53 protein-coding genes, 2 rRNA genes and 2 pseudogenes (2 of these 57 running past the window's edge) are annotated in these 57,671 nt (G+C 47.9%); 14 read left to right on the top strand and 43 right to left on the bottom strand.

The features are described from left to right. The 11 genes from ACOCLE_RS21295 to caiT form a co-directional block, all read right to left on the bottom strand. Nucleotides 1-627: the 5' portion of an FAD-binding protein gene (locus tag ACOCLE_RS21295; RefSeq protein WP_419534141.1), read on the bottom strand. The gene continues 321 nt to the left of window position 1, outside the view; the window shows 627 of its 948 coding nt (coding positions 1-627); its start codon is at nucleotides 625-627; the stop codon falls past the left edge of the window. Nucleotides 628-638: 11 nt separating this feature from the next. Further along, nucleotides 639-1,418 carry a putative electron transfer flavoprotein FixA gene (fixA, locus tag ACOCLE_RS21290; RefSeq protein ID WP_419534140.1) on the bottom strand — a complete coding sequence of 260 codons (780 nt, stop codon included), beginning with the start codon at nucleotides 1,416-1,418 and terminating at the stop codon, nucleotides 639-641. A gap of 101 nt (nucleotides 1,419-1,519) precedes the next feature. After that, entirely contained in the window at nucleotides 1,520-2,371 is an 852-nt protein-coding gene (locus tag ACOCLE_RS21285; protein WP_419534139.1) for a MaoC/PaaZ C-terminal domain-containing protein, read from the bottom strand. Nucleotides 2,372-2,412: 41 nt separating this feature from the next. Beyond that, on the bottom strand, nucleotides 2,413-3,264 hold the full coding sequence (locus ACOCLE_RS21280) for a MaoC/PaaZ C-terminal domain-containing protein (RefSeq protein WP_419534138.1): 852 nt from the start codon (nucleotides 3,262-3,264) through the stop codon (nucleotides 2,413-2,415). Between the two features lie 42 nt (nucleotides 3,265-3,306). After that, on the bottom strand, nucleotides 3,307-4,812 hold the full coding sequence (tnpC, locus tag ACOCLE_RS21275; RefSeq protein WP_419532963.1) for an IS66 family transposase: 1,506 nt from the start codon (nucleotides 4,810-4,812) through the stop codon (nucleotides 3,307-3,309). 175 nt (nucleotides 4,813-4,987) lie between these two features. Further along, nucleotides 4,988-5,626, bottom strand: coding sequence for an AMP-binding enzyme (locus tag ACOCLE_RS21270; protein WP_419534137.1), 639 nt, complete (start codon nucleotides 5,624-5,626; stop codon nucleotides 4,988-4,990). Continuing rightward, nucleotides 5,610-6,890 (bottom strand): ISKra4 family transposase, encoded by a 1,281-nt coding sequence (locus ACOCLE_RS21265; protein ID WP_419532972.1) that lies wholly within the window; start codon nucleotides 6,888-6,890, stop codon nucleotides 5,610-5,612. Before ACOCLE_RS21265 ends, ACOCLE_RS21270 begins: the two co-directional genes overlap by 17 nt. Nucleotides 6,891-6,950: 60 nt before the next feature. Beyond that, entirely contained in the window at nucleotides 6,951-8,039 is a 1,089-nt protein-coding gene (locus ACOCLE_RS21260) for an AMP-binding protein (RefSeq protein WP_419534136.1), read from the bottom strand. A 179-nt stretch (nucleotides 8,040-8,218) separates the two neighbouring features. Beyond that, nucleotides 8,219-9,436: an L-carnitine CoA-transferase gene (gene caiB, locus ACOCLE_RS21255; protein WP_034843901.1), complete on the bottom strand. Its 1,218-nt coding sequence runs from the start codon at nucleotides 9,434-9,436 to the stop codon at nucleotides 8,219-8,221. 88 nt (nucleotides 9,437-9,524) lie between these two features. Continuing rightward, nucleotides 9,525-10,661 (bottom strand): crotonobetainyl-CoA dehydrogenase, encoded by a 1,137-nt coding sequence (caiA, locus tag ACOCLE_RS21250; RefSeq protein ID WP_419534135.1) that lies wholly within the window; start codon nucleotides 10,659-10,661, stop codon nucleotides 9,525-9,527. Between the two features lie 64 nt (nucleotides 10,662-10,725). Continuing rightward, complete coding sequence (caiT, locus tag ACOCLE_RS21245; protein WP_066013479.1) at nucleotides 10,726-12,240, bottom strand: L-carnitine/gamma-butyrobetaine antiporter; 1,515 nt, start codon at nucleotides 12,238-12,240, stop codon at nucleotides 10,726-10,728. A gap of 635 nt (nucleotides 12,241-12,875) precedes the next feature. Here caiT and ACOCLE_RS21240 point away from each other — a divergent pair. The 6 genes from ACOCLE_RS21240 (at nucleotide 12,876) to ACOCLE_RS21215 (ending at nucleotide 20,209) form a co-directional block, all read left to right on the top strand. Further along, complete coding sequence (locus ACOCLE_RS21240; protein ID WP_419532972.1) at nucleotides 12,876-14,156, top strand: ISKra4 family transposase; 1,281 nt, start codon at nucleotides 12,876-12,878, stop codon at nucleotides 14,154-14,156. 29 nt (nucleotides 14,157-14,185) lie between these two features. Then, the gene (locus tag ACOCLE_RS21235; RefSeq protein ID WP_419537247.1) at nucleotides 14,186-14,254 is read left to right on the top strand and encodes a hypothetical protein; all 69 of its coding nucleotides are present in this window, start codon (nucleotides 14,186-14,188) and stop codon (nucleotides 14,252-14,254) included. 232 nt (nucleotides 14,255-14,486) lie between these two features. Beyond that, nucleotides 14,487-15,473 carry an inositol 2-dehydrogenase gene (gene iolG / locus ACOCLE_RS21230; protein WP_419534134.1) on the top strand — a complete coding sequence of 329 codons (987 nt, stop codon included), beginning with the start codon at nucleotides 14,487-14,489 and terminating at the stop codon, nucleotides 15,471-15,473. 180 nt (nucleotides 15,474-15,653) lie between these two features. After that, nucleotides 15,654-17,576, top strand: coding sequence for a bifunctional 5-dehydro-2-deoxygluconokinase/5-dehydro-2-deoxyphosphogluconate aldolase (locus ACOCLE_RS21225; protein ID WP_419534133.1), 1,923 nt, complete (start codon nucleotides 15,654-15,656; stop codon nucleotides 17,574-17,576). Between the two features lie 44 nt (nucleotides 17,577-17,620). Further along, entirely contained in the window at nucleotides 17,621-19,123 is a 1,503-nt protein-coding gene (locus tag ACOCLE_RS21220; protein WP_419537246.1) for a CoA-acylating methylmalonate-semialdehyde dehydrogenase, read from the top strand. A 204-nt stretch (nucleotides 19,124-19,327) separates the two neighbouring features. After that, the gene (locus tag ACOCLE_RS21215; protein WP_419534132.1) at nucleotides 19,328-20,209 is read left to right on the top strand and encodes a sugar phosphate isomerase/epimerase family protein; all 882 of its coding nucleotides are present in this window, start codon (nucleotides 19,328-19,330) and stop codon (nucleotides 20,207-20,209) included. An 80-nt stretch (nucleotides 20,210-20,289) separates the two neighbouring features. Here the strand turns inward: ACOCLE_RS21215 and prfH are convergent, their stop codons facing one another. From prfH to ACOCLE_RS21185, 6 genes are all read right to left on the bottom strand, one after another. Next, nucleotides 20,290-20,910 (bottom strand): peptide chain release factor H, encoded by a 621-nt coding sequence (gene prfH, locus ACOCLE_RS21210; protein ID WP_419534131.1) that lies wholly within the window; start codon nucleotides 20,908-20,910, stop codon nucleotides 20,290-20,292. Then, nucleotides 20,907-22,079 (bottom strand): RNA ligase RtcB family protein, encoded by a 1,173-nt coding sequence (locus ACOCLE_RS21205; RefSeq protein WP_419534130.1) that lies wholly within the window; start codon nucleotides 22,077-22,079, stop codon nucleotides 20,907-20,909. Before ACOCLE_RS21205 ends, prfH begins: the two co-directional genes overlap by 4 nt. Before the next feature lie 271 nt (nucleotides 22,080-22,350). After that, entirely contained in the window at nucleotides 22,351-23,736 is a 1,386-nt protein-coding gene (locus ACOCLE_RS21200) for a short-chain fatty acid transporter (RefSeq protein ID WP_034843912.1), read from the bottom strand. Nucleotides 23,737-24,057: 321 nt separating this feature from the next. Next, nucleotides 24,058-25,248 (bottom strand): acetyl-CoA C-acetyltransferase, encoded by a 1,191-nt coding sequence (locus tag ACOCLE_RS21195; RefSeq protein ID WP_419534129.1) that lies wholly within the window; start codon nucleotides 25,246-25,248, stop codon nucleotides 24,058-24,060. Next, nucleotides 25,248-25,919 carry a 3-oxoacid CoA-transferase subunit B gene (locus tag ACOCLE_RS21190; protein ID WP_066015547.1) on the bottom strand — a complete coding sequence of 224 codons (672 nt, stop codon included), beginning with the start codon at nucleotides 25,917-25,919 and terminating at the stop codon, nucleotides 25,248-25,250. The genes ACOCLE_RS21195 and ACOCLE_RS21190 overlap by 1 nt, the downstream gene beginning before the upstream one ends. A 12-nt stretch (nucleotides 25,920-25,931) precedes the next feature. Continuing rightward, on the bottom strand, nucleotides 25,932-26,585 hold the full coding sequence (locus ACOCLE_RS21185) for a CoA transferase subunit A (protein ID WP_419534128.1): 654 nt from the start codon (nucleotides 26,583-26,585) through the stop codon (nucleotides 25,932-25,934). A 231-nt stretch (nucleotides 26,586-26,816) separates the two neighbouring features. Between ACOCLE_RS21185 and ACOCLE_RS21180 the strand changes: the two genes are divergently transcribed. Beyond that, a complete protein-coding gene (locus tag ACOCLE_RS21180) occupies nucleotides 26,817-27,779 on the top strand; it encodes a LysR family transcriptional regulator (RefSeq protein ID WP_419534127.1) in 963 nt (320 codons plus the stop codon). A gap of 233 nt (nucleotides 27,780-28,012) precedes the next feature. Further along, nucleotides 28,013-28,285, top strand: coding sequence for a hypothetical protein (locus ACOCLE_RS21175; protein ID WP_419534126.1), 273 nt, complete (start codon nucleotides 28,013-28,015; stop codon nucleotides 28,283-28,285). Nucleotides 28,286-28,423: 138 nt separating this feature from the next. Here the strand turns inward: ACOCLE_RS21175 and ACOCLE_RS21170 are convergent, their stop codons facing one another. After that, entirely contained in the window at nucleotides 28,424-28,948 is a 525-nt protein-coding gene (locus ACOCLE_RS21170; protein WP_419534125.1) for a phosphoribosyltransferase, read from the bottom strand. Beyond that, nucleotides 28,948-29,805 carry a Cof-type HAD-IIB family hydrolase gene (locus ACOCLE_RS21165; RefSeq protein WP_419534124.1) on the bottom strand — a complete coding sequence of 286 codons (858 nt, stop codon included), beginning with the start codon at nucleotides 29,803-29,805 and terminating at the stop codon, nucleotides 28,948-28,950. The genes ACOCLE_RS21170 and ACOCLE_RS21165 overlap by 1 nt, the downstream gene beginning before the upstream one ends. A gap of 179 nt (nucleotides 29,806-29,984) precedes the next feature. Between ACOCLE_RS21165 and ACOCLE_RS21160 the strand changes: the two genes are divergently transcribed. Both ACOCLE_RS21160 and ACOCLE_RS21155 read left to right on the top strand, forming a co-directional pair. Beyond that, entirely contained in the window at nucleotides 29,985-31,331 is a 1,347-nt protein-coding gene (locus ACOCLE_RS21160) for an NAD(P)-binding domain-containing protein (RefSeq protein WP_419534123.1), read from the top strand. A 225-nt stretch (nucleotides 31,332-31,556) separates the two neighbouring features. Beyond that, nucleotides 31,557-32,621 carry an OmpA family protein gene (locus tag ACOCLE_RS21155; protein WP_419534122.1) on the top strand — a complete coding sequence of 355 codons (1,065 nt, stop codon included), beginning with the start codon at nucleotides 31,557-31,559 and terminating at the stop codon, nucleotides 32,619-32,621. Nucleotides 32,622-32,654: 33 nt separating this feature from the next. Here ACOCLE_RS21155 and ACOCLE_RS21150 read toward each other — a convergent pair whose 3' ends face one another. Beyond that, a complete protein-coding gene (locus tag ACOCLE_RS21150) occupies nucleotides 32,655-33,887 on the bottom strand; it encodes an NAD(P)/FAD-dependent oxidoreductase (RefSeq protein ID WP_419534121.1) in 1,233 nt (410 codons plus the stop codon). 202 nt (nucleotides 33,888-34,089) lie between these two features. Here ACOCLE_RS21150 and ACOCLE_RS21145 point away from each other — a divergent pair, with 202 nt between their 5' ends. Continuing rightward, nucleotides 34,090-35,190 (top strand): hypothetical protein, encoded by a 1,101-nt coding sequence (locus ACOCLE_RS21145; protein ID WP_419534120.1) that lies wholly within the window; start codon nucleotides 34,090-34,092, stop codon nucleotides 35,188-35,190. A 44-nt stretch (nucleotides 35,191-35,234) separates the two neighbouring features. Here the strand turns inward: ACOCLE_RS21145 and ACOCLE_RS21140 are convergent, their stop codons facing one another. From ACOCLE_RS21140 to ACOCLE_RS21085, 12 genes and pseudogenes are all read right to left on the bottom strand, one after another. Next, nucleotides 35,235-35,660, bottom strand: a complete 426-nt coding sequence (locus tag ACOCLE_RS21140; protein WP_066016389.1) for a F0F1 ATP synthase subunit epsilon — start codon at nucleotides 35,658-35,660, stop codon at nucleotides 35,235-35,237. A gap of 62 nt (nucleotides 35,661-35,722) precedes the next feature. Next, nucleotides 35,723-37,099: a F0F1 ATP synthase subunit beta gene (gene atpD / locus ACOCLE_RS21135; protein WP_066016388.1), complete on the bottom strand. Its 1,377-nt coding sequence runs from the start codon at nucleotides 37,097-37,099 to the stop codon at nucleotides 35,723-35,725. A gap of 24 nt (nucleotides 37,100-37,123) precedes the next feature. Further along, nucleotides 37,124-37,987 (bottom strand): F0F1 ATP synthase subunit gamma, encoded by an 864-nt coding sequence (atpG, locus tag ACOCLE_RS21130; protein WP_066016387.1) that lies wholly within the window; start codon nucleotides 37,985-37,987, stop codon nucleotides 37,124-37,126. A 121-nt stretch (nucleotides 37,988-38,108) separates the two neighbouring features. After that, nucleotides 38,109-39,653, bottom strand: a complete 1,545-nt coding sequence (gene atpA / locus ACOCLE_RS21125) for a F0F1 ATP synthase subunit alpha (RefSeq protein WP_419534119.1) — start codon at nucleotides 39,651-39,653, stop codon at nucleotides 38,109-38,111. Between the two features lie 172 nt (nucleotides 39,654-39,825). Beyond that, nucleotides 39,826-40,359, bottom strand: a complete 534-nt coding sequence (locus ACOCLE_RS21120) for a F0F1 ATP synthase subunit delta (protein ID WP_419534118.1) — start codon at nucleotides 40,357-40,359, stop codon at nucleotides 39,826-39,828. A 14-nt stretch (nucleotides 40,360-40,373) separates the two neighbouring features. Further along, nucleotides 40,374-40,844: a F0F1 ATP synthase subunit B gene (locus ACOCLE_RS21115; RefSeq protein WP_419534117.1), complete on the bottom strand. Its 471-nt coding sequence runs from the start codon at nucleotides 40,842-40,844 to the stop codon at nucleotides 40,374-40,376. A 165-nt stretch (nucleotides 40,845-41,009) separates the two neighbouring features. Further along, on the bottom strand, nucleotides 41,010-41,261 hold the full coding sequence (gene atpE, locus ACOCLE_RS21110) for a F0F1 ATP synthase subunit C (RefSeq protein WP_020581950.1): 252 nt from the start codon (nucleotides 41,259-41,261) through the stop codon (nucleotides 41,010-41,012). Between the two features lie 114 nt (nucleotides 41,262-41,375). Next, the gene (gene atpB / locus ACOCLE_RS21105; RefSeq protein WP_066016383.1) at nucleotides 41,376-42,257 is read right to left on the bottom strand and encodes a F0F1 ATP synthase subunit A; all 882 of its coding nucleotides are present in this window, start codon (nucleotides 42,255-42,257) and stop codon (nucleotides 41,376-41,378) included. A 157-nt stretch (nucleotides 42,258-42,414) separates the two neighbouring features. Then, a complete protein-coding gene (locus ACOCLE_RS21100; RefSeq protein WP_419534116.1) occupies nucleotides 42,415-42,900 on the bottom strand; it encodes a F0F1 ATP synthase subunit I in 486 nt (161 codons plus the stop codon). A gap of 315 nt (nucleotides 42,901-43,215) precedes the next feature. Further along, the gene (locus ACOCLE_RS21095; protein ID WP_419537245.1) at nucleotides 43,216-43,944 is read right to left on the bottom strand and encodes a LysR substrate-binding domain-containing protein; all 729 of its coding nucleotides are present in this window, start codon (nucleotides 43,942-43,944) and stop codon (nucleotides 43,216-43,218) included. A 42-nt stretch (nucleotides 43,945-43,986) separates the two neighbouring features. Continuing rightward, nucleotides 43,987-44,118: pseudogene (locus tag ACOCLE_RS21090) on the bottom strand (helix-turn-helix domain-containing protein); the annotation flags it as partial. A 458-nt stretch (nucleotides 44,119-44,576) separates the two neighbouring features. Next, entirely contained in the window at nucleotides 44,577-45,467 is an 891-nt protein-coding gene (locus ACOCLE_RS21085) for an IS982 family transposase (protein ID WP_419533099.1), read from the bottom strand. 167 nt (nucleotides 45,468-45,634) lie between these two features. Between ACOCLE_RS21085 and ACOCLE_RS21080 the strand changes: the two genes are divergently transcribed. After that, nucleotides 45,635-45,787: a hypothetical protein gene (locus tag ACOCLE_RS21080; RefSeq protein ID WP_419534115.1), complete on the top strand. Its 153-nt coding sequence runs from the start codon at nucleotides 45,635-45,637 to the stop codon at nucleotides 45,785-45,787. Between the two features lie 130 nt (nucleotides 45,788-45,917). Here ACOCLE_RS21080 and tnpC (ACOCLE_RS21075) read toward each other — a convergent pair whose 3' ends face one another. Then, nucleotides 45,918-47,423, bottom strand: a complete 1,506-nt coding sequence (gene tnpC, locus ACOCLE_RS21075) for an IS66 family transposase (protein WP_419532963.1) — start codon at nucleotides 47,421-47,423, stop codon at nucleotides 45,918-45,920. A gap of 526 nt (nucleotides 47,424-47,949) precedes the next feature. Between tnpC (ACOCLE_RS21075) and ACOCLE_RS21070 the strand changes: the two genes are divergently transcribed. Further along, nucleotides 47,950-48,564 (top strand): outer membrane beta-barrel protein, encoded by a 615-nt coding sequence (locus tag ACOCLE_RS21070; protein WP_419534114.1) that lies wholly within the window; start codon nucleotides 47,950-47,952, stop codon nucleotides 48,562-48,564. Between the two features lie 49 nt (nucleotides 48,565-48,613). On the opposite strand, the gene ACOCLE_RS21065 is transcribed toward ACOCLE_RS21070, so the two are convergent. From ACOCLE_RS21065 to ACOCLE_RS21050, 4 genes are all read right to left on the bottom strand, one after another. Further along, nucleotides 48,614-49,786 carry a glutathionylspermidine synthase family protein gene (locus tag ACOCLE_RS21065; protein ID WP_419534113.1) on the bottom strand — a complete coding sequence of 391 codons (1,173 nt, stop codon included), beginning with the start codon at nucleotides 49,784-49,786 and terminating at the stop codon, nucleotides 48,614-48,616. Next, on the bottom strand, nucleotides 49,786-50,307 hold the full coding sequence (locus ACOCLE_RS21060; RefSeq protein WP_419534112.1) for a DUF1190 domain-containing protein: 522 nt from the start codon (nucleotides 50,305-50,307) through the stop codon (nucleotides 49,786-49,788). The genes ACOCLE_RS21065 and ACOCLE_RS21060 overlap by 1 nt, the downstream gene beginning before the upstream one ends. Nucleotides 50,308-50,326: 19 nt before the next feature. After that, entirely contained in the window at nucleotides 50,327-50,737 is a 411-nt protein-coding gene (locus tag ACOCLE_RS21055) for a DUF350 domain-containing protein (RefSeq protein WP_419534111.1), read from the bottom strand. 70 nt (nucleotides 50,738-50,807) lie between these two features. Then, nucleotides 50,808-51,458, bottom strand: coding sequence for a DUF2491 family protein (locus ACOCLE_RS21050; protein WP_419534110.1), 651 nt, complete (start codon nucleotides 51,456-51,458; stop codon nucleotides 50,808-50,810). 95 nt (nucleotides 51,459-51,553) lie between these two features. On the opposite strand from ACOCLE_RS21050, the gene ACOCLE_RS21045 reads away from it, so the two are divergent. Beyond that, nucleotides 51,554-52,186: a LysE family translocator gene (locus tag ACOCLE_RS21045; RefSeq protein ID WP_419534109.1), complete on the top strand. Its 633-nt coding sequence runs from the start codon at nucleotides 51,554-51,556 to the stop codon at nucleotides 52,184-52,186. Between the two features lie 18 nt (nucleotides 52,187-52,204). Here ACOCLE_RS21045 and ACOCLE_RS21040 read toward each other — a convergent pair. From ACOCLE_RS21040 to ACOCLE_RS21015, 6 genes and pseudogenes are all read right to left on the bottom strand, one after another. Then, nucleotides 52,205-53,200 (bottom strand): annotated as a pseudogene (locus ACOCLE_RS21040) (DUF2860 family protein). Nucleotides 53,201-53,355: 155 nt separating this feature from the next. Beyond that, entirely contained in the window at nucleotides 53,356-54,045 is a 690-nt protein-coding gene (locus tag ACOCLE_RS21035) for a PspA/IM30 family protein (protein ID WP_419534108.1), read from the bottom strand. A 42-nt stretch (nucleotides 54,046-54,087) separates the two neighbouring features. Then, nucleotides 54,088-54,714, bottom strand: coding sequence for a YjfI family protein (locus tag ACOCLE_RS21030; RefSeq protein WP_419534107.1), 627 nt, complete (start codon nucleotides 54,712-54,714; stop codon nucleotides 54,088-54,090). 153 nt (nucleotides 54,715-54,867) lie between these two features. Continuing rightward, a complete protein-coding gene (locus ACOCLE_RS21025) occupies nucleotides 54,868-56,202 on the bottom strand; it encodes a TrkH family potassium uptake protein (RefSeq protein WP_419537244.1) in 1,335 nt (444 codons plus the stop codon). 353 nt (nucleotides 56,203-56,555) lie between these two features. Next, nucleotides 56,556-56,671 (bottom strand): 5S ribosomal RNA (gene rrf, locus ACOCLE_RS21020). Nucleotides 56,672-56,791: 120 nt separating this feature from the next. Further along, nucleotides 56,792-57,671 (bottom strand): 23S ribosomal RNA (locus ACOCLE_RS21015); it runs 2,011 nt beyond the window's last position.

Raw genomic sequence — 57,671 nt, 5'->3', positions numbered from 1 at the left:
TTTTTTGGCAATACCACGGCCAATACTGACGATACGTTTGGCCTTACCCAGGTCTACCTGAGTAGCCTGCTTAGGCTGACGCTCCAGACACTTGATGGCTGCCTTTGGTGCAACGAATTCAACGTTGATGGTTTCACCGGTTCTGGCAGCATCTTCGCTTTCAGGTGCAAATACACCACCACTGACAACCATCACGGCAAACGGAGAAGCCACTTTCTCCTGACCGTGGGCAAGACCACCGTAAACCATGCGCTTACCGGTAACACCGCCGCCTTCAACGGTCACGTCATACGCTTCAGTAACCACACCCGCCTTCAGTTTAACGCCCAGCAGAGAAGCCAGAGCCTTACAGCAGCGAGTGCCTGGCAGCAGAATCAATGCAGAATCGGCAGCTTCAGAGATGGCCTTGGCCATAGTGTCAGCGTAATCTTCAACAATGCGTGAAGTTTCTCTGGCACCCAACAGATAAACTTTGTCAGCACCCTGGGCGTAGGCTTTTGCTACATCACCATCGGTGCCAATCACAAAAGCAGAAACCACATCACCCAGTTCACGGGCACCGGCAAGTACTTCTGCCTGACGGGATTCGACGTCGCTGAAAACCCAAACGTTTGCAATCTTACTCATTGGTCAACCTATCAATTCAGAATTTTACGCAGGTGGCTTACCAGCTCAGCGATTTGATCTTCACCGTCGCCTTCAATCATGACGTTGAGGCGTTCTTTCTGCTTGGGTGCTTTGGTTTCCAGCAATTCAACCGATGCTGTGCCCTGCGCTACGCCCAGCGCTGATGGAGTCATCGTACCTACTGGCTTCTTACCGGCAGCCAGAATGGCCTTCATGCCAGGAATAGCAGGGGTGTTGATGTCTGCAGAAACAGAGATAACGGCGGGTAGAGTGACTTCCAGCACTTCCACTTCACTTTCCAGTGCACGCTCAACCACCAGCTTGCCGTTGTCCGCGGAAACAATTTTGCTGACGCCGCTCAGGGTGGCGACATCCAGCAGTGCACCCAGACGGGTACCAACCTGCTGAGCCAGAAGGTCTCCGGAACCGTCACCACACAGGATCAGGTCAAAGCCAATCTCTCTGGCGGCAGTTGCCATCACTTCGGCCGTCTGCTCTGGCAGCAGATGCGTATAGGCATCATCCATCACCGCAGTCATGGCGTCAGGACCGCGGGACAGGATGTCCTTAAGGGCCTTGCTGTTTTCCAGAGTCTTGTCACCCACGCTCAGTGCGGTAATGTGGGCTTCACCCACCAGACCTTTCACTTCAACAGCGGCTTCAATAGCGTTCAGATCAAATGGGCTGATCTTTGGCGTTGCACGGCTAACGTCCAGTGAGCCATCGGCCTGTACAACGATATCCTGCTCTTCAGGTACCAGTTTGCATCCAACAATAATTTTCATAGTCATTCAGCTTTCTACCTAAACTGCCCGGAGCACTCTGCTCCGGACATACTTCAAAACAGTCTCTGCTCACCGGAACAGAGGAAATGCTCAATACTCTCTATGACCTACTTCCACTCAGCCAGTGCGTAGTTCAGATAGGCGATTTCTGGATCGTTGGCATCAATCACACGGAAGTGGATGGAGTTGTCATCCCACTTCCACATCTGGGTCTTGATCGTGCAGCCCGGGTACAGAGACTTGGTAATCCGGGTCTTGAAGCGGGTCAGACGCTCAGGCTCACCAGGCAGCAGCGTGTTGATGATGTGACGGCAGGCAAAACCGGCAGTACTTACGGCGTGCAGGTTTGGCTTGGGATGGTCAAACTTCTGGGCATATTCCCAGTCAATGTGCTGAGGATGGTAGTCACCATTCAGGCGATAGATGATGGCCTGGTTCAGAGGCACCTGTTCCACAACTTCAAAGTCAGGCTCTCTCTCAGGAATCTCAACAATATCCGCTGGTGCTTTTGGACCACCGAAGCCACCGTCGTACAGACAGCAGTCCCAGCTTTCATTGGTAAACAGCAGGGTGCCATCTTCATCAAAGGTCTCACCAATGTGCTGAGCCAGACAGCCACGGCCTGGACCACGGTCGTAAAGCCCCTTCAGTAATACTTTGGTGCTGAGCTTGCCAGACAGTTTGGTCAGAGGCTGATGAAACTTAAGATCAAAGCCCCAGTGCAGGGAACCGCCCCATTCAAAACCAAAGTCGATGGTTTTGGTGACTTCGCTGTCCACAATCGGCATGGCAGCAAACATCGGCAGAATTTTCTGATCCTTTTCGTAAACGTACTCAAGGTCCGTCTTGCCATCGGCACCGGCACCACAGCCCAGGCCAAAGATAATCAGTTCACGGAAGTCATATTCCCGTTCAAAAGGGCCGTATGTCTTGCCCTGCATATCCAGTTTTAAAGCCATCGTCGTACTCCTGACGAAATTAATTTTTCAGTCGTTCGCCTTTATTGCCACTCAGCCAAGGCAAAATTCAAAAGAATGGTTTCAGGATTGTTGGCATCGACTACACGGAAGCGAACGGACTGGTCAGGCATTTCCCAGACCTGAGTGCGCACATCCATTCCCGGATAGCTGACGCCGGTAAAACGAAGTTTGAAACGCGTCATGCGTTCGGGACGACGCCCCATAAACTGATTAGTGATGTGTCTGAATGCCAGACCCGCCAGACCGAGGCCCATATAGAAAGGCTTTTCGTAACCAAACTCCTTGGCATATTCCCAGTCAGCGTGCAGATGGTGATAGATACCAATCAGACGAAAAACCAGGGCACTGTTCAGGTTCAGGTGGTCATCAAATTCAAAGTCAGGGGCACGATCCGGCATCTCCACGATGTCCTGTGGTGCTTTAGGCCCACCAAAACCACCGTCGTATAGACAGATATCCCAGTTATCGATGGTCAGCAGTTTGTTGCCATCCTCATCGAAGGTTTCCCCGGTTTTCTGTGCCAGACAGCCCCGGCCTTCACCTCGATCGTACAGACCGGTCAGAGTAATATTGGTGGTCAACTTGCCGGCCTTTTTGACAAAGGGGTGATGGAATTTCATATCAATCCCCCAGTGCAGAACACCATCCCAGTTAAAACCGAAATCAATATCCTCAGTTACTTTGTCGGATGCATCGATAGTCGCCAGAAAGACAGGGTTTACCTTAAGGTCTTTTTCAAATGCCCAGTCCAGGTCGGTTTTACCATCCTGAGCCGCGCCACTGCCCACCCCGAAAGCCAGCAGATCATTCAGGTCATACTGAGTTTCATAGGGGCCATATACCTTGCCTACCAGATCTGTATTAATCGTCATGGTTTTGCTTCCGCGTCTATCGATATGTTTGTTTTTTAGTAACTATTCAGCACCCAGCAAAGGCGTATTGTTGTAATTTCGAACCGCTTTAAGAAGCGCCTGAAATATGTTCAACCCCTGCTTTTTAGCAGATGATAAATAGCTTCGGATTCGGGTAAACATGGTACCTCCGTCTTCGCTTCTGAAGCAGCCTGAGATCTTCTGCTTAAGTTTGGCCATCCTGGCATCACGTTCACTGCCATTGTTATCGAAGGGAATTGAAAAGTCCGACATGAAGCGCAACGTTTCAACCTTAAACTCAATAAGCCTTTTGAACAGGTTGTAGGCCTTGGTATTCCTGACCTTCTTACGTCCAAGCACCTGTCGTTGTTTTTCCATATAAGCGGTTTCCTTCGTGAGAGCCCTTTGAAGGATTTGGTCGTATATCGTCTCAATGCGAAGCTGTATTGCACCAGGCATTTGAGTCAGACCGGCTGCTTTGTATTTCTTGCAGAAGTGCCAGGAGAGCGTAAGCAATTTCATCAGCCGCAGAGCCAGCTTATTCGCATCCCTATCGACAACTCCCTGAAGCTCTCTCAGATGATGGGCATTACAAAGCACATGCACTGCCGCATAGGCAAAGTAGGACTTCCAATGATCGTGAACCAGAATGCCTGCAAAAGTCAGCAGGATGCCCATTGCATCCATTGCTTCACAACCTCGCCTTTCTGAGAGGTAGTAAAGCGTCCATTGGTCATCTCGCATAATGTGTAACCACCACAGTGAACCGTCAACCCGCATGCCAGTTTCATCCGCTCCTGCAACCGGACTTTCTTGTAAAGCATCGCGGATACTCTGCTCAGTAGAGGCCAGGTTCTCATGGGTATAGGCAACAAAATTGGCAACAGAGCCTGCGCTGACACTCATGCAATAAATAGTATTGAAATACTCAGACACCCGGTGATATGGGATGAAGTGATACTGGTTTAAATGAACAGCCATTGCCTGAGTCACTTCTCCGTATTGAGCAGCGGCTTTCACTCCTTGGGGAAACTCAGCGGTGTTCCGTTTACCACAAGGACATACTTTAACGTCTGCCCAGTACGCGGTAACTTCAAATTCTCCGGGTCTACCTGGATCAAAAACCTGTCGCTCAATGTATTTGGTGGGTTTAATATCGATAAGCGAAGACTGGCAACAGCAACATTTTTCAACCTTCAGATGCCTGACATAATCGGGTAAGGCGACACGTCTCAAACAAGAGCCTTGATGACCTTTCTGGCCACCTGGTTTATTGCCTGAAGATGGTCTAAGGCTTTTGGGGTTCGGTGTTTCCTGTGAGGAGCAGGGGGCTTCTTTGGAAGATGTATCACCTTTATCACTCCCTTTTTTACTGGGCTTTTGATAACCATCTGACGATGGTGGCTTACTACTGTTTTGACTGTTTTTATTAACCCTTTCTTCCAGTTCGCTGCAACGTTCCCGTAAAAGCGCATTCTCGGTCCGAAGCTCTTCATTCTCTTTAAGGAGAGCTTCGGTAAACGGAGTAGCTGGGAAGTCTGGTTCCATACTGGAGATTTGTTAGAAAAATTGAGTATAAGATGATGGTCGAAAAATCAGAAAATTCCAGATTTATATGAAGGGTGCTGAATAGTTACGTTTTTTATTCATCACATGCTGATGACAATCAGCATGCACACCATTCATCAAAAACCCGCATCAGACTTGTTAAACAAATTCACTCTTAATTCAGTACGGTATCCACCCTGATTTCAGCTGTGTGATTCCGGTTAATCAGATAATTCTCAACTTGCTGGTATTCAGATCTGGAAAGTACTTCTTCTTTCAATACGTTCTTCTGTACTTTTCCTGTACAGGTTCTTGGAAACTCTGTTCTGAATTCCACATGGGCTGGCACTTTAAAAGCCGCCATATGGGTTGAACAGAATTCAAGAATTTCTTCAGTGCTTAATATTTCACCTTCTTTAAGAATGACAAACGCGTTAACCACTTCGTCATACATTTCATCTGGAATACCGATAACGGCGGCTTCAATAATTTTGGGATGGCAGACCAGTGCATTTTCAATTTCGGAACTGGAAATATTTTCGCCGGAGCGCTTAATCAAATTGACATTACGGTCAACAAAATAGAAATAGCCATCTTCATCCATGTAGCCGCTGTCACCGGTATAAAGCCAACCATGACTGTCCAGTGCTTTTGCTGTTGCTTCCGGGTTGTTGTAATACTCTTTAAACAGCGTTTTTCCTGGTTCACCCTTGATGACAATTTCACCGGTGGTATTTGGTGTTGCTTCGTTACCCTGATCATCGACAATTGGGTGCTCTCTCAATTTGATAACTGACTCATAGGTTAGCTTCAACCTTTCCAGTCATGAACTCAGACCAAAGTTGTTCCCAGCGCCCCTTACTCTGGATCAGTGCTCTTGTTGTCAAAAGCACTTCCGCTCCTGTTGCTTTCCACCTCATTCCAGAACCACATAATCGTTGCTTTACCAGAGTCTTACAAGCCGCTTCAGTAACTCCTGAACCTATTGGCCAATGGCGTTTAAGCGCCTGATGATAATTCATTAACTGGTGATTGTTTGTAAAATAGCTCACAGCTTTGTAGCGCTTCTCTGTCAGTGCGATTGTCTTTTTCGGGAGCTCGGCTGATTCAATTTCCTGAAGGATTTTTTTGGCTGCTCCACGCTTGTTTTTCAAACTATGTAGCCTGTCTTCAAGCCACTGGTGTCGCTTCGCCTTACTGGTTGGAAACAGTGCTTCCGCTGCTCCAGCTAAATATTCAGATGCATGATAAAAATCGAGTATCTGCCCAGAGGTATGTTGTTTCAAATAACTCCAGTTTTCTCTAGCCCCGTCAGCTACCCCGATGTATGTGGCATTTGGGTAGAGTCGTTTTAGATCTGCAATCTCCTCGTCGAGCTTGCTCATAAAGCTTTGTTTACCATACTCTGGCGAACTGGCTGTATATATCGTGTGGAGCCTGTCTCCATCTGCAGAATATAGGCTCAATGTCCCACACATGGCTTCCCTCCAGCCTTCTTCACAAAGCAGCATGCAGGTTCCATCCAGACCAATGGCTATTGTTTCAACAGGCTCTTTTAGTGGAGGAAGGTGGTAGTGAGTGTCTTGCTGGTCTTCAATTAATGCACCTACTCTGTCCGATAAATGCTTGATATAAGAATTTGAAAGCGTCCTTTGATGGTTGGTCTCAAAATCTTCTTTTACCGCAGGCGCTGGCATCTGGCTGTATTTCCAGGCGATAGACTTGGCAAATTTGGGGGTAGCTGAACCAATAATACCGGCACGAAGATCAAGTGCTGCCAGAGTACTGCCACCTCTGACACCCTGATATACGGAGCGCTCCAAAGGTATACGACCGTATAAGGTTTCATAGTGCTTAAGAACCTTTCCTTTGTAGTTCCACTTCTGCTGATTAACGACGATAGGTTCTTTATTGGGTGATTCAAATAGCCCCAATAACTCTTTTGTTCCAAGCTGCCCGGCTTCATTGAGTGCACGCTGTAAACTATCTTCAAGATTCAGCATGTTGCCTGAATCTATAGAAACTTCAATTTGCAAAACGATGCTTTTGGTAGAGCTGGAAATAACAGAAGCGGGCATGACAGTTAACTATTATGAGTGGTGTTCCCATAGTAGCTGTGAAAATAGAGCACTATTGTTTCAATCATTCAGAGAGAGCACCCCGACAATTTTGATTTCGTAGCAGAATCCGGGTCTGCCAATGGATGGCCAGCGACGCTCATAGCCGGGGGTATCACCCAGATTGCCAACAATGGTTTCGGTCATGCCATAAGACGTCAGCAGCCTCACACCAAAGCGCTCTGAAAACTGATCTTTTTCCAGCTCGGAAAGGGTCAGATAAAACATGACTTCCCGCAGGCAGTGACCCTTCTCCCAGGCTCTCTCTGGCTGCAGCATGAGGGTGCGAATCATCAGCGGAATACATTCGGTCACGGTTGCCCGGTAATGGCAGATCTGACTCCAGAAGCGAGATGCACTGTACTTCTCTATCAGGATCAGCGTGGCACCTGAGGCAAACGTTGGCATCGCTGCAGTGCATTGAAAATCAATGTGACAGGCTGGCATGGTGCTCAGGTACCGGTCTTCTGAACGCAGAGAGCATAACCAGGAGGTATATATTCCGGAAAAGTTAAGGTTGTAGTGGGTAATCACCACACCTTTTGGTCGAGACGTTGTGCCCGACGTAAAAATAATCTCGACTGGATCACTGCTGTCTAAAGGAACGGTTTTTTCCAGTGTTGTTGACTGCTTTCTTAACAGGGCACCAAAATTCAAAGTCCCGGCAGGTTCTTCATCTTCTTCAATTCGTGTGATCAGGATGTGCTCAAGAGGAATGCCATCCTTCTGGCTGATTTCCTGATAAAGAGAAACAAACTGCTTCTCAACAATGACCGTTTCTACCTGGCATTTCTTCAGAATATAGCTGGCTTCGTGGTGCAGGGACTGCACATTAATCGGAACGGTAATAGCTCCAATTTTCGCCAGACCAAACCAACTCATTAAAAATTCAGGGCTGTTGAATAACTGGGTAGCAACCCGGTCACCCTTTTTAACGCCCAGTTTCAGAAAGAGGTTTGCAGCCTGATTTATCTGATGATTAAACTCAGCGTATGAAAGTTCACTGGTTTTACCTGATACATCTTCAAAGACAATGGCTGTATTTTCAGCATACGCCTGAGCCAGCCGATCCCATGTATCACGTAAATTTTTATTGCCAACCAAGTCCAATGTAACACCTCATCGCTGAGCAATTCGCCTGCAAACCCCGGTTATTTATTCAAGGCATTCGGGTAGCTGCCGGAAAATCAGACGGTCTTTTCCGACAGTTCACCAAAATGCACTCTTGCCCAGTTCACTCTTTCAAGTTCGGCTTTCAAAAAGCCAGCCAATAATCAAACGTTCGTCGTTTAATCAGCCAGCTTGACGGCACCGACTTCTGCCAGAGCATGGATCTCCTGATCCGAGTATCCGAGATCACTCAGAATACTTGCGGTGTCCATACCCCGTGATGGTGTGCTCCGCCAGATCTGCCCTGGGTTTTTGGTAAATTTAGGAACAATGTTTGAACCCTTGCACTTACCACCAGACAGCGTATCCCACTCAACAATGTTTTCGCGGGCGATGTACTGTGGATGGCTTTCCAGTTCAGGAATGGTCAGCACACGGGTCGCAGCAATGGTCATGGACTCCAGCAGCTCCAGCGTTTCATCGATGGTTTTCTCACCGAAGAATGCATCCAGCTTGTCTTCCAGAATCTGCCCCTGAGAACTGTCAGCACGAATGCCAGGAATGCCTTCAGGAAACTCGTCAGTGCCCAGAATGTGGGTATGATCCAGAACCTCAAGCAACCTGCGGATCTGTGGACCACCTACCCAAGACATGGTGATACAGCCGTCATTACAGCGATAAACGCCACAACCTACCTGAGTTGGATCCTTACCTTTGGTTGTGCGGGGGTAGAGCGTACCGTTATTGAAGTAGTCGATCATGTAATAGTGGCTGACCCGCAGCAGAGCCTCATACATGGCAACGTCAACACTTTCACCTTCTCCGGTTCTTTTGGCATTGTGAAGTGCCGCCAGGGCGGAACTCAGCACCATGAAGCCACTGATGTAGTCACCAGAGTACGGGAATGCAGGTACTGGCTGATCACCATCACCGTTCTGAACCAGGTAACCACTGAATGCCTGGGCAATGTGGTCATAAGAAGGCAGGTTGATGTACTGGTCTTCACCGTACTGGCCATAACCAGACAGGTGCACAATAACCAGCGACTTGTTGTGTTCCCACAGCAGCTCATCGGTCATGCCACGGCGCTTAAAGGCTGGGCCTTTACTGGACTCGATAAAGATATCGGTGGTTTCCATCAGCTTGAGGAATGCTTTCTTGCCTTCCTCAGAGAAGATATCGATGGACAGACTGTGCAGGTTACGACGCGCCAGTTCACGGTAATTTTTCATTACCCGGATGGTATCGGGATATTTGGTGTGCTCGATCCAGATAACTTCTGCACCCCATTCCGCCATCATCTGGGCTGGAAATGGGCCGGCAATTTCAAGCGCTGAAAAAACAACCCGGACCCCGTGTAAAGGGCCAAATTCCGGTGTAGACACCTTGTTGGACATTATTCATTCCCCCGCTAAGCAAGATATTCACCTTCAGAAAGGTAACCCCGCAGGGTCAGCCATTTCCAAAGGTTCAGTTAACGACAGATTAACGATACTTTTTCAGTACCTGGCGACCGAGAGTCAGAATCTGCATTTCGTCAGATCCACCGGAAACACGGTCAACCCGCAGGTCACGCCAGAAACGTCCAACGCGATGTCCAGTGATACCGATACCGCCCAGTACCTGCATGGCAGAGTCCACTACTTCGAAGGCAGCATTGGCACAGAAGTATTTACACATGGCAGCGTCACCGGAGTTCACAGTGCCGTTGTCGCACTTCCATGCAGTTTCATAAACCATGTTCTTCATGGCGTTCAGTTTGATCGCCATGTGAGCAAATTTTTCCTGGATCAGCTGGGTACGACCGATGGCTTCACCAAACTGGATACGCTGGTTGGCGTACTTGGCAGCGTCTTCAAAAGCACACAGAGCAATACCGTAGTTGGTGCAGGCCACCAGGAAGCGCTCTGCATCAAACTCTTCCTTGACGCGGTTGAAGCCATTGCCTTCAGAGCCAAACATGTCCTTCTCTTCCAGCTCAACGTTGTCGAAGATCACTTCGCAGCAGCTGTCCATGCGCAGACCGATCTTGTCCAGTGGGTTCAGCTTGATGCCTGGCTTGCTCATGTCCACAAACCACTCGGAGAATACTGGTGAGTCTGGAGAAGCAGAGTCGCGGGCCATCACCACCAGGTAAGGACAGTGGGCACTACTGGTGATAAAGCACTTGTGACCATTCAGATAGACTTTGCCATCCTTGCGGGTATAAGTGGTTTTCAGGCTGCCAACGTCAGAACCGGCGCTTGGTTCAGTAATGGCGGAGTTCCACATCTGTTCGCCAGTACCGCGCAGGGCAAAAATCTTGTCGATCTGTTCCTGGGTACCATGACGCAGCATGGTGTTGAAACCAGGCAGCTGATACAGAACGTAGGTAGGTGCACCGTGACGTCCAAGCTCTTCCCAGATAGCGGTCAGAGTAACCAGGCCAGCGTCCATACCGTCGTGTTCTTCTGGCAGCAGCATGGTGTCGATGCCCAGTTCAGCCAGAGCCTTCACCCAGCGCAGTGGGTATTCGTGCTTTTCGTCACATTCAACGAAGTAGGCTTCCCAGTTCTCTCTTTCCATCAGTTCGCGGACACCCGCAACAAACAGTTCCTGCTCGTCAGATAAATTAAAATCCATGTCTAATACTCTTCTTTCTTAAGTGGTTCTTGTTTCAAAAAAGCGGCTTCACTGAAAAACAGATTTACCAGCGATTCTTTTTGGCATCTTTCAGGAATGCCCAGATAACCAGAATATTTACGATGGCCAGTGGCGCGCCCCCTGCGATGATGGCTGTCTGCAGAGGCTTCAGGCCGCCCAGGGCAAGCAGGGTAATACCCAGAATCCCCACCAGCAGAGACCAGCCAAGTCGAATCCACAGTGGTGGTTCGTCGTAACCAGTCGCTTCCTTACAGGTAGACATGGCCAGGGTGTAAGAACAGGCGTTTACCAGGGTGATCGTGGCCAGGAAACAGAGCACCAGGAAGACACCGATGGTGAAAGTGCTGAGTGGCAGTGTTGCCCAGATTTCGATAATGGCCCGTGGTACATCGTTCTCACTGATGATGGTGCTGATATCCAGCAGTCCCTTGTGCATAACCTCAACGGTATAGCTGCCGAGGATGCCCCAGAGTGTCCATGTGGTCAGAGTCAGACCGCCCACCATGCCCAGACAGAGTTCACGTACTGTTCTGCCCTTGGAGATACGGGCAAGGAAGATGCACATCTGAATGCCGTAAATCATCCACCAGGCCCAGTAGAAGACGGTCCAGTTCTGAGGAAAACCACTCTCACCGATGGCATCGGTATAGAACAGCATCCTGCCGGCATTCATCAGGAGAACACCAAAGGAGTCGGTGAAGTAATTCAGAATAAAGGTGGTACCACCAACGATCAGAACCCAGGCAAGAACAAAGATACTCAGGTAGCTTCTCAGGTCACTGGCGATACGGATGCCTTTCTGAAGACCGAAGGCCACACAGATCGCGTTGAACACAATAAGGAAAGAAATGATTGTGGCATCAACTTCCAGGCTACGCTCAATACCAAAGAGATACTCAATACACTCGGTGACCAGTGGGGTTGCCAGACCAAGACTGGTACCCATCGCCAGAATCAGCGCAACGATATAAAGGTTATCTACGAAGGTTCCAAAAAGGCCGTTACTGTGCTTTTCACCCACCAGTGGTTCAATGGTCTTACTGGGGCGAATAACATTGACCTTTTTCACATACAGGAAGTAGCCAAAAGCAACACTTAACAGACTGTAGGTTGCCCAGGGTAAAGGTCCCCAGTGGAAGAGAGAGTAGGCAACGCCGTATTCTTTTGCCTGCTGAGAGAAAGGTTCGATACCGAATGGAGGCGTGAGGATATAGTAATAAACTTCAATCGTACCCCAGAAAAGTACGGCTGCCGACGTGCACGAGGCAAACATCATGAAGATCCAGCTGGCAGTACTGAATTCAGGTTCCTCATCACCCAGCTTTTTATTGGCATAAGGGCCGAAGAGTAACCAGAAATAACCGCCCAGCATGATGACCATGTACCACTCAAATGCCCAGGCCCATTTGTAGGTCACATATTGAAAGACCTGGTTAATTACCTGATTAGCGGCATCCAGGTCCCGAACCGTGAAATAAATCAATATGGCAACAATAGCTAACGAAGGTATTGCTATCTTCGTATCTATTTTTATTGCCTTTTTTGGTTCAGCATCCATTCAAACTTCCCCCTATTAAAAGCCTTGAATAACATACTAAAAAGCTAATCTGATTTTTGGGTATTCAATCTTTTTTCTATAAATAAGTATTTTTAACAATGGATCAATTGAATACTCGAAAACAGACTCTGAAACAGAAAATGAATAGTCTGGAATAAAAATTAATTCAGAATTTTACGAATAACTCATCATAAAGAAGACCAGATCTTAAGGTTGCCATAGCAAGACAGCTGGTCTTTAAATGATCAATAACACGTCATAGTAATAAATGTAATCTCTCCCATTCATGTTAATCAGGAGATAAAAAACAAGCGCTTCTATGAAGGCAGGCAGAATATAATATACTCACTATTTCCATAATTTGATTTGAAGCAATTATTGGATGAATAGTTTTTTCCTTTATCTTTCATTTACTATTCATAAACTTAAAGAGTTTTGAGTATTTTTTAAACAACACAAAGCGTACGTCACTATTTATTAGAAAACAGATTAAATATTATTCAGGATAAATATTGCTCTATTGTTCATTGATTGAGCAGCGGTTAAAAAAAGGGGTGCTCTCTCTGAATGATTGAAACAATAGTGCTCTATTTTCACAGCTACTATGGGAACACCACTCATAATAGTTAACTGTCATGCCCGCTTCTGTTATTTCCAGCTCTACCAAAAGCATCGTTTTGCAAATTGAAGTTTCTATAGATTCAGGCAACATGCTGAATCTTGAAGATAGTTTACAGCGTGCACTCAATGAAGCCGGGCAGCTTGGAACAAAAGAGTTATTGGGGCTATTTGAATCACCCAATAAAGAACCTATCGTCGTTAATCAGCAGAAGTGGAACTACAAAGGAAAGGTTCTTAAGCACTATGAAACCTTATACGGTCGTATACCTTTGGAGCGCTCCGTATATCAGGGTGTCAGAGGTGGCAGTACTCTGGCAGCACTTGATCTTCGTGCCGGTATTATTGGTTCAGCTACCCCCAAATTTGCCAAGTCTATCGCCTGGAAATACAGCCAGATGCCAGCGCCTGCGGTAAAAGAAGATTTTGAGACCAACCATCAAAGGACGCTTTCAAATTCTTATATCAAGCATTTATCGGACAGAGTAGGTGCATTAATTGAAGACCAGCAAGACACTCACTACCACCTTCCTCCACTAAAAGAGCCTGTTGAAACAATAGCCATTGGTCTGGATGGAACCTGCATGCTGCTTTGTGAAGAAGGCTGGAGGGAAGCCATGTGTGGGACATTGAGCCTATATTCTGCAGATGGAGACAGGCTCCACACGATATATACAGCCAGTTCGCCAGAGTATGGTAAACAAAGCTTTATGAGCAAGCTCGACGAGGAGATTGCAGATCTAAAACGACTCTACCCAAATGCCACATACATCGGGGTAGCTGACGGGGCTAGAGAAAACTGGAGTTATTTGAAACAACATACCTCTGGGCAGATACTCGATTTTTATCATGCATCTGAATATTTAGCTGGAGCAGCGGAAGCACTGTTTCCAACCAGTAAGGCGAAGCGACACCAGTGGCTTGAAGACAGGCTACATAGTTTGAAAAACAAGCGTGGAGCAGCCAAAAAAATCCTTCAGGAAATTGAATCAGCCGAGCTCCCGAAAAAGACAATCGCACTGACAGAGAAGCGCTACAAAGCTGTGAGCTATTTTACAAACAATCACCAGTTAATGAATTATCATCAGGCGCTTAAACGCCATTGGCCAATAGGTTCAGGAGTTACTGAAGCGGCTTGTAAGACTCTGGTAAAGCAACGATTATGTGGTTCTGGAATGAGGTGGAAAGCAACAGGAGCGGAAGTGCTTTTGACAACAAGAGCACTGATCCAGAGTAAGGGGCGCTGGGAACAACTTTGGTCTGAGTTCATGACTGGAAAGGTTGAAGCTAACCTATGAGTCAGTTATCAAATTGAGAGAGCACCCTAATGGCAGGCCCAAAGCGGCAGTGGAAATTCAAGAACGATCCCGCCCATGAATGGATGCTGAATAACTGACTAGGTTCTGTTGACACAAGGTTGCAGGCTCAGTGGTTCGTATAACCATCTTCCACAAGGCGGACTGGTGCAGGTGTAGTGGTTCTGTCCAACGAAGCTGGAAGGCGGCTATACGAACCACCCTTAGGGCTTAAGCCAGCAAACTTATGTCAACAGAACCTACAACTTCATAGAAAAAACAAAGCCCGGAGAAAACCGGGCGCTGACTACAAAGACCATACTGGAGACAATAATGATTAACTTCGCCGTCATCGGTGCAGGTCGTATTGGCCGCATCCATGCTGCTAATGTGGCTGAATCACCGGCTTGCCATATTCACTCCATTGTTGACCCATTTCCGGAAGCAGCCGCAGCTTTGGCAACAGCATTAAATGCCAAAGTCAGTACTGTTGAAGACGTATTGGCAGATCCTGAGATTCACGCTGTGGTTATCTGTACACCAACAGACACCCACTGCGATCTGATTGAGCGATCAGCTCGAGCTGGCAAAGCCATCTTCTGTGAGAAACCCGTGGATCTTGATATTTCCAGAGCTCGTGATTGCGCGGCCACTGTTCGTGAAACCGGTGTCGTTTGCGCCCTGGGCTTTAACCGCCGTTATGACCCAACCTTTAACTCTCTGAAACAGCGAATTGCCGACGGTGCTATCGGAGCGACCGAGCAAGTTATTATCACCAGCCGTGACCCAAGTCCTCCTCCAGCGGAATACGTCAAACAGTCAGGAGGCCTTTTCCGCGATATGATGATTCATGACCTTGATATGGCTTGCTGGCTGTTGGGTGAAAAGCCCGTTGAAGTGTATGCAACCGTTAGCTGCCTGGTAGACCCAGCCATTGGAGAGGCCGGTGACATTGACTCTGCGATGGTCATTCTGAAAACCGCCAGTGGTAAAATCTGCCATATCAACAATAGCCGACGTTCTGTTTACGGCTATGATCAGCGTATAGAAGTCTTTGGATCCGAAGGAATGGTACAGGCAGGGAATCATAAGCCCAGCGAAGTCACTGTCAGCAACCATCAGGGAGTTTCACAGGATCAGCCAGAACACTTCTTTCTGGAGCGTTACCGTCAGGCCTATAAAATTGAGCTGCAGAACTTTATCGATGCCCTGGTGGATGGCAAACAACTGCTGACTAATATCGATGATGGCATTAATGCCCTTGAACTGGCAGATGCCTGTGTTGCGTCCATGACTACCGGTAAGCGCATCACACTCTGATTTTTCACACCCCTTAAAAGCCAGCATCTGCTGGCTTTTTTTCATTCCTGTGATTCTTGCTTCAAATCAAATAAATCAAAAATTCCATATGATAAAAATATGAAATAAATATTTCACATTGCTTCAGTAAGAACCAGATACCACAAAAACAGTCCCTCAGAAAATGGGAGTACCAGAATCATGAGCAAAACGCTGGATGTCATCTGCATAGGCCGTATCGCTGTTGACTTCTATGCCCAGCAAATTGGCAGCCGCCTGGAAGATGTGACTTCCATGGCCAAATACCTTGGGGGATCATCAGGCAATGTCGCTTATGGTACTGCCCGACAGGGGTTGAACTCTGCCATGCTGGCCAGGGTTGGCAATGACCATATGGGGCGATTCCTCAAAGAAGAGCTGGATCGGGTTGGCTGTTCAACCGATCACCTGATGACCGATACCGAACGACTGACCGCACTCGTTGTACTGGGCATTGAGGACCAGGATACTTTTCCCCTGATTTTCTATCGTGAAAACTGTGCCGATATGGCGCTGTGTGATGCCGATATTCAGGAAGACGCTATTGCCAGTGCCAAAGTACTCCATATCACAGGTACTCATTTTTCCACCCCCACAACAAACGCCGCTTGCCGTAAAGCAATCGAGTTTGCCAGGAAAAATGGTACCCGTACTTCACTGGATATCGATTATCGCCCCGTACTCTGGGGGCTCACCGGCAAGGCCGAAGGTGAAAACCGGTTTGTTGCCAATGATAAGGTGACGGAGCATCTGCAAAGTATCGTTCCACTGTTTGATCTGATCGTGGGTACCGAAGAAGAACTTCATATTGCCGGTGGTACCACAGATACACTGGCCGCCCTCAGGAAAGTGCGCGAACTCAGCAAGGCAACCATTGTCCTTAAACGGGGAGCGCTGGGTGCATCAGTGTACACCGGTGAAATACCAGAAGACCTGGATGGTGCTATTAATGGCCAGGGCGTCCGTATTGAAGTGCTGAACGTACTGGGTGCCGGCGATGCCTTTATGTCGGGTCTGTTACGAGGTTTTGTCCGTGAAGGGCCCTGGGAGCAATGCCTCCGTTACGCCAATGCCTGTGGCGCTCTGGTGGTATCCCGACACGGTTGTGCACCGGCCATGCCATCAGTTGAAGAATTGGATTACTACCTGGCCAGAGAGCAGGAAATTCTCCGCCCAGACCTGGATGAACATCTGAATTATCTCCATCGGGTGACCTGTCGGGATGTGCAATGGCCTGAACTCAATGTGCTGGCATTTGACCATCGTCTTCAACTGGAAGAGATGTGTGATCAGGCTGGTGTTGAACGGGCACGTATCAAGCCACTTAAGCGCCTGATTCTGGAGGCCGCCCGACAGGGTGCCCGTGAAATGGGCCTGGAGGGTAAAGCCGGTATTCTCTGTGATGATACCTATGGTCAGGATACGCTGAATGACATTACCGGCAAGGGGTGGTGGATTGGCCGTCCTGTAGAGCTGCCGGGTTCCCGCCCTCTGCGCTTTGAGCACGGTAACCACTCGACAGCCAGTGTTGCCAGCCGTTTAACCACATGGCCTTCTGAACACGTGGTGAAGTGTCTCTGCTTCTACCATCCGGATGACGAGGAAACGCTGAGACTGGACCAAGAACATCAGGTTCAATCAGTGTACAACGCCTGTCTGGCCAGTGGTCATGAGTTCCTGTTGGAGCTGATTCCACCCAAAGGCTCTGCAACGGATGATCAGACTCTGGTTCGTTCCATGGAACGTTTCTATGACATTGGTGTTCGCCCAGACTGGTGGAAAGTCCCCGCTCCCTCCCGCAGCGCCTGGCTGGCTATTGAGTCCCTGCTTCAGGAAAAAGCACCGCACTGTCGCGGCGTCATTCTTCTTGGCCTGGACGCCCCTGAAGAAGAGCTCAAAAAAGGATTCAACGCCGCTTCAGGCATCAGTGTCTGTAAAGGCTTCATGGTTGGTCGCACTATTTTTGGTCAACCTTCAAAGGCATGGCTTGCGGGTGAAATTACCAATGATGAGCTGGTCCAGCAGATAACAAACAACTACATCCGATTGATTCAGTTCTGGCAGGAACGCAGCTATCAAGCCTGACTAGTGCTGACCTTTTAATAATTTAGAACATGAAGGAAATACAAATGACAACCATCGGCAACTATATCAACGGTGAGTTTCTGGCCAGCGGCTCAGGCCGTACCAGCCCTGTTTTTAACCCAGCCACTGGCGAACAGACACATGTCGTCAGTCTGGCAACGGCTGAAGAAACTACTCAAGCCATTGCAGCAGCCAAAGCCGCATTTCCTGCCTGGTCACTGACCAGCCCCCTGAAGCGGGCACGCATTATGTTCCGCTTTAAAGAATTGATTGAAGCCAATATTGATGAACTCGCAGAACTGATATCCCGTGAACACGGCAAGATTCTCTCCGATGCCAAAGGTGAGATGGTTCGTGGCCTTGAGGTGGTCGAATTTGCCTGTGGTATTCCACATCTGGTCAAAGGTGAGCACTCCATGAATGTGGGTGGCGGTGTCGACAGCTGGTCGCAGATGATGCCATTAGGAGTCTGTGCCGGTGTTGTTCCTTTCAATTTCCCGGCCATGGTGCCTATGTGGATGTTCCCGGTTGCACTGGCTACCGGTAATACCTTTGTCCTGAAGCCTTCCGAAAAGGTGCCAGGTGCCATGATGCGCATGGCTGAACTGCTTACCGAGGCAGGTTTGCCCAAAGGTGTCTTTAACATTGTGAACGGTGACCGGGACGCCGTTGATGTCCTGCTGACCCACCCCGATGTCCAGGCCGTCAGCTTTGTCGGTTCAACACCGGTGGCCGAATATATCTACAACCGTGGCTGCCAACATGGCAAGCGGGTGCAGGCACTGGGTGGTGCCAAGAACCATATGGTCATTATGCCGGATGCCGATATGGAAGCCGCTGCCAATGCACTGATGGGTGCAGCCTATGGTGCCGCTGGTGAGCGTTGCATGGCGGTATCGGTAGCCGTTCCGGTGGGTGAAGGAACCGCTGAACGCCTGCTGGAGGTTCTGAAGCCTAAGGTAGAAGCACTGCGTGTTGGTCCCGGTATCGTTGACGGCCAGGAAAACGAGATGGGGGCTCTGATCAGCGAGCAGCATCTGAATAAGGTGAAAGGCTATATCGACCAGGGCGTTGCGGAAGGGGCCAGGTTGTTGATCGATGGTCGTGGTCTGACCATTCCTGGTCATGAGAAAGGCTTCTTTATCGGTGGCACACTGTTTGATCATGTCACACCGAACATGACCATTTATAAGGAAGAAATCTTTGGCCCGGTACTGAGCATTTGTCGTGTAGAAAGCTTCAAAGATGCGGTGGATCTGATCAATAACCATGAGTATGGGAATGGCACGGCGCTCTTTACCCGTGATGGCAAGGCCGCCAGAGAATTTGCCCAGCACATTCAGGTGGGCATGGTCGGTATTAACGTACCCGTCCCGGTACCGATGGCGTTCCACAGTTTTGGCGGCTGGAAACGCTCGCTGTTTGGTCCTCTGCACATGCATGGCCCAGACGGTGTCCGCTTCTATACCCGCATGAAGATGGTGACCAGCCGCTGGAATGACCATGATGCATCACAGTCTGTTTTCTCAATGCCCACGATGAAATAGACGCACGCTTTGAACACCCCTTAATTATCTCAAAAGGCCGTCTCAACGCCTTGGTAATTAAGGGTAACGTGACTTTGGACAAAAGATCATACGGCAGTTTTTTATACATTACTTTTCTCGTTCCCATGGGGAACCGCAGGAACGGGAAAGCCGTTAAACCCATTTTATAAAAACGCTTATTATCCTTTTTAGCGGAAGTTAGTTATGCCTTTTGCGTTACACGGAATGTGCTCTCTGCACAATAACATTGTCAGCGATATTCGCCTGGCAAAAGAAACCGGATATGAAGGCCTTGAAATTCACACGGAAAAACTCTGGCGCTATATCAATGCCGGTTTAACCGCAGAACACCTCAAGCACCTTCTGGACAAGGCGCATATCAAGCCAACAGCCATTGATATTGTCGGCTCTGTAGAAGCCAGTGATCGCACTACTCAGCAAAAGGTATTTCAAGAAGTTGAAACCCTCTGCCAGTTCGCCAGCACCATCGGTGCTCCGACCATACAGTTAAACGCCTTTGAAGCACTTAATGGTCTGTCCGTCGAAGATAATATTCAGATCACGGCCCGTAATATCCGTGAAATAGCCGACATTGGTCAGCAGTATGGCATTCGCTTCCAGTATGAGGGTGCAGCCTGGACACCCATTGCCAAACTGGATGACTACCTGCGGCTTCACGATGCGGTCAGCCGCGATAACTTCGGTTTTGTTCTGGACACCTGGCATTTCTGGGCCTGTCGTGGCGCAACCCCTGATGAGATGGCACAACTGCCAGTTGAGCTGATTTATAACGTCCATCTTTCCGATGGACTTCGTCCAGAAGAAGGTTCGCCCTGGGTTGATGAAAGAGAGCTGCGGGGATGCCTGCTGGGCGAAGGCAATATTCCACTGCAGGAGTGGGTTGATGCCATCAAGAGCACCGGTTATCAGGGCTTCTATTCCGGAGAGTTTCTGAATGACCAGCTCTGGGAGTCTGACCACTATGAAGTGGCCAGCAAAATGCTGGCGTCCATGCAGACATTGGTTTTAGGTGCTGCAGAAATGACGATCCCCAGTAAAACCACCGCAATGCCAACCGTTCATTAACACTAACCACACCTTCCTTCAGACAGAAGGCAATTGTGAGGTTGAACTTAACGACGGGGTAAATGACCCCGTCTTGCTACCTATAATTCCAGGAATTTCGTCCCTTGAAATACACGAGATGGATTTCCCCTTTCAACTTTCTGGTGAGACTGCCAACGCACCTGATTATCCTTAAACTTCTCAAGCTCTTTCTGCTCAGAAAATTGATGCGCTAACAACAAGAGAGCCAGCTTTTTGTTAGCATGCTGACTGCGCCCTGTTTCAACCCTGACACTCAAACCACTGATAGTATGCACAGCCCGGACAGCAGAATCTGTGGTATTAACATGCTGACCACCAGCACCTGAAGCCCGGCACGTGCTATAGCTGACATCAGAAGGGTTGAAATCTTTTCTGGCACTTACTTGTAACTCATAGCCACTGAAATACCAGTTTTTACGCTTATGCCTCGGGCGATAGGGACTCTGGCATATCCACAGGAAGTTGCCACACCAATTTTCAACTATTTTAGCTTCCTGATTTCCCTCTAATGCTATAACGAATGACTGGGTCGTTCCACAAGAGGGCCCAGACTGCTGATCAATTAAATCCAAACGAACTGCAAGACGCTTACAGTCCTGCTGAATGTTGCTAAATGCCAGCGCCACTGCCCGCGCGCATTCAATCGGACCTTTTCCGGAAGTCAGCTGCAACAGCTTCATTTATAGCACCCCCCGTCAGTCTTGAAAGTCAGCACCGGACGTAAACGGGCAACAACTCGAATTAAACCGAATACCTCCATGGAATGAATAACCTGATCACAGGCTTTATAAGCTTCTGGAGCCTCTTCATAAAGCAACGCCTTATCGCTACAAATTACCCGATTGCCGAGCGATGTTCTTAGCAAGTCCTTTGGCTTAAATCGTCGGTATAAACGATCTTTTGCATCCGAGCGCTTCCATTTACGTCCAGCGCCATGAGCCAGAGAAAACAGGCTATCAGCAGTATTCTCGGCAACGGGTTGTACCAGGAAACTGTAATCCCCTCTGGAGCCAGGAATAACTACTATACCTTGATCTGAAGGAGTGGCACCTTTGCGATGTAACCAGCCATTTTCGCCATTTATGGTCGCCGCCATTACCGTATTGTGATTGATATCCAATACGCATTCCCCGGATGAGCGAACAGCTTTTAGAAAGCGTCGGGCTATCATTTCACGATTGACCTCAGCCCATCGAACAGCCTCATTATGCTGCTCTAGATACTCATAAAACCCAACATCACTTTCGCAAATTCCAGTATGGTTATAACGCTGAATATGTCTCAACAAAATTTTCTGACCCAGACCTCGTGAGCCTGAGTGTACTAATAACAGTAACTGAGAATCATCGATACCCAGCTCTGCTAACGCCTGTGGGTCAACAATATCGTCAATGGCCTGAAACTCAGCAAAGTGGTTACCTCCTCCGATAGTTCCAAGAGACTGGTCAAAACTGTCGAGACCAATACCTTTTATTTTTTTTGCGATGGCTATTTCATCCAGCCAATGACTATCCAGAGGTCCTTCAATACCCTTGAGACGTTTTTCCAACTTATCTTGATTTGCTCGATGCGCCTTAATAGAACTGCACCATAGGCTCATACCACAGCCAATATCATTTCCGACGAGTGCTGGATAGATTTTCCTTCTGGAAAAAAAGGCTGCTCCTACTGGATAACCTCGTCCTGGGTGTAAATCAGGCATGCCAGCTACAGCCACCATGCCATCAAGATGAGCTGTTTTCTGTAACTGCTGTAATGCTTCATCTTCGATCCAGTTATTCAGAGATGAAATCAGTTTGATATCCACACTGGAAGAAATTGAAGGCGTTTGATTATGAGAATTGCCCATAAACCAATCCTGTATCATTTAAAATTGTATAAACAGAGTTGGCAGGCCGATGGCCAGGCGAAAGGCTGTACTTAAATGACCAGACCTGCAAAAAGAGTATTGAGTAAGAACATAACAACCTCCTTATGTTTAACAAAACAGAAAAGCCCCGGGCGAATGCCGGGGCATAAATCTCATGCGTATTTAGTTTTTCATTTAATCAAAAAGTTCCATGCTTTCTCATTAAATTTTTCGGGAGGATGAATAATAGATTTACCGTACTTTCTTGATATTAGAAAAACGTCATGCCCGCACAGATAATCACCCCGGATGCGATCAGAACAACAAGGCAGTAGCCCATAATATCTTTCGCTCCCAGACCCGCAATACCCAGGGCAGGCAGAGCCCAGAATGGCTGGATCATATTGGTCCATGCATCACCCCAGGCGATGGCCATGGCAGTCTTGGCGGAATCAACGCCCAGTTCAAGACCCGCTGGCATCATAATGGGAGCCTGAACGGCCCACTGACCACCACCGGAAGGCACAAAGAAATTCACGATACCTGCACTCAGGAACGTAAACAGCGGGAATGTGGTTTCATTGGAGATGGATACAAACCAGTCAGAAATCACACTGGCAACGGAACTTCCTTCAGGACCCGCAGCCGTCATCATGCCCATAATGCCGGCATAGAAAGGGAACTGCAGCAAAATACCGGCGGTGTTTCTTGCTCCGGAAAATACCGCATCCAGCAAGCGACGGGGGGTACCATGAAGAATAATGGCCGTAAACAGGAAGACGAAGTTCACGATATTCAGGTTCAGGGCAAAACCATTGCGAACGAAGTAGCCGATAATAAATGCATACCCCATTACACCGAGCAGTAATGACAGTACTTTACTGTTCTCAATGCGCTCAGCTGGAGTCATTTCATTAACTGGCTTTTCTGGTGAATGCTCCTCTTTCAATAACTCGGGATCAATGACAAATACCTGATCCGCAGAAGGGTGCATTGCACGATTGAGCAGAGGAATCACCAGTAACAGCAGAGCAATAATGGCCAGGTTAAAGAACGAAAACATGGTTTGGGATGTTGGGATAATCCCGGTTATCGCACCCTGAGTGACTTTTGCCAGATTACCATCGGTAGCAATTGACAGTGGTACAGAGCCGGACAGTCCACCGTGCCAGAACAGAAAGCCGCTGTAGGCGGAGGCAATCAATAAACGATAGTCGACGTTTTTAACCCGGGCAGCCAGTTCCCGGGCAAACAGTGCGCCGATAACCAGACCAAAACCCCAGTTGATCAGACAGGCCAGAGCAGAAATAAAGCTCACCAGGTAAATCGCCTGGGTTGGCGTTTTTGCCATGCCAGCTATGTGAGAAAGACCGCGCTTGAAAACCGGTGCCGACGCCATTGCATGACCGGTCACCACCACCAGCGCCATCTGCATGGCAAATTCCAGCAACCCCCAGAAACCACCCGCCCAGGCATTCACCATGGCCATAGGCCCCTGGCTGCTCATCGGCATGGCCATCAGAAAAACAAACAGTGTCAGCAGTGCGGCAAAAATAAATGGATCTGGCAGATACTTTTGCACCAGCGCCACACATCCCCCGGAAAAACGCTGAAGCAGACTGTTTTGCTGTTTCAACTCTTGTGTCAGAGCAACCATGAAAAGGCTCCTGAAAAATCTGACATTGAAATAATTGTTGGTTTTTTATTGGAACCACACAGAGCACAAAGTTCACAAAGGTAAAGAAAGATCTTTCTTTGTGTGCTCTGTGGTCTTTGTGGTTCAAACGGTCATTCTGGAAATAGAGGACCGTTATTTTGGGAAGTGATGGAAGAGGCTGTCGAAAAAGGTAGCGAGTGCAGGCAAGACAAGGCAAAAAACGGTGAAAAAGCGCAGTTTACAAATAGTAAATGAGCATTTTGAGCCTTTTTTTAACGCAGTATTGGCAAACGCAGCCCTTTTGCGGCAGCCTCTGGGGGTTTATTCCCGTTCCACCACCATGGCAATACCCATACCACCACCAATGCACAACGTGGCAAGGCCATGACGGACATCTCGCTTCTGCATTTCATGAAGCAGAGAGACCAGAATCCGGGCACCGGAAGCACCAATCGGATGACCCAGGGCGACCGCACCACCGTTGACGTTGGTTTTCTCCTGATCCAGCGCCAAACCTTCAACCACAGACAGCGCTTGAACCGCAAACGCTTCATTCGCCTCAACCAGATCAATATCTGCTACCGTGAGCCCAGCTCTGGACAATGCTTTCTTTGTGGCGGGCACAGGTCCATAGCCCATCACTTCCGGTGAAACACCGGCGGAAGCGGAAGCTTTGATCACGGCCATGGGTTTCAGTCCCAGAGACTCGGCTTTACTGCGGGACATCAGCAGCAACATGGCTGCGCCATCGTTAATGCTGGAAGCATTTCCCGCCGTTACTGTGCCATCGTTGCTGAAGGCAGGACGCAGTTGCGCCAGTTTTTCTACCGATGTGTTTCTAGGACCTTCGTCTTTATCCACGACCACGGTCTGCTTTCTATCCACCACCTCAACCGGTACGATTTCCTCAGCAAAGCGGTTGACTTCCTGAGCGGCCAGCGCACGCTCCTGACTTCTGGCTGCATACTCATCCTGCGCTTCACGGCTGATGTGATAACGCTCTGCCAGGTTCTCTGCGGTAATGCCCATGTGATAGTCATTGAAGACATCAGTCAAACCATCACTGATCATGGTATCCAGAAGCTGGCCATGTCCCATTCGCTGACCCCAGCGTGCCTTGGGCAGGACATAAGGCGACTGACTCATATTTTCTGAACCACCCGCCAGGGCAACCTCAATATCACCACAGGCAATGGCCTGAGCGGCTAGGGCAACCGCTTTAAGGCCAGAACCGCAGACCTTGCTGACGTTATAAGCCGTACTCTCTGTGGACATGCCAACACCCAGAGCCACCTGACGGGCAATGTTCATACCCTGCCCTGCGCCAAGTACATTACCCAGAATCAGCTCCTGTACCTCTTCAGCCTTAACACCGGCTTTCTCCAGAGCTGCCTTTGCTGCACAGATACCCAGCTCTGCGGGCGTAACAGAAGCCAGGGCACCATTGAACGTTCCAATGGGAGTACGAACAGCACTGACAATCACCACTTCTTCTAATGGACGGTCTTGCATTACTCAATCTCTCCGAATGTTTTCAGGTCGCTGGCAATTTTCAGTTCTGCGCCAGTGGCTTTGATGACCTGCTCTACGGTGGTATCCACAGCGATTTCAGTTAACAATAGTCCGTTTTCAGTCACCTCGATGACCGCCATTTCAGTAACAATCAGGTTGACCTGACCTTTTGCTGTCAATGGCAGGTTGCAACGCTGGAGGATTTTAGGTTCTCCATTCTTGTTGCAATGCTCCATGGCGATAATGACCTGCTTTGCCCCAGTCACCAGATCCATGGCGCCGCCCATACCGGGCACCATTTTTCCGGGAATAATCCAGTTCGCCAGATTGCCTTCAGCATCCACTTCAAGGGCACCCAGTACCGTACTGTCAACATGACCACCACGGATAATGGCAAAGGACAGGCTGCTGTCGAAATAGGAAACTTCGGGTACCGTGCTGACCGGCTGACCACCCGCATTGGTGATATCCACATCCAGGTTGTCATCGGTCACGGCATCGCGGCCAATACCGATCATGCCGTTCTCAGACTGAAACAGAATGCCCATCTCATCGCTGACATGATTGGCCACCAGCGTGGGCATACCAATACCCAGATTAACCAGACTGCCCGGTTTGAGCTCTTCAGCGACCCGTTTAACGATACGGTTACGTAATGCCTGCTTGTCCATGTCCGTCACTCCTCAAACCGCTACGATAAAGTCAACAAAAGTGCCTGGCAGCGTGAAGCGGTCGGCTTCCACGTCACCCACTTCAACCACTTGCTCAGCCTCTACAATGACCAGCTTCGCTGCAGTTGCCATCAACGGGTTAAAGTTCTTGGTGGTTTTATTGAAAATGCAGTTGCCCGCTTTATCCACAATGGAGGCTTTGACCAAGGCGACATCTGCCGTTAATGACAGCTCCAGCAAATACTCCTCACCTTCTACAGTGACCTTCTGTTTGCCTTCTTCAACCATGGTTCCCAGACCGGTTTTGGTCAGAAAGCCACCCATGCCCGCACCGCCACAGCGAATGCGCTCTGCCAGTGTACCCTGGGGAATCAGTTCAACCTCCAGCTCACCGGTATTCATCTGACGTCCGGTTTCCGGGTTCAAACCAATGTGTGAGGCTTTGACACTTTTTGCCTGCTTGCTGGAGATTAACTGTCCGATCCCTTTATCGGCATAACCGGTATCCGTACAGATAATGTTCAGCTCTCCAGTACCCAGATCGACCAGATGGTTAATCACATTCAGAGGTGATCCTGTGGCCATAAAACCACCAATCATGACTCGATCGTTGGGTTTGATTTTTTCGACGGCCTGCTCCGGGCTGATAATGGGTTTGAGTTGCATCGTTATGGTCTCATCCGTTGAAGAGGCTTGATGGAAAATACTTGTTTGAGCCTCTGAATCTGGTTGAAACCTATTATTCGAGTTTTTGAAAAAAGCAGAACAGCACAGCTGCAACCATGACTTTGCAAATTTGCAAAGACGATTAAAGAACATGCACAGAACATGACTTGGATTAGCTTCTTTACTGGAAAGCCCCGCTACAATCGATCACCTCGATAAGCAGGATGATCCATGGCGACAGGAACAAAACCCCACAGCCCTTTAGAAAGCAGCGATCCAAACCTCAGTGGCAAAATGGATTTTTTTGTGCGAATGGTGCGAACCGGATCCATTACTGCTGCTGCTGAGGAAGTAAACCTCTCTATATCCACTGGCTCACGATGGCTCAGTGATTTGGAGCAGCAACTGGGTGTTAAGCTTTACTGTCGACGCGGCGCTTCATTTACCCTGACCTCGGCCGGGCAATGCCTGTTTGAAAAATTCGGGCCCATCAGCGATAACATTCATTCACTGATTATGGAAATGGGGAACTTTGTTGATGAGCCCCAGGGGCTGGTCCGCATCTGCTGTACGCCGATCTTTGCGCAGAGTGTACTGCTGCCCGTGATTAATGCCTTTAACCGTCGATATCGCAAAGTTCGTTTCTCACTGGATATCAACCCCTATGGATTAAGCCAGTACTACCGATATGACCTGATCATTAATGCCGAAACGTCATACCAGCCTCAGGAAAATCGGACGCTTCCCCTGGTTAAAAGAAATTTACTGACCGAGCCTTTTGTACTGGTCGCTTCGGCAGGCTATCTGAAAACCCGCCAGCCTATACACCGCCCAGAACAACTTCAGGAGCACACCTGTCTGTACGCAGACTCTTTAACTCATTCACGTCAGTGGGCTTTTAATGAGGAGGGTCAGGTTCGTTTGATTAATATTTCAGATAACCTGGAAGTCAGCGACACCAACCTGCTGTTTGATGCCGCCAAAATGGGAATGGGTATCGCCTATTTACCACGCTATGTGGTTGAAAGCAGTGTTCGCAGTGGTCAGCTGGTAAAGCTTCTACCGAATCACCAGACCGCCCACTGGATGCTGAACCTTTACTACCCTGAATTGAAGCAGATGGATCAGGGATGCGTGTTGTTTAAGGATTTTTTCCTGAACACTTATCGAAATATGCTGTGCAATGATGCTTAGGGGCTCAGAATTAGTCCATGACCTGCCGCCCATTATTTGGGCCTGGCTGGCACTATTCCATAAAAACAAAGCACCATAGAACACATTCTGTGGCAACCTCACAGACTGATCACAACACCTTACAAAAAAGGCGCCCTGAAACAGATAAGAGCCAGCAATTATCTATCTTGAACTTTTTCCTATACTCAAAGTCCATCCGTTACTGGCAAATCAGAGGCTTGCGACAAACAATTATGGACATAACGGCAACTAACTCCTTAAAACAACATAAGCCACAAGAAGAACAAGAAGATAAAACACCACCTCCTACTGCAAAGCATAAAAAAATGGGAGAAGTCAAAACTTTGAAACAAGACAACCCATCTCCATTTTTTACGAGTGATGGCAACCAGCTAACTGAAGTGAATGATGATTCAATTTATGGCGATTTAAACAGATTATTCAGACAATTCAAGATCGATCAGGCAGAGGGCAGGAAAACGTTCACAAACCCCGATAAGAGCTAAGTTGTGTGATTGTCAGTTTTATAAGGATGTCCTCCAAAGAGGGGACTATCTGGAAGCTAGCATGTAACGAGGCAATAGCCGTTACGAGCTTTTTAGACAGATAGTCTCTAAGTCTTTGCTGAAATGATACTCCAGATCCTAACGTTTCAATTTTGAAACAAAAGGGATATTACGATACCTGTCCTGCCATGGCAGACCATAGCCCACCAGCAAGTCATCATTTTCCATTTCATAAGCAAAATACTGCTTTACCGGTATATCAACACGCCCAGGCTTCACCAGAAGGGTAGCAATTGAAACAGACAGAACCCCAAAACCGGAAGCCATGTATTCGACAATGCGTTTCATGGTACCGCCAGACTCAATCGCATCGTCCACCAGTACCACGTGCTTACCTTTCACACTAATGTTCTGATGGTAAACAATCTCGGATGTATTATTTCTGTCACCTGGTGTATGCGGACAAGAGATATAATCCATATACAGGTCAAGAGTCAGCCTTCTGACCAGATCGGCGGTAAACAGTATACCGCCAGGAACGACACTGATAATCACAACCTCATCGCCAGCAAACTGATCATTCAGTTGAGCTGCGACGTTTTCAGCGCCGGCGGCAATCTGTTCCTGACTTAAAACCAGTTCACCTATGTGCTTGTCGTTCATCAGGCCACTCCGTCAAACAGGGTATTGGAGCTCAGCTTGTCCAGAGCACCGCTCAAAATATGGTCGATGGTTTCCAGAACACCTTCATCATTATTGGTTGGAGCTGAGTATCGGGCAATCTTCCGGACACTGTCACTGCCATTGTTCATGGCAAAGCTGAAGCCTGCTTTTTGCAGCATCTCCATATCATTGCCGCTGTCACCAAAGGCCGCCACTTCATCATCGGTAATGTCCCACTGTTCCTGCAACAGATGAATTCCATGGGCCTTATGGACACCGGGGATGATCAGATCAATCCACTCGTGGCCACTGGTAACCGACACCAGCACGTCACCCAGCTTCTCTCTGGCCGCTTCCAACACAGTATCGTGTATGGCTGGAGACATTTTGATGGCGATTTTTAGAACAGTGTCGTTTATATCCTGATAGCTCTGAATGAACTCAAGACGCTGGTAGTGATTGCGTGCCTTGGCTACTTCTGCAGGATCAGCAGTGTTTAAAACATAGGCACTGTTCCGGCCACAGATAATGGCAGTTACGGCTTTCAGGCTTTCCAGAAACGGGTAGACACGGGCCAGAGTTTCGGTCGCAATATCCGCGACGAACAGCTCCTGCTGACCATCGTGAACATAACCACCGTTTTCTGCAACGTAAGCAATATCACCAGCATCAATATCCTCAAAATAGGATCTCAGCTTGAAATACTGGTTGCCACTGGCCACAACGAATCGAATACCCCGAGCCTTCAGGGCCTTGAACTGCTCCAGAAAACGCTCACGGTTATACGTTTTGTTATCAGTCAGAAACGTGCCATCCATATCGACAGCAATCAATTTTATTCCGGTGTAGCCTGCCATTTCTGTTGTTATCTCTGGGGGTAAAATTGGAATCATATTGCTCAAACTACAGCAGCCAAATCCGCCTTTATATAGGGAAAATTACCGCTGATTTCAGGTCATTACAGCATCATTACTTTTGACTCGGAGGAAACCGATTTCTCCATCTAGACTTATCGAGCAATGAGGAGAAATCAGCCATGACTCGAGTGGCCGTAATTGGTGCAGGTCCATCAGGCATTTCGGTGTTACACGCCTTTAAATCGGCACAAAACAAAGGAGCTGGCATACCTGAGATCGTCTGTTTTGAGAAGCAAAATACATGGGGAGGCCTCTGGAATTTTACCTGGCGTACCGGGCTTGATGACTATGGTGAGCCCGTACACAGCTCAATGTATCGCCACCTCTGGTCCAATGGACCCAAAGAGTGTCTGGAGTTTGCGGACTATTCTTTTGAAGAACACTTTGGCAAACCCATTCCCAGTTACCCACCCAGGGAAGTATTAGCTGACTATATCTACGGGCGGGCCGAAAAATCCGGGATTCATAACTGGATTCACTTTCGTCATGCAGCCCGCTGGATCGAATACCACCAAGAGCAAAACGTATTTTCTGTCGTTGTTCATGACTTGGTTAGTGACCGTCAAAAACGTGAATTATTTGATTACATTATTGTGGCTACCGGTCATTTCTCAACACCCAATATCCCTGAGTTTGAGGGTATCGAGACGTTCGCGGGAAGAGTTTTGCATGCTCACGATTTTCGCGATGCACGGGAGTTTACAAATCAAGCGGTACTCATTATTGGCAGCAGTTATTCAGCGGAAGATATCGGCTCTCAATGCTTGAAATTCGGGGCAAAATCCATCACTGCCAGCTATCGCACACAACCGATGAGTTTTCACTGGCCCGGTAACTGGGAAACCAAACCACTGCTCAATAAAGTGGAAGATAAGACAGTGCACTTCCGTGATGGCTCCAAGAAAGCCATTGATGCGATTATTCTGTGTACAGGCTACCTTCACCACTTCCCGTTTATGCAGGACGATATTCGTCTTGTGACCACTAATCGTCTGTGGACTCCGGGGCTTTATCAGGGCATTGCACTGGAAAATAATCCTCGTGTTATGTATCTGGGCATGCAGGATCAGTTTTACACCTTCACGCTGTTTGATGCTCAGGCCTGGTGGGCAAGAGATATTATTCTCCAACGAATCAAGCTTCCTTCTGCCATCGATATGTCAAAACACAGTACAAAATGGCAAGAACGGGAAAGCACCCTGAAAACCGATGAAGATAAGATCTGGTTTCAGGGAGACTACGTGAGAGAGCTAATCAATCAGACGGATTATCCCCCCCTGGACACTGAAGCCATTAACGGACTATTTATGGAATGGGAGCATCATAAACATCAAGACATCATGGGTTATCGAGGCAACCGTTACCAATCCGTGATCACCGGAACACAGGCTCCATTGCTTAAAACCCCGTGGAGTGAAGCGATGGATGATTCGATGGCGGTCTTCTTAAATAATTATTGTCAGTAGTGATATTGATTTTCACGTCAAGCCCACCATACAGTCGCCATACACAACCTTGACACTCAATCAAGTGCACAGGTAGCATTTTTCAGCAAAAAACCAGAACATAAGTACAAATACATAAATACACAGTATTCATTCTGGCGTAAAAATCACGTAATCTCCTCCGCCCTTTGGCGCATGAGCTCTAAAGGCACAAACACAACACAAAACACACGCAGAGAAGACATCATGAAAGTGCAAGGTTTCGCACGCTCACTGATTGCTATCGCAATTGGTGCAACCGTCAGCAGTTCTGTTATTGCCGGTGAAATGGCATCACAGGTCGTGGATAAAGGGCTGACATTCACCATTGGTGGTGCTTACAACGATCTGGACAGCGTCCGTGATCTGGACAACAAACTGGCTCCAGAAGTCGGTATTGGCTACCGTCTGAATGATCGTTTCAGCGTTGAAGGTATCTACTCTCAGTACTCCACAGACCAGAAGACGGGTGGAGATGCTGACCTGAAAGAGTTTCGTCTGGATGCGTTCTACGATCTGACCCCATGGGATGGTTCTCTGACCCCTTACGTTGTTGCCGGTATTTCTGAACTGGAAACTGATCTCAAAGTCGACGGAGAACACGACGACACTCGTATGAATGCCGGTTTTGGTTTGAGAAAAGCCTTTACTCCAAACCTCTCCATCCGTGGTGATCTGCGTGCCGTTCGAACTCTGGATTACGCTCAAACAGAAGCCATGGCGAACGTTGCCCTGACCTGGACCTTTGGCAGTGTGGCCAAAGCGGCAGAGCCCGTTGCAGTGGTTGAGCCTGTTCAGGAAGAAGTTGTTGCAAAGGTTGAGCCAGCACCGGTTCTGGATGCTGATATGGACGGCGTTCTGGACAAGGACGATCTGTGCCCAAATACAGCAGAAGGCATTACCGTTGACCAGACCGGCTGTGAGCCAATGAAGGCCATTGACCTGCTGGTTAACTTTGAATTCGATTCCGAAGTCATTAACCAGGAAGGCGTTGATCAGATCGCCAAGATGGGTGAGTTCCTGCAGCGTTACCCAGAAGCTCGCATCCGTATTGAAGGTCATACCGATGCACGTGGCAAAGCGGCTTATAACGAGCAACTGTCTGTTCGTCGTGCGGACATTATCCGTCAACAACTGATCGAGAAACACGGTATTGACGCAGAGCGTATCGATGCGGTTGGTATGGGTGAGAGTGAGCCTGTCGCCACCAACGATACTGTTGAAGGCCGTCAGCAGAACCGTCGTGTGACTGCCGAGGTTATTGGCGCTTAATATGACTTCGGCCAGACTACTGTCTGGCCGATCTCAAATATACAATCCAGCACAATACCCCGAAGCCCATGCCCACTGGAAATTAAACCCTCCAAGGTGGCCGGTCACATCCAGTACTTCACCGATAAAATAAAGCCCTGACTGGTTCTGACTCTCAAAGGTTTTGGATGAAATATTGTCGGTAGCGACACCGCCCAGTGTGACTTCTGCCTTTTTATACCCTTCAGTGCCTGCAGGCATAAACACCCAGGACTCCAGATTTTCAGCCAGACATTGAAGCTCAACGGGAGAAAACTGGTTAATGGGTTTACGACCACTGTCCGTCAATATCTGCAGCTCTCCATAAGTGCACAGTGCGGTTACCAAACGTTTGGTCAGTCTGTCTGACAGTATCGAGCGAATCTCAGCCTTGGGTTTCAATTCTCTGAGTTCATTCAACCAGTCTTCTATTGAGATGCCCGGTAGCCAGTTGATGGATACTTTATTGCCTGGCCGCCAGTAAGAAGAAATCTGCAATATGGCAGGCCCACTTAGCCCTCTGTGAGTAAAAAGCACATTCTCGCGGAAGCTCTGCCCATTACAGCTGGCAATAACATCAGCACTCACACCGGATAACTCAATAAAATGTGATAACCATTGTTTATCCATCGTGAATGGTACCAGCCCGGGCACCCTTTCTATCAAATAATGTCCAAACTGCTCAGCCAGTTCATAACCCAGACCGGAAGCCCCCATGGTGGGGAATGACAATCCACCGGTTGCCACGACTAACGATGTGCAGCGAATGTCTCCCAATGTGGTATCCAGCAGAAAGCCTTCAGTGTTTTCCAGCGGCTTAACGTGTTTCAACACCGTCTTCAGGCGAATAGTGACGCCAGACTTCCTGCACTCCTCCACCAGCATCTCCACAATATCACTGGATTGCTCGTTGCAGAAAAGCTGCCCCAAGGTTTTCTCATGCCAGGGAATGTGGTGCTTATCCACCAGCGCCTGAAAATCCCACTGGGTGTAGCGAGCCAGTGCCGATTTACAGAAGTGGGGATTCTTTGAAAGGTAGTTTGCCGGCTCAGCGTACATATTGGTGTAATTGCAGCGACCACCACCGGAAATCAGGATCTTTTTACCAATCTTGTTAGCATGGTCAATGACCAGCACTTTGCGGCCACGATCCCCCGCCGTCAGTGCACACATCAACCCGGAAGCCCCAGCCCCGATAATAACGGCATCGTACTGCATGGTTGGCAATAAGGGTTGATTCAGCGGCATATATTTTGTCCAGAGGAGGGGGTTAATAGCATCGCACTATATCGAAACAGGCAGGGAGTACTCAAGATTCAGATCAGCTAAGATGGATAAAGATGTCTAATAACAATACTCTTCTGTAGGGCTAATCATGAGCTACTTACGGGAAATTCAGCAGTATATCCGCCAATATATTGATCTTGCAGAACCAAACAGCCAGTTGGTCATGAATGCTTCAACGCTGGCTGAACAGTTTGTTACCGGTGCTTTGAAGCGTGTATGGGCTATCGATGCAGCCTCAACCGGCTTTGCCCGGGAACTGACCAATCGTGCTGGCGGGTTAGCGGGCATAACTCCCCTAAGACAGCCTTTTAATCTCTCAAAAGAAGACCTGGTCATTGCAGCTGACCATGGAATTGACTCTGATCTACAGATTAGCGTCTATAACGATATCCTGAACTCTGGAGCCACCCTGCTGCTTATTGCTTCAAAAAGCAGTACCGTTTATCAATCGGTCAATCCTTCGATATTTCTTGATAGCGCTTTGAATAAGACTCCAGCTTATCTATCCAATAACCGTTTCTGCCCAATTGATACCACCCTTAATATCGCTATTGCCTGGTGTTTTATCGCTGAGTGGATTAATGCCTGTGTTATTCGTGGATATGTACCGGTAATCAATGCCAGTACTTTTCAACAGGGCGGTACCGAACGCGCTGCCCTCTATAAAAGTCACAGTCTCTTTCATAGTCAGGGAACATTTGATGTTACGCCCTTATCTCCCGGTATTTATTGCGAGCTCTACCTGAAACAGCTGGAGCACACTCTGCATCATATTATTCATACACAGGCACCTTTAATCGAAAAGGCCTGTTCCACTTATCAAGAAGCACTCAACCAGAAAGGCACCCTCTTCTTTAAAGCGGATTCACATCTGATCTCCCATCAGTTCAAGCTCTCAGGTAACCCCGGTTTTTTTCGCTATCTGGATGAAAACCTGTCCGAGGAAAATGCTGAAAAGTTATTAGTCAGCCCTAATGTTTATACTCATCTTGGCTATTACACCTACCCCAATATTCCCCTGTTTTTTGTTAATCAGAAAGGAGCTACGAGCGTTTGGCTTCAGGGAGGTATGGAAAACAATCGTATCGCCTTAAAAGATAAACGAGTAGTTATTGATCAGGGCTGGGTGTCTGGTGATGCAGTACTCAATCTGCCAGGCTATGACATTAGAATCATCCCTGAGTCGGGCATTATCCAGAACTGTCTGTTCTGGGAGCTAAATTTACAACTTATTCAGTTAACCGGAGATAACTTAAACCCATAAAAAAACCCTGCGCAAGCAGGGTTTTTTGTAGCGCAGAAATGAGCTTATTTGCCCAATTTCTTGCGAATTGCCTGCAGTGTTCTGAGCTGGGCAGCCGCTTCGGCCAGCTGGGTTGCCGCTCTTGAGTAGTCGAATTCGCCACTCTGGTTTTCCAGGGCTTTTTCTGCCTGACGCTTGGCTTCTTCAGCCGCTGCTTCATTCATGTCATCTGCACGCAGTGCCGTATCCGCCAGAATTTTGATCTGGTTTGGCTGGACTTCAAGGAAGCCACCGGAAACGTAGAAGACTTCTTCTTCACCGCCGTCGGTGACCAGACGGATCGGGCCAGGTCTCAGTTCGGTCAGCAATGGTGTATGCCCAGGCGTAATACCCAGATCACCCAGGGATCCGGTAGCAATCAACATTTCTACCTGACCTTTGAAGATCTCCTGCTCGGCACTAACGATGTCACAATCTACGGTTAAAGCCATTATGAGTCACCTCCTTTATCGCAGGCCCTTAACAGAGAGTATCTGATAAGGGCCAACCGGGCTTACATGGACTTGGCTTTTTCAACCGCTTCGTCAATGGAACCGACCATATAGAAAGCCTGTTCTGGCAGCGCATCAAACTCACCTTCCAGAATGCCCTTGAATGCACGAATGGTGTCTTTCAATGGAACATACTTACCTGGAGAACCGGTGAACACTTCTGCTACGAAGAATGGCTGAGACAGGAATCGCTCAATCTTACGGGCACGGGATACCGTCTGCTTATCTTCTTCAGACAGTTCGTCCATACCCAGGATGGCAATGATGTCTTTCAGCTCTTTGTAGCGCTGCAGTACAGTCTGAACGCCACGAGCCACGTCGTAGTGCTCCTGACCAATCACCAGAGGATCCAGCTGACGGGAGGTGGAGTCCAGTGGATCAATCGCCGGATAGATACCCTTGGAAGCGATGTCACGGCTCAGTACTACGGTTGCATCCAGGTGAGAGAACGTGGTCGCAGGGGATGGGTCAGTCAAGTCATCCGCTGGTACGTATACCGCCTGAATAGACGTGATGGAGCCTGTCTTGGTGGAGGTAATACGCTCCTGCAGTACACCCATCTCTTCCGCTAGCGTTGGCTGATAACCTACCGCTGATGGCATACGGCCCAGCAGAGCTGATACTTCAGTTCCTGCCAGGGTGTAACGGTAGATGTTGTCGATAAACAGCAGTACGTCACGGCCTTCATCACGGAATTTTTCCGCCATGGTCAGACCCGTCAGGGCAACACGCAGACGGTTTCCAGGTGGCTCGTTCATCTGACCGTACACCAGCGATACCTTATCGATTACGTTGGAGTCCGTCATCTCGTGGTAGAAGTCGTTACCTTCACGGGTACGCTCACCAACCCCGGCAAATACCGAGTAACCGGAGTGCTCGATCGCGATATTACGGATCAGCTCCATCATGTTTACGGTCTTACCTACACCGGCACCACCGAACAGGCCAACTTTACCACCCTTGGCAAATGGGCAAACCAGGTCGATTACCTTGATGCCGGTTTCCAGCAGCTCGTTGGTCGCAGCCTGATCAGCGTAACTTGGCGCCTTACGGTGAATAGCAGCTCTTTCTTCTTCGCCGATAGGACCTTTTTCATCAATAGGGTTACCCAGAACGTCCATAATACGTCCCAGGGTTTTCGTACCTACTGGCACCTGAATCGGCGCACCAGTATTGGCTACGTTCAAACCACGGGCAACACCTTCGGTAGAACCCATGGCAATGGAACGAACGACACCGTCACCCAGCTGCTGCTGAACTTCCAGTACCAGTTCCTTACCATCAACATTCAGTGCGTCATACACTTTGGGAACGCTGTCCCGTGGGAATTCGACGTCGATGACGGCGCCGATAATTTGTACGATACGACCGCTACTCATAGTCTTTCCTCACCCTTTAATCTTTTATACAGCCGCTGCGCCGCTAACAATTTCAGAGAGTTCCTGTGTGATCGCCGCCTGACGAGCCTTGTTGTATACCAGCTGCAGGTCATCAATCAGATTTCCGGCGTTATCGGTAGCACTCTTCATCGCTACCATTCGAGCCGCCTGTTCGCAGGCATTGTTTTCAACGACTGCCTGGAACACCTGGGACTCGATATAACGCACCAGCAAGCCATCAAGCAGCTCTTTGGCATCGGGCTCATACAGGTAATCCCATGGTCTCTTCAGGGACTCGTCATCATCAGGTACCAGTGGCAACAGCTGCTGCACTTCCGGCTTCTGTGTCATGGTGTTAACAAACTCGTTATGCACCACAAACAGCCGGTCGATCCGGCCTTCCTCATAGCTGTCCAGCATTACCTTGACGCCACCAATCAGGTCGGCAATATTGGGTGAGTCCCCAATATGAGTCAGGGCCGCTACAGCATTCTCCGCTCCCATGCTGCGGAAGAAGGAAACTGCCTTGCTGCCAATCAGACAGAGCTCAATTCCAACATCCTGATCACTCCACGCCTTCATGCTTTCTACGGTCTTCTTGAACAGGTTAATGTTCAAGCCACCACAGAGACCACGATCCGTAGAGACGATAATGAAGCCAACACGTTTGACTTCACGCTCAATCATGAAGCTGTGCTCATATTCAGCATTAGCGTTGGCGATATGTCCTACCACCTGACGGATACGCTCAGCATAAGGGCGACTGGTTTCCATCCGCTCCTGTGCCTTACGCATCTTACTCGCAGCCACCATTTCCATGGCGCTGGTGATTTTCTGTGTACTTTTAATGGACGAAATCTGCGTCCGTATCTCTTTTGCGCCTGCCATGTTCTGTCATTCACCTCCAGCGGTTGGCCGGCCGATTGTCGACTCACCAGAGGTGAGCCAGCCTGCAATTGTATTTCTTTGCAGGCTGGCATTCCCGAATCGGGGAAGCCGACAATATGTCTTACCAGGTCTGGGTGGCCTTGAACTTCTCAATGACTTCCTTAAGGCCTGCTTCAATTTCGCCGTTGTAGTCACCGGACTCGTTGATGGTTGCCATCAGCGCACTGTGCTCAGCGTTGGCATAGCTGATCAGAGCGGCTTCAAAGTCACCAACCTTGTTCAGAGTAACATCCGCGAGGAAGCCTTTTTCCGCCGCAAAGATGACCAGCCCCATTTCAGCTACCGACATGGGTGCGTACTGAGTCTGCTTCATCAGCTCGGTAACACGCTGACCGTGTTCCAGCTGCTTACGGGTTGCTTCATCCAGGTCAGAAGCAAACTGGGCAAATGCCTGCAGTTCACGATACTGAGCCAGTGCCAGACGAATACCACCACCAAGCTTTTTGATGATCTTGGTCTGGGCAGCACCACCTACACGGGATACCGATACACCAGCGTTCATCGCAGGACGGATACCGGCGTTGAACAGGTCAGTTTCCAGGAAGATCTGACCGTCGGTAATGGAGATTACGTTGGTCGGTACGAATGCCGATACGTCACCCGCCTGAGTTTCGATGATTGGCAGTGCGGTCAGAGAGCCGGTCTTGCCTTTCACTTCACCGTTGGTGAATTTCTCAACGTAGTCCGCGTTAACTCGAGCTGCACGCTCCAGCAGACGGGAGTGCAGGTAGAAGACGTCACCAGGATAAGCTTCACGGCCCGGTGGACGACGGAGCAACAGGGAAATCTGACGATAAGCCCAAGCCTGCTTGGTCAGGTCATCGTATACGATCAGGGCATCTTCACCACGGTCACGGAAGTATTCACCCATGGAGCAGCCGGCAAACGGAGCCAGGAACTGCATTGCCGCTGGATCTGCCGCACCGGCAGCCACAACAATGGTGTGATCCATGGCGCCATGCTCTTCCAGCTTGCGAACCACGTTAGCGATGGTTGACTGCTTCTGACCAACAGCAACGTAGACACATTTAACGCCTGTGCCTTTCTGGTTAATGATGGCATCGATAGCCAGAGCAGTTTTACCGGTCTGGCGGTCACCGATGATCAGCTCACGCTGGCCACGACCGATCGGTACCATTGAGTCAACGGCCTTGTATCCGGTCTGAACCGGCTCATCAACAGACTGACGGGCAATTACGCCTGGTGCTACTTTTTCAAGAGGAGAAGTCTGTTTGGTTTCAAGGCTGCCTTTGCCATCAATCGGGTTACCCAGGGCATCGACGACACGTCCCAGCAGTTCATTACCCACTGGAACTTCAAGAATTCGACCGGTGCACTGAACGGTCTGGCCTTCAGCCAGATCGCCGTAGTCACCCAGTACTACTGCACCGACAGAGTCACGCTCAAGGTTCAGTGCCATACCGTATACATTGCCCGGAAACTTGATCATTTCCCCGTACATGGCATCAGCCAGACCATGAATACGTACAATACCGTCAGTTACGCTGACAATCGTGCCCTCATTCTGGGCTTCACTGGACACATCAAGCTGTTCGATTCTACTCTTGATGATGTCACTGATCTCGGAAGGATTCAGTTGCTGCATAGCTTACCTGCCCCACTTTACCGCAAACGTACAGTTTTATTGATTCTCAACCCGATGCGGGTATTTATTCCGCCTTGGGCACTATTGCTGTTGGCACCTGAGCCAGAAGCCTGAGTGAAAAACTGCACCTTTGGGCTCATGAGCGCCGCGGCTCCATGATTAAATTGATTACTCAGGAAATCATCGCATCGGCCAGCTTGCTCAGCCGGGCACGGAGACTGCCATCAATGACCAGGTCACCCGCTTTGACGATAACGCCACCTAAAATGCTACTGTCGATTTCTGTTACCAGATGAACAGAACATCCCAGTCTAACCGCCATTTTTTCTGCCAGTTTGTCCTGCTGTTCCTGACTCAGCGGATACGCTGAAGTCACCTGCACCTGCTGGGAACGTTCTTCTTCCGCTCTCAACTGGGCATATAGGACAGCAATTTCAGGCAAAAGTTGCAGACGACGATGTTCTGACAACACCTGAAGATAATTCTCAAACGGCTTATCCAGGTCTCCCTGACACAGCCCGATAATAGTTTCTGCCTGCTGCGCACCACTTAACTGTGGATTACCCAGCATCTCAACCACTTTCTGGTACGCTGTCACACTGGCACAGAGAGTCAGCATGTCAGACCATTCGCTCAAACGTGATGCATCACGGGCATATTCGAATGCCGCTTTGGCGTAAGGACGGGCACATGTTGTTAATTCCATGATCTCCAGCCCTCTTAAAGTTCAGCCGCCAGATCATCAACCAGCTTGCTGTTTGCCGCCTCATCCAGACGTTCACCCAGAATTCGTTCTGCACCGGCAACGGCCAGACTGGCCACCTGCGTACGCAATGCTTCACGAGCCCGGTTAGCTTCCTGCTCAATTTCAGCAGCAGCTGCGGCCTTCAGGCGATCACCTTCAGCACGGGCCAGCTCTTTAGCTTCATCGACAATCTGGTTTGCGCGCTTGTTAGCCGATTCAATGATGCCCTGAGCTTCAGCTCTTGCTTCTTTCAGCAGTTCAGCGACTTTGTCATTGGCCTGTGCCAGGTCTTTTTCTGCCTTATCAGCAGCAGCCAGACCATCGGCTATTTTTTGCTGTCGGTCACTCAGCGCTTTGGTCAGAGGTGGCCACACATATTTCATGCAGAACCACACAAAGAACATAAAAGCGATGGATTGGCCGATCAGAGTTGCATTTAAATTCACGCCAACACCTCTTTCAGTTAATGTCGTTGGCTCCTTTCAGAGCCTGGCCTTAAGTACCTTTACGACTACGGACTAATGCTTTTCAAACGTTAGCCCGCAGCTTTCAGCTTCTCATCAAAGCACTCGGCACCTATTTGGCACTTGGTCGGGCATTAACGTCTTTGCTTAGAGCAGTCCAACGAACGGGTTAGCAAAGGTGAAGAACAGAGCAATACCAACGGCAATCATTGGGATCGCATCAAGCAGACCCGCAACGATGAACATTTTGGTTTGCAGCATAGGTGCAGTCTCTGGCTGACGGGCAACCCCTTCCAGGAATTTACCGCCAAGCAGAGCAAAGCCAATACCAGTTGCCAGCGCAGCTACACCCAGCATGATTGCAACACTGATTACTGTCAGACCAACTACCAGTTCCATATTTCCTCCCGACTTTACAGGTCGTGTGTTGTGAGATTAGTGGTTAGTTAAAGTTAATTTATCCAGTGGGCAGCACTTTGGTTTGACCATATGAGCTGCCCAATTACCTTTCACTCAGTGTTCTTCATGGACGCTGCTCAGATACACAATAGTCAGAGTCATGAAGATGTAAGCCTGAAGGGTAATAACCAGAATGTGGAGAACAGCCCAGCCAAAGTGCAGTGGCAGCTGTGCCCAGCCAATCATGGCAATCAGGATAAATATCAGTTCACCGGCATACATATTGCCGAAAAGTCGCAGCCCCAGAGAAACTGGTTTGGCTAACAGAGACACTGTTTCCAGCAGCAGGTTTACCGGAATAAGAATAACCTTCGCTACCGGGTTTTTACTGGAGAATGGGTGCAAAGCCAGGTCAGAGAACAGGCCAGTTACACCTTTAACCTTGATCCAGAAGAAGAGCATCAGGAAGAAGACACTGATCGACATGGACATGGTGATGTTCGGATCCGTTGATGGCACGATCTTCATGTATGGAATACCTGCCAGTGTGGCCAGACCAGGAATCCAGTCCACAGGAATAAGGTCCATCAGGTTCATGAAGAAGATCCAGACAAAAATTGTCAGGGCCAAAGGAGCAATCAGCGGGTTTTTGCCATGGAAGGATTCGCGAACACTGGTATCCACAAACTCAACGATGGACTCAATGGCATTCTGCAGTTTGCCCGGAACACCAGATGTCGCATTCTTGGCGACAAAGCGGAACAGGAGAACAAACACAAATCCGAGGAATACAGACCAGAGCATACTGTCGACATGAATCGCCCAGAACCCCATCTCTTTCGCTTCAGCAGGAGTCAAGGCAAAGGTCCAGGTTGGCTCAGTCAGAACACCCTGTGGATGCCCATAAGCATCAACTCGCTCATAACCAGCAGGCAGCTGACCATACGTCAAATTCTGCAAGTGGTGCTGTATGTATTCAGTAGCAGTATTTGCCATGGCTAATCCTGTAAACCATCCATTACATTTTCAATATCAAAGCTGCCTGAGCTCTAAGCTTTTGATCTAAAATCAAGCAATAAGGCCTAAAGCAGCTTTTCCACTTAAACACTTTTCAGCAAACAACCGCCATGGGCGGGCCGTTTTGTACAAACAACTACTTTACTGGCGTCTTCCGACGAGCCACCAGCACTGGTGCAAACCAGCTTACCGCCTGAACCGCAACAAAGGAGCCAAAAAGCGCCAGAGGTTCCAGTGGTTCAACCAGGGTAAAAACCAGAATGAAACCCGCTGTGGTTAGTACCAGTTTGCCAGCCTCTCCACGATAGAATGAGCTGACAATCAGCTTTGCAGAGCGGGCGCCACAGTAGCGGAACGCTCTCCAAACAAAGTACGCATTGGGCAGCGAGCAACAGAGCCCTCCAAGAAGAGAGGACAATGTAAAAGTGATTCCCAGAGGAAGCAGTGCCAGGGCCAGCACAGCAGATACAACCAACTGGGCAACAATAACACGATGCACTGGTGGCTGTTGGAGCCACATGTATTTACGATGATCAGCACGACCGGATTTGCGGTTAGCAAACCCAGACCAGTCATCACTTCGCATTGCCATTTGCTGCTTCCAGGCTTTTGCTTCTGACATACTTCCGTTAACTACAGCTCAAATTCTCGGGAGCAAAAGATTATTGCATGCACGCCGCGTAATATTTTGTTGGATCATGTCATCATCTGTTATTTGATTAATGATTTCTGACATCCCAGCGGGCGCAGTATATGGGTAATAGTACCTATATTCAACCGAAACCATACCGACCTATTGATATTTCGCAAAGTCATAAAACATATAATCTGATAGAACAGCCGGTCAGCACGCGCTGCATAAGGGATAGGAGAGTGTGTCCCGCATTTAGTATACAAGATTAGTCGTTTAAAAAACCAAATACCCAGTGTATAAAAATCAAACTTTTTTAAATGGCTTCCAGTCAATTATGAATTGGCATAGCTGATCAAAAACCGTACTTTTGTACTTTTTCTTATGGGTCAGTAAATAAAAATGACGCTTAAGGTTCAAACCTGTAACCCCAATCGTTGCCATATGCCCGGTATCCAATGTTGATTTCGCCGCCAGACTTGAAATACAGGCAATACCAACACCATCACTGACGGCTTGCTTAACTGCCTCTGAACGATTTAACACCATGGCAACCTTTGGTGATTCCAGCTGAGTAGCGATCATTTCATCAAACAATTCCCGCGTACCCGAGCCTGGTTCCCTTAGAACCCACAACTCATTAGAAAGTGAAGACAGTGGGATATTACCTTTATTGGCCAATGGGTGATCAGGGCTGCAAATAACCACCAGCTCATCTTCAAGCCATGTAGTTACTTCAATATCCGGATGCAGGCAGACACCTTCGACAACCGCAAGATCTATCTTGAAGTCCAGGAGTCGCTGTTCAATGGCTCGGGTATTATCTATTTCCAAGTCAATTCTGATACCAGGACTGCTCTCCCGAAACTGGGCAAGCATTTTTGGTAGTAAATTATTGCCAATAGTTGAGCTGGCATTAAGAACCAGTGAACCCGACTCATAAGAGCCGTTCACCGCAAACTGTGTTTCCAGCTCCTTTGCACGTTCAATTAATTCACACGCTTTTGATAAAAGAGCGCGACCAGAGTCGTTCATCTTAAGGCCTGCTCCCTGATTACGGTCAAACAGTGGCCCCAGGTGTTTCTCCAATTCGGATAAAGCCATGCTGGCTGCCGGCTGGGAAATATGCAAACTCTCGGCAGCACCAGTGACTCTTCCATACTGAGCGACTGCCCGAAATATTTCCAACTGACGAAGCGTAATGTGCATTTGATGTACAGCCTATTCCATCAAAAACCAAAAAATCAGATTGCTGATCCAGGTCTACTAGATATTCACCATTCCCAATGCTTTTCTGATAGGACAGACTGAAGCGGAGGAGAGAATATCACCTCTTGAAATGAATCAGGGCATAAGCATACTTGATAGGTTCTCAAAGTATTATTGATTTTTATAAATATTACGCGATGTGCGACTTTGTCTGAAACTATCTCAAATTACTAGCCCGGATATTTCATAAACTGCCCCGAATCTCGGGCAGGACTTTGTCGCCCTAAGGGATTTTGTGAGGGAGTGCCGTACCGGGGAGTACGGTCGACCGAGCAAAACTCCCTTAGGGCGGCAAAGGACAAGCGAGAACGGGAGCACGTTTATGAAATATCCGGGCTAGCATGATGGTAAGTCCAAGTTGTATCTTCAAAATCACGCAATTATTTGCTTTCCGTTTTTTAATCTTCGGAAATAAGGTTCTCAAACTGTATTGCAGGACGACCAGCAATTATATTCAGATAAGAACCAATATTATGTGCCAGTAACTTCCGAGCGATACGTGATGTCATATGCCATCTATCTCGACAATGGCACTTTTCTATTTCAAAGCGCTCTGTCAATTGACCTATCACTGTTTCTATTCTCCGTCGTACCCGTAATACCAGCTTTACAAACGACTTCGGACGTTCATCTTGCATGTTTTTTCTCAGTGGCGTCTGAAGATCAATACCTAATTCCTGACAATCAGCTTTAAACTCAGGCCTTATATAGCCCTTATCGCCAAGCAAGAGGCCAGAAATGGTCTCGAGCATGTCATAGGCTGCATCACGCTCATCTACGTTCGCTGCGGTCAGAGTAAAACCCACAGGAATCCCTCGTGCTTCAACCAGCAAATGCCCCTGAAAGCCATAGAACTTCTTGTCCTTGGAAGCGCAGTAACCATAACCAGCCTCAGCTTTAAAGATACGGCTCTGTGGTGCACGGGTTCTGACGACAACATCAATCGGAAAACCATCGATTAAATGGATATCTGCATTATCTGCATGCATCATCTGGACTATACGAATTTGCAGTCGTTGTTTCACATGCCATAAGTTGGCGGCCTGTTTGACAAATGCCGAGCGTGAAGGAATGTCAGGAAACAGGTGTCGCCAGTGTCGGGTAAAATACTTCCAAATCTCAGTGTCCTTATGATGCCCAAGCCATTCACCGACAACTTCCATGGTGATCGCTTCACTATCAGTGAGCTTTGGTGGAAACCCTCGAAGTCGCAGTGGTACAGGAAAAAGCTCTTTTACCAAATCGTCGATCAAGCAGTAGACTGTAGTGATAAACTCTTCAACGGGCATGACTGAAACCTTCTTTGCTTTCTACTGCTTTTAATAGCAGAAAGCAGGATCAGTCATGTCTCCTTATGCAAACCTAAAAGTCGCACATGGCGTAAATATTTTATCGCCATATACTGAACTTGTAGTTATCCCCTCACTGAATTTATTCAGTTTATTCGAGTTGTGTCATGAAAAACAGTGGTATCAGCGGCTGGGTTGAGCTGAAGAAACAGACCCCATATTTTGAAACGATTGTAAATTGCAGACGCATTCTGAGAAAGACAACACCATGGAATGACATGGCACTTTTCTTTAAAGAAGCTGACAAGCATATTAAATAATATCGACTTTGCATTATCTTTACTTCTATAAAAGGCCGCATTGAAACGTGGCCTTTTTATTATCAAACCTGAACACAAAACAAATAAAAACAAACCATCACACCAAACACAATCAATAGAATTATTGTAACTATTCAGCACCCAGCAAAGGCGTATTGTTGTAATTTCGAACCGCTTTAAGAAGCGCCTGAAATATGTTCAACCCCTGCTTTTTAGCAGATGATAAATAGCTTCGGATTCGGGTAAACATGGTACCTCCGTCTTCGCTTCTGAAGCAGCCTGAGATCTTCTGCTTAAGTTTGGCCATCCTGGCATCACGTTCACTGCCATTGTTATCGAAGGGAATTGAAAAGTCCGACATGAAGCGCAACGTTTCAACCTTAAACTCAATAAGCCTTTTGAACAGGTTGTAGGCCTTGGTATTCCTGACCTTCTTACGTCCAAGCACCTGTCGTTGTTTTTCCATATAAGCGGTTTCCTTCGTGAGAGCCCTTTGAAGGATTTGGTCGTATATCGTCTCAATGCGAAGCTGTATTGCACCAGGCATTTGAGTCAGACCGGCTGCTTTGTATTTCTTGCAGAAGTGCCAGGAGAGCGTAAGCAATTTCATCAGCCGCAGAGCCAGCTTATTCGCATCCCTATCGACAACTCCCTGAAGCTCTCTCAGATGATGGGCATTACAAAGCACATGCACTGCCGCATAGGCAAAGTAGGACTTCCAATGATCGTGAACCAGAATGCCTGCAAAAGTCAGCAGGATGCCCATTGCATCCATTGCTTCACAACCTCGCCTTTCTGAGAGGTAGTAAAGCGTCCATTGGTCATCTCGCATAATGTGTAACCACCACAGTGAACCGTCAACCCGCATGCCAGTTTCATCCGCTCCTGCAACCGGACTTTCTTGTAAAGCATCGCGGATACTCTGCTCAGTAGAGGCCAGGTTCTCATGGGTATAGGCAACAAAATTGGCAACAGAGCCTGCGCTGACACTCATGCAATAAATAGTATTGAAATACTCAGACACCCGGTGATATGGGATGAAGTGATACTGGTTTAAATGAACAGCCATTGCCTGAGTCACTTCTCCGTATTGAGCAGCGGCTTTCACTCCTTGGGGAAACTCAGCGGTGTTCCGTTTACCACAAGGACATACTTTAACGTCTGCCCAGTACGCGGTAACTTCAAATTCTCCGGGTCTACCTGGATCAAAAACCTGTCGCTCAATGTATTTGGTGGGTTTAATATCGATAAGCGAAGACTGGCAACAGCAACATTTTTCAACCTTCAGATGCCTGACATAATCGGGTAAGGCGACACGTCTCAAACAAGAGCCTTGATGACCTTTCTGGCCACCTGGTTTATTGCCTGAAGATGGTCTAAGGCTTTTGGGGTTCGGTGTTTCCTGTGAGGAGCAGGGGGCTTCTTTGGAAGATGTATCACCTTTATCACTCCCTTTTTTACTGGGCTTTTGATAACCATCTGACGATGGTGGCTTACTACTGTTTTGACTGTTTTTATTAACCCTTTCTTCCAGTTCGCTGCAACGTTCCCGTAAAAGCGCATTCTCGGTCCGAAGCTCTTCATTCTCTTTAAGGAGAGCTTCGGTAAACGGAGTAGCTGGGAAGTCTGGTTCCATACTGGAGATTTGTTAGAAAAATTGAGTATAAGATGATGGTCGAAAAATCAGAAAATTCCAGATTTATATGAAGGGTGCTGAATAGTTACGAATTATTTAACTATTTATTAATATCAATAGACGTAAATCTTTCAGAAAACCAAACAAGAAATCACAAAAAAGCCGACAGAAACAAAAAAGCCAAACATCAAACCAAAAAACAATGCCAAGAACCTGCCCTTACCGTCTTATTAACATTATAAACACGAGATTACCCATCAGAACAAAGGACTAAGTGTACTTTAGTACACTAAATGAACATGGCACAGACCTGATTTGTGATCTATATACAGTTCCTTGATTGATAATGAAATGCTATTTCTCAATAGATTGCTGATCCTGTCCGCAAAGATTTTTTATCCCATGTGCTCAGAATCGGTCTATTGTTAACTACGTTTCTTATATTTTTGCTTTTTCTATAGCGCATAGGGGAAGCAACCAGTTGTTCTCAGTACACACTCGGATATGGAATACGTTGGGAATCCCCATGAAAAAGATAACTTCACTCTTCACAGCTCTTACTATCTCTGCCGTTTCGTCTGTAGCCATGGCCACTGGGTGGGAGGATGACTGGTCGACCAGCGACGTATTCGTTGGTATAGAAGGTGGCTACTCTAAAACTAAGGTTAAGGTTGACGGTATATCAGGCGAAGACAAGCAGGATAACACAGGCTTCTTTGGTATTCGTGTCGGAAGTTTCTGGGAAGATGAAGCAAGAGCGTACTTCACACTTGGCTATAACAAGCCTAAGGATGCTCACTGGAATGATGCAACGCTTGGTGAGGTAAAAGTTAAAGACATTAAACAACTGAACCTACTTGTTTCTGCCGATTATATGTTCATGCCTGAGTCAGAAATTCAACCATTTGTTGGCTTAACCATCGGTGCATCCGAAAACAAAGCTGACGGGTTTGACAAAAAGTGGGGCTTTGCCTACGGTGCTCAAGCTGGCGTAATTTATCAGATTGACAATATTGATCTGGAAGCAGGTTTGAAATACCTAACTAATAGCACTTCTCATCATTATAAAGAGCATCATCACGTAAAACTGAAAGTAAACGACTCTCGTCAATTTTATGTTGCTGCATCCATTCACTTCTGAGTTAATCGCTAAAGGCCCTATCTCGTTATGAGCTTAGGGCCTTTATTCTTCACTCTCTGATCACATGTGGCACAAACCGTGAGCTGTCCTTGGTTATCATCGAGCAGTCCTCCCTTAATCCGATTCCGGCTGGCCGGTCAGCAATAACCCAACTACCAATCAGTGTGTGGTTGTCGGCAAACACAGGCAGTGGTTCATATTTCTGCAAAACATATCCGCTATCTACATAAGGTCCATCAACTGTCACCATCGCCTTTCCATTTTCCATAACGGAGATGTTTGCACCTTCTCTGGAAAAAAAAGGCTTCCTGACGTAGTGATTTCCCAAGTCATCCCCCAGCTTATCATTTTCAAAATAGCTAGGGAGAAGGTTCGGATGCCCCTTAAACTCCTGCCAGAGTAGAGGAAGGATAGCTTTATTGGAAAGAATGGCTTTCCATGCTGGTTCGAAAAATAATGTATCGCTTCCTGAAAGGTACGTACCGAACTCTTCTTCAAACATGAACTCCCATGGATAGAGCTTAAACATCCCAGGAATGGTTCTGTCTTCCAGATCCGTGAACTGCCCCACCGGACTGATGCCGATGTCCTCAGTATAAATAAATCGGGTACTAAGCCCAGCCTGAACAGCACAGTCCCGGAAGTATTCAACCGTCCCATAGTCTTCTTCAGAATCTTTACTGCAAGAGAAATACAGTGGCTCACCAGCCATTTTCTGCTTTTTCAGGAGAACCAGTGCTTCAATCAGCATTTCCTGAATGATATTGAACTGGTCTATCTCTGGAGGAAGCTTCTTTTCTTCAACCATTTGCTCCAGCCAGAGCCACTGAAAAAAAGCAGACTCATACAATGACGTGGGTGTATCAGCGTTATATTCATAAAACTTGGCAGGGGACTTACCATCGTAGGAGAAGTCCATTCTTCCATACAGGTGAGAATCTTTTCTCAGCCAGGACTCACGTATGAAGTTCCAGAAAGGCTCAGGAATTTGCAGACGCTCCATCATCCGCTCTGAGTTTACCGCCTTATCCACCAAGTGTAGACACATCTGGTGGATCTCAGCAGTGGGATCTTCAATATCTTGTTCAACCTGCCTCATGGTGAACTGATAATACGCAGATTCATCCCAATAGGCTTCTCCAATAATGGTGTGGAATTTGAACCCAAGAGATTCCGCCAATGTTGTCCAATCTTTTCTTGGAGCAGAGGTGATACGCAGCATTATCCACCCCAGCTTCCTCGCGCAGCAGAACGACTACCAAAGCCGCCGCGCTTCATGGTGGTACTTTTTAAGGAAGGCTTTGCCGTTGCTCTTTTATCAACGACGACCTTTCCTTGCTTATAGCTGCTGCCAATCTTGTCGTAGTTACCCGTCCGGAAATAACCTCCACTACCAAGATAAAGAGGGATGACGGTAAAAGAACTTCTGTTCGACCCAGGCTCTGCGGCAAGCATAAAGCCTTCCATGGTGGGAATATATTCCCCAGAAGCCAGTTGCTGGCATGTAGTGCCAAAATCCTGCTGGCAGTCTGAGGCTACCTGATACTTGGGAGCCATCATTAAATGGTTCTGCCAGGCCTTGTTGTATTCGTACCGGCAAACCGAATCTGAGATCACTCCATCATTGATGCAACTGGCTACGTCTTTGTATACCAATGCTTCTCTGGATGAGTCTCCGCAACCACTGAGCACAAATGGAGCAGTGCCCATAATGGCAAGCTGTAACTTCTTTGAACGCTTCATTATTCCCTGAACTCCGGCACTAATAGGTCAAACAGGCAGCGTTCAATAAACCAGCCGCGATGGATACTCCTCCGAGCCAGATACCTGAAGCAAGCTCATTGTCTGCAATATGCTCTGAGATCTGTGGGATAAACAGCCTTAAACCAAAAAATGTTGCCAGCTGAACAATCAATGCTACACCGCCCCACAGCGCCATATCCACCAGATCAATCGAGTTTTCAATCACACTGGCCAGCGGCAGCACAAAGCCTATCAAGCTCCCAGCAAACGCAATCGCTGCAGCCGGAACATTCGCCTTGATCAACTTCATCTCTTCATGAGGAGTACACCAGGTGTAAACCAGGACATAAATCCCCGTTAAGGCCAGCGCAACGGCAAAGTAGGCAAGGAAAAGGGGAACTCCGGCCAGATAGTCGGTAATGGCAATCATATTGTTACATCCTGAACATTATCGGAACTGACTGACAAGGATACCCTTGCTAAACCAGAGATTCATTGCCTTACGTGATATTCATGGATGAAATATCAAGATCAAAGCCCAAACTGACGACAGCTGTAGCTTCATCTTCATTACTGAACTCTAAAGAAGCCAGAAGATATTCATAACGATCACTGTTACTAATTTGACGCTGATAGAGCATAGCCAGGTGGTCTACTTCATAGGTCACCACCGACTCATCACGACTGTGAACCGTTTCGGAGAAATTGACGGGTTCAATCCGTTCAGGAACAGCCTCATCCCAGACCCGGTTGTAACTGGTTTCATCTAGCTGAAAACGCTTATCGCCAATCAAGCCAGAGTCACTGACCCAAAGACTCGCACCGCTTTGACTGGCAATATTATGAGTTTGAGTAAAAACAAAGAATTTTATGTCATCAATATTCTGTGTTTCATAACCACCACTTGTAGAGATCTGAATAAACCCATCATCAGATGTGTAGAAGCGACAAAGTGAATTCCCTGCCCCCAGATCAATAAAGCCAGCAGCCTCAATCGTCTGAACCCCTTCTGGCAAGGTGAACCTCAGCTGTTCACGCATCATCTGGAGCGGCAATAAATCCAACTCAACAGCACTTCCCAAACGCAAGTTAAGTGGCGATGGTAAAGAGACACTGTCTTCTTTCTTACTTTTAAACCAATCAAAGATCATAAAAACAAACCACCATTTAAAACGCTTGATAGATAAATCGGGACTATACTCTTTAACCCCTGACAGATGGCAACGAATAGAAAAGAGAACACGTTATGTCTGAGTCATCACTGGCGTTATTTCTGATAGCGACCCTGATCCTTGCCTTGGCTCCAGGACCGGATTTACTTTATATCACCACCCGTGGGATTTCCCAGGGAGCCATGGCAGGATTAATTTCCGCACTGGGTGTTCATACCGGAGTGCTCATCCATACTATCATCGCATCTCTCGGGCTGTCTGCCCTGATCGCATCATCAACGATGGGGTTTTCATTTATTAAATATGCAGGGGCAACTTATCTTTGTTACCTGGGAATCCGAACGCTCTTTTTTTCAAAAGGAGAGAACAGTAATGAACAGTGCATTTCTAAAGCAGCCCTGAAAAAGATTTTTTATCAGGGTGTTGTTACTGATGTACTAAATCCAAAAGTCATTCTTTTCTTTCTGGCATTTTTTCCACAGTTTATTGATCCATCGAGTCCCTCTGCCCAAATTGATATGTTACTGCTTGGCCTGATGTTTGTAGCCGTTGCATTTCCAATTGATGCAGCTGTTGGGCTGTTTGCTGGTAGCGTTGGCAAGCAATTACACCACTGTAAGCAGCGCATACAGTGGGGCAAATGGATGGCTGGGTCAGCTTTTATTCTGCTGGGTATTGGAACTGCTTTTACATCACCACCAACTTAAAGGAACAACATTCTCCGCTCAAAACTGGTAGCTTGCGCCAACCGTTAATAGATACTGGCTCTCGTCATAAAAACTGACATTTGAATTAACCACATTGTATCCAGCAAGAGAAACCAGCGAGAGCGGACGAATGCCCAAAAAATTCATATATTCATAGGCTAAGAACACACCAAATACATTATCCGAGCGAGTACTCCCAAATACAGGATGCTCCTGATCGTAGCCACGATGTTCGTAGCTGCCGGTTAACACATATTTTCCCTACTCCTGAAAGCTAAAATACGACAGTTCTCCTCCAGCCGAATAATGGGCCATTGCACTGCCATCGGCCTCACTGTTTCGATAGATAAAGGCTGGACTAAAACCTCTTCCCGGCTCCAGGAAGTGTCGGTAGCTTACTTTTGTGTATACCGAGTCACTGCTGCGTCTTAACTGATTTTGTTCTTCTGTGGTTAACCCTGATCCAGAGCCACTTCGCTCGTCGTCAATTTCAGACCAGGCATAAGCGACATCAACAGAAACCGGAGAGTTGCCAATACTGTCAAATTTCAGTCGGAGGGCATTCCCAGATCTTTCTGTTTCTGTTCGCGCCGAGTTCATTAAAAAAGGATCCGACCAAACGTCTTCACTCAACAGTGTTGGCAGATAAGAAATGGTCAGCTTGGTGCCAGAGGTAAGCATCTGTTTATAGCCAACTTCCAGAGCCACATTACCAACAGCAATATCCTCTCTGGAGGTTCCTGCAAAGAACTGCCGATCATTATCTTCGCCGAAGGTGTAGGCAATATTACCAAGAGCCCCAAAAACGCCAGTGTTTTCCCGACTTCCTCTGGTGTTCAAAAGGCCCTGCCTATTCTCCTGACCATTTGTAGAAAGATTGGAGTTTGTTGAAGTAATCCCACCTAATACTGTCAACTCACCACTAAAGCCAGAGTTTTCTGCGAGTTGAGCACTTGCAACTAATGGAGAAGTAGCCCACCCGATCAGGCAGGCTTTTATTGTTTTACGATTCATTCTAAAACCATCCTTGCGCTTTAACCTTATAAAGGCATCGTTGAATTTTACTCAACCGCTCAGTGCCAGAATATCTTTATGTGATATTTCTTTTCTAAAACTGTTGTTGTTCAACTGCTCTGTACGCTAATAAGGTCCGGATAGTTTTCAACACATCACTTCTGTTTTGCTTTCAGCCGTTCTAACACACTAGAGGCGTCAGCATCCCCTTTGGTAATGCCCGCAGCTTTGAGCTTAGCCTGTAGATCATTCTCTGCGGTATCACCAGAAAGCTCACTGGCGGCCTCCATTTGAGCAGCTCTCTCTGCCTGACGCTGCTTAATCCTTTCAAGCGAATCAGTCGCAGTCGCCATTTTAGAGTTAACACCACTGTGTTTGGCGGCACAGGCTGCCTGTGCCTTTTGCACAGACTCTGTCGCTTTTACAGTATCAACCTGCTGTTTGAGGCGACGAAGATTGGCTTCTGCATCCGTAATTGCCTTTTTCAAACTGACAATACTGCCCGCAAAGCTCTTTTCCATTTCCTGCTCAGAGTTAAGCTGTGCTTCATACTCTGCAATTTTGCTTGCAACCTCCGTTGCCAGCGACTCATCTCCCTGATCCAGAGCTTTCATTGCATAGCCTTCATACTCAGCCACTTTTTCTTTCAGCTCTACACACTTTTGCGAAGAGAGCTTTTGCTTTGCCATGATACCAGCCAACTGAGTTTTCGACTGCTGAAGCTGATCGCTGGCTTCCCGAATTTCCTGATCGAGAATGCGTAAGGCATTACTGTCAGCAATCGCCTCACCAACTTCATTAGTTGCCCCTTTAAGGGCAGTCATTACTTTACTCCAGATGCTCATGGTATTTACCTGTTTCGAATTTTTAATAATCTGTCTTAGTACTTATGCCACAGACTCAGAAGTCAGGTGGTTCCCATACGCTTCTGTGGCTTTAATGGCATTGGCTGCCAGTGTTTCAATTTCCTGCACGATATTCTGCAGTGACGACGATGAACTCAGTGCTCCAAAAATGGTGTAGTACTCATTTCCATCAGGGAATCGATCCAGACTAATCGTCGACAGTGGAAATAGTTTATGAGTACGCAACACCTCATCGTTCAACGTCACTGGGTTTCTGACCATTGATAAAGGCCAGAGTACAGCATCGGCAATAATCTGCTCACCGGAAACCGTGAGATAGATGGGCAGATCACCAAACTCAACCATACTGATTTCCAGACAGGGCTCAGTTCCATCCACAAGATTTAGCACCGCGTTACCACTGGTGCTCAGAGTGTCCTTAGTCAACGCTTCGTATAAGCTTTGAATCGTCCAAACACTGTGTGATTGTGTCATGATGATATTTCCTGATGGTTGATAGGAATCGATTTGCCGCAGCTGCTGCTCAATGTCCCGCAGCTGGCTGGCATTCTCTGGCAAAATCCAGATTTCTTTTTTTACCAGCCCCTGTTCTCTCATCCTGGAGCGAAACTGCCGCTGATAATGTGCAGCGTTTTTCCGCAAGGCCATGAATGAACTCTCTATATCAGTGAATGCTCGACCTATAACCTGTTAAAGCATTCATTACATGTAACAATTGTTACATGTAATATAATGGTCGTATTGTTTTTTTCAACTGTCTTCTGTGTAAACTTTTTATTGTTATTATGAAAAGAAGGCGTATCAGCGCCGCCAATAAGCCGAAGTAAACATCACCAGAACGGTAATAACCTCCAATCGTCCCATCAGCATACCAGCTGCCAGCACCCACTTGGCCATATCAGGCAGTGGAGCAAAGTTACCCGCAGGGCCAATAATGTCTCCAAGCCCTGGCCCAACATTGGCTATGGCCGTAACCGCCCCGGTCAAACTGGTAATAAAGTCCAGCCCCATCAAACTGAGCAGAAGTGTCATGATGCCGGTCAGCATCAAAAAGAAGAACGTAAACCCAACAAAGGAGCGAATAATATCAGAGGTGATTGGCTGACCATTGTACTGCATGCTGAAACAGGCTCGGGGATGACTCAACAGCTTCAGCTGCACATTCAGTAATCTCAGACCCAGCTGAAAGCGAAATATTTTTACACCTCCACTGGTAGAGCCAGAACAACCGCCAATAAAACTCAGGAAGAAAAAAGAAGCTCCAGCAAAGCCTCCCCACAGGGAGTAATCTGTCAGAGCAAAGCCTGTCGTACTGATGACAGATGTCGTATTAAACGCAACCAGAGTCAACGCATCAAAAATACCGTACTCAGAATTCATCACAAGCCAGACCGTCATTGAGGCCCAGACAATGCCGATCAGTTTAAGAAAGCCTCTTACCTGACAGTCTCTCCATAATGGCTCAGCATTACCCGACAGGAATCTTACCAACAGGACAAAAGGAAGACTGCCCACCAACATAAAGATGGTTCCTGTCCAGTGAATGGCAGGATTCTCAAAATGCGCCATTGATGCATCGGAAGTGGAGAAACCACCGGTTGAGAGCGTTGCCATTGAGTGGTTGATGGCTTCAAAAGCCGTCATCCCTCCCATGTAGTAGGCCAAAGCACATAAAGCACTTAACCCCAGATAGATTTGAACTATGCGCTTCGCGATCACACCTGACCGGGGCATTACTTTTTCCGACCAGTCTGATGACTCGCTCTGAAACAGCCGCATTCCACCCACCTTAAGAAAAGGTAGAACCGCCACAGCCATTACGATAAAGCCAATACCGCCAAGCCACTGAAGGACAGAGCGCCACATCAGAATACCTGGATTCATATTATCCAGACCGACAAGTACCGTAGATCCCGTCGTTGTAATTCCAGACATGGTTTCAAAGAATGCATCAGTGAAGCTGATTTCTGTTTCAAAGATGAAAGGCAGCGCACCAAACACACATACCAGTACCCAGCTCAGATTGGTCAAAAGAAAGATTTCCCTGGACCTTAACCCAAAAAATTCAGACTTACATGACCACCAAAGGAAACCACCAAAACCAAAGGTAATCAGTGGCGATAGCGTGAATGCCATGTGGTGAGCTGGAGTATTAAAGATGATATTAGTGATCAGCGGTATACACATCAGCGCCGCAAGCGTCATCAGTAGTAAACCAATGACGTATAAGACAGGTTTGTAATGCATGGTCTTGAAGAAGCTTGATCAGTCCATTTTCAACGACATTATTATCAAGCCGTATCCCAGTACTTTTCTGTTATGAAGAAGGAAGATTATTGACAGTACAATCAGTTAAGTCTGCAGGCATTTATACCTAGAGCTTTAAATGAAAAAGCGTGTCGTGACATTAGAATGTACGTTTCTATAAATTTTTTATCACCCACAGCAAAAACCCCGACAAATTGCTCTGTCGGGGTTCTCTAATTGGTGCCTGGCGATGACCTACTCTCACATGGGGATGCCCCACACTACCATCGGCGATCGGTCATTTCACTGCTGAGTTCGGGATGGGATCAGGTGGTTCTAACCTTCTATGGTCGCCAGGCTTAACTGGTTTGAGTCAATGGTTTGCTAACCACTCACTCTGGAATCCGGTAATTAAGCTGTTTCTTGCTAAACACTCTTGCGTATGGCTCTGCATATCTGCAGATCGCTTTGGCGTTATATGGTCAAGCCGCACGAGTCATTAGTATTGGTTAGCTCAACGCCTCACAGCGCTTACACACCCAACCTATCAACGTCATAGTCTTTAACGGCTCTTCAGGGGTATCTAGTACCCAGGGAAGTCTCATCTTGAAGGGGGCTTCCCGCTTAGATGCTTTCAGCGGTTATCCCGTCCGAACATAGCTACCGGGCAATGCGTCTGGCGACACAACCCGAACACCAGTGGTCCGTCTACTCCGGTCCTCTCGTACTAGGAGCAGCTCTTCTCAAACTTCCAACGTCCACGGCAGATAGGGACCGAACTGTCTCACGACGTTCTAAACCCAGCTCGCGTACCACTTTAAATGGCGAACAGCCATACCCTTGGGACCGGCTTCAGCCCCAGGATGTGATGAGCCGACATCGAGGTGCCAAACACCGCCGTCGATGTGAACTCTTGGGCGGTATCAGCCTGTTACCCCCGGAGTACCTTTTATCCGTTGAGCGATGGCCCTTCCATTCAGAACCACCGGATCACTATGACCTACTTTCGTACCTGCTCGAGATGTACCTCTCGCAGTCAAGCTGGCTTGTGCCATTACACTAACCGTACGATGTCCGACCGTACTTAGCCAACCTTCGTGCTCCTCCGTTACTCTTTGGGAGGAGACCGCCCCAGTCAAACTACCCACCACACAATGTCCCCGATCCCGTTTCAGGACCTGGGTTAGAACCTCAATATTGCCAGGGTGGTATTTCAAGGATGGCTCCACGCAAACTGGCGTTCACGCTTCAAAGCCTCCCACCTATCCTACACAAGCAACATCAAGATCCACTGTGAAGCTGTAGTAAAGGTTCACGGGGTCTTTCCGTCTAGCCGCGGATACGCTGCATCTTAACAG

Origin of the sequence: Endozoicomonas sp. (assembly GCF_965196975.1) — a bacterium.
Lineage (GTDB): Bacteria > Pseudomonadota > Gammaproteobacteria > Pseudomonadales > Endozoicomonadaceae > Endozoicomonas.
Note: the sequence above shows the minus strand (reverse complement) of the source record. Positions and strands in the feature narration are given on the sequence as shown.

Coding starts and splice junctions, on each gene's coding strand:
- ACOCLE_RS21240 (WP_419532972.1), top strand. CDS start 12,876: ATGCCCGCTTCTGTTATTTCCAGCTCTACCAAAAGCATCGTTTTGCAA.
- ACOCLE_RS21280 (WP_419534138.1), bottom strand. CDS start 3,264: ATGACGATTAATACAGATCTGGTAGGCAAGGTATATGGCCCCTATGAA.
- ACOCLE_RS21050 (WP_419534110.1), bottom strand. CDS start 51,458: ATGATCTTTGATTGGTTTAAAAGTAAGAAAGAAGACAGTGTCTCTTTA.
- ACOCLE_RS21205 (WP_419534130.1), bottom strand. CDS start 22,079: ATGGGCAATTCTCATAATCAAACGCCTTCAATTTCTTCCAGTGTGGAT.
- ACOCLE_RS21095 (WP_419537245.1), bottom strand. CDS start 43,944: ATGAACGACTCTGGTCGCGCTCTTTTATCAAAAGCGTGTGAATTAATT.
- tnpC (WP_419532963.1), bottom strand. CDS start 4,812: ATGGAACCAGACTTCCCAGCTACTCCGTTTACCGAAGCTCTCCTTAAA.
- ACOCLE_RS21220 (WP_419537246.1), top strand. CDS start 17,621: ATGACAACCATCGGCAACTATATCAACGGTGAGTTTCTGGCCAGCGGC.
- caiA (WP_419534135.1), bottom strand. CDS start 10,661: ATGGATTTTAATTTATCTGACGAGCAGGAACTGTTTGTTGCGGGTGTC.
- ACOCLE_RS21185 (WP_419534128.1), bottom strand. CDS start 26,585: ATGCAACTCAAACCCATTATCAGCCCGGAGCAGGCCGTCGAAAAAATC.
- atpG (WP_066016387.1), bottom strand. CDS start 37,987: ATGGCAGGCGCAAAAGAGATACGGACGCAGATTTCGTCCATTAAAAGT.
- ACOCLE_RS21060 (WP_419534112.1), bottom strand. CDS start 50,307: ATGAAGCGTTCAAAGAAGTTACAGCTTGCCATTATGGGCACTGCTCCA.
- ACOCLE_RS21225 (WP_419534133.1), top strand. CDS start 15,654: ATGAGCAAAACGCTGGATGTCATCTGCATAGGCCGTATCGCTGTTGAC.
- ACOCLE_RS21215 (WP_419534132.1), top strand. CDS start 19,328: ATGCCTTTTGCGTTACACGGAATGTGCTCTCTGCACAATAACATTGTC.
- ACOCLE_RS21035 (WP_419534108.1), bottom strand. CDS start 54,045: ATGAGCATCTGGAGTAAAGTAATGACTGCCCTTAAAGGGGCAACTAAT.
- ACOCLE_RS21145 (WP_419534120.1), top strand. CDS start 34,090: ATGAATGCTTCAACGCTGGCTGAACAGTTTGTTACCGGTGCTTTGAAG.
- ACOCLE_RS21165 (WP_419534124.1), bottom strand. CDS start 29,805: ATGGCAGGCTACACCGGAATAAAATTGATTGCTGTCGATATGGATGGC.
- tnpC (WP_419532963.1), bottom strand. CDS start 47,423: ATGGAACCAGACTTCCCAGCTACTCCGTTTACCGAAGCTCTCCTTAAA.
- ACOCLE_RS21100 (WP_419534116.1), bottom strand. CDS start 42,900: ATGTCAGAAGCAAAAGCCTGGAAGCAGCAAATGGCAATGCGAAGTGAT.
- ACOCLE_RS21045 (WP_419534109.1), top strand. CDS start 51,554: ATGTCTGAGTCATCACTGGCGTTATTTCTGATAGCGACCCTGATCCTT.
- ACOCLE_RS21140 (WP_066016389.1), bottom strand. CDS start 35,660: ATGGCTTTAACCGTAGATTGTGACATCGTTAGTGCCGAGCAGGAGATC.
- ACOCLE_RS21190 (WP_066015547.1), bottom strand. CDS start 25,919: ATGGACAAGCAGGCATTACGTAACCGTATCGTTAAACGGGTCGCTGAA.
- ACOCLE_RS21055 (WP_419534111.1), bottom strand. CDS start 50,737: ATGATTGCCATTACCGACTATCTGGCCGGAGTTCCCCTTTTCCTTGCC.
- caiB (WP_034843901.1), bottom strand. CDS start 9,436: ATGTCCAACAAGGTGTCTACACCGGAATTTGGCCCTTTACACGGGGTC.
- ACOCLE_RS21200 (WP_034843912.1), bottom strand. CDS start 23,736: ATGGTTGCTCTGACACAAGAGTTGAAACAGCAAAACAGTCTGCTTCAG.
- ACOCLE_RS21070 (WP_419534114.1), top strand. CDS start 47,950: ATGAAAAAGATAACTTCACTCTTCACAGCTCTTACTATCTCTGCCGTT.
- ACOCLE_RS21080 (WP_419534115.1), top strand. CDS start 45,635: ATGAAAAACAGTGGTATCAGCGGCTGGGTTGAGCTGAAGAAACAGACC.
- atpB (WP_066016383.1), bottom strand. CDS start 42,257: ATGGCAAATACTGCTACTGAATACATACAGCACCACTTGCAGAATTTG.
- ACOCLE_RS21170 (WP_419534125.1), bottom strand. CDS start 28,948: ATGAACGACAAGCACATAGGTGAACTGGTTTTAAGTCAGGAACAGATT.
- ACOCLE_RS21160 (WP_419534123.1), top strand. CDS start 29,985: ATGACTCGAGTGGCCGTAATTGGTGCAGGTCCATCAGGCATTTCGGTG.
- ACOCLE_RS21195 (WP_419534129.1), bottom strand. CDS start 25,248: ATGCAAGACCGTCCATTAGAAGAAGTGGTGATTGTCAGTGCTGTTCGT.
- caiT (WP_066013479.1), bottom strand. CDS start 12,240: ATGGATGCTGAACCAAAAAAGGCAATAAAAATAGATACGAAGATAGCA.
- ACOCLE_RS21175 (WP_419534126.1), top strand. CDS start 28,013: ATGGACATAACGGCAACTAACTCCTTAAAACAACATAAGCCACAAGAA.
- atpE (WP_020581950.1), bottom strand. CDS start 41,261: ATGGAACTGGTAGTTGGTCTGACAGTAATCAGTGTTGCAATCATGCTG.
- ACOCLE_RS21180 (WP_419534127.1), top strand. CDS start 26,817: ATGGCGACAGGAACAAAACCCCACAGCCCTTTAGAAAGCAGCGATCCA.
- ACOCLE_RS21065 (WP_419534113.1), bottom strand. CDS start 49,786: ATGCTGCGTATCACCTCTGCTCCAAGAAAAGATTGGACAACATTGGCG.
- ACOCLE_RS21085 (WP_419533099.1), bottom strand. CDS start 45,467: ATGCCCGTTGAAGAGTTTATCACTACAGTCTACTGCTTGATCGACGAT.
- atpD (WP_066016388.1), bottom strand. CDS start 37,099: ATGAGTAGCGGTCGTATCGTACAAATTATCGGCGCCGTCATCGACGTC.
- ACOCLE_RS21285 (WP_419534139.1), bottom strand. CDS start 2,371: ATGGCTTTAAAACTGGATATGCAGGGCAAGACATACGGCCCTTTTGAA.
- fixA (WP_419534140.1), bottom strand. CDS start 1,418: ATGACTATGAAAATTATTGTTGGATGCAAACTGGTACCTGAAGAGCAG.
- iolG (WP_419534134.1), top strand. CDS start 14,487: ATGATTAACTTCGCCGTCATCGGTGCAGGTCGTATTGGCCGCATCCAT.
- ACOCLE_RS21155 (WP_419534122.1), top strand. CDS start 31,557: ATGAAAGTGCAAGGTTTCGCACGCTCACTGATTGCTATCGCAATTGGT.
- ACOCLE_RS21120 (WP_419534118.1), bottom strand. CDS start 40,359: ATGGAATTAACAACATGTGCCCGTCCTTACGCCAAAGCGGCATTCGAA.
- atpA (WP_419534119.1), bottom strand. CDS start 39,653: ATGCAGCAACTGAATCCTTCCGAGATCAGTGACATCATCAAGAGTAGA.
- ACOCLE_RS21025 (WP_419537244.1), bottom strand. CDS start 56,202: ATGGCATTCACGCTATCGCCACTGATTACCTTTGGTTTTGGTGGTTTC.
- prfH (WP_419534131.1), bottom strand. CDS start 20,910: ATGAAGCTGTTGCAGCTGACTTCCGGAAAAGGTCCGATTGAATGCGCG.
- ACOCLE_RS21030 (WP_419534107.1), bottom strand. CDS start 54,714: ATGGCCTTGCGGAAAAACGCTGCACATTATCAGCGGCAGTTTCGCTCC.
- ACOCLE_RS21150 (WP_419534121.1), bottom strand. CDS start 33,887: ATGCCGCTGAATCAACCCTTATTGCCAACCATGCAGTACGATGCCGTT.
- ACOCLE_RS21265 (WP_419532972.1), bottom strand. CDS start 6,890: ATGCCCGCTTCTGTTATTTCCAGCTCTACCAAAAGCATCGTTTTGCAA.